This is a genomic window from Streptomyces sp. NPDC054883 (assembly GCF_053610645.1).
Map to the genome: position 1 here is coordinate 1 of NZ_JBSGYT010000021.1, position 57,671 is coordinate 57,671.

Annotated in this window: 43 protein-coding genes, 1 tRNA gene, 1 pseudogene and 1 riboswitch (1 of these 46 running past the window's edge); of the genes and pseudogenes, 17 read left to right on the forward strand and 28 right to left on the reverse strand. The window is 72.2% G+C overall.

Annotated features, from left to right (window positions below):
• Positions 1 to 58: 58 nt before the first annotated feature.
• From ACWGH1_RS17390 to ACWGH1_RS17430, 9 genes are all read right to left on the reverse strand, one after another.
• Positions 59 to 1,447, reverse strand: a complete 1,389-nt coding sequence (locus ACWGH1_RS17390) for a class I SAM-dependent methyltransferase (protein ID WP_453357639.1) — start codon at positions 1,445 to 1,447, stop codon at positions 59 to 61.
• A 355-nt stretch (positions 1,448 to 1,802) separates the two neighbouring features.
• On the reverse strand, positions 1,803 to 3,188 hold the full coding sequence (locus tag ACWGH1_RS17395; protein ID WP_453355718.1) for an NAD(P)/FAD-dependent oxidoreductase: 1,386 nt from the start codon (positions 3,186 to 3,188) through the stop codon (positions 1,803 to 1,805).
• Between the two features lie 455 nt (positions 3,189 to 3,643).
• Positions 3,644 to 4,585, reverse strand: a complete 942-nt coding sequence (locus ACWGH1_RS17400; protein WP_453408796.1) for a Ppx/GppA phosphatase family protein — start codon at positions 4,583 to 4,585, stop codon at positions 3,644 to 3,646.
• Entirely contained in the window at positions 4,582 to 5,121 is a 540-nt protein-coding gene (locus ACWGH1_RS17405; protein ID WP_453355720.1) for a DUF501 domain-containing protein, read from the reverse strand. The genes ACWGH1_RS17400 and ACWGH1_RS17405 overlap by 4 nt, the downstream gene beginning before the upstream one ends.
• A gap of 40 nt (positions 5,122 to 5,161) precedes the next feature.
• Positions 5,162 to 5,650 (reverse strand): FtsB family cell division protein, encoded by a 489-nt coding sequence (locus ACWGH1_RS17410; RefSeq protein ID WP_136213601.1) that lies wholly within the window; start codon positions 5,648 to 5,650, stop codon positions 5,162 to 5,164.
• 165 nt (positions 5,651 to 5,815) lie between these two features.
• Positions 5,816 to 7,111, reverse strand: coding sequence for a phosphopyruvate hydratase (eno, locus tag ACWGH1_RS17415; protein WP_453355721.1), 1,296 nt, complete (start codon positions 7,109 to 7,111; stop codon positions 5,816 to 5,818).
• Between the two features lie 249 nt (positions 7,112 to 7,360).
• Positions 7,361 to 8,083, reverse strand: a complete 723-nt coding sequence (locus ACWGH1_RS17420; RefSeq protein WP_453353608.1) for a transglycosylase family protein — start codon at positions 8,081 to 8,083, stop codon at positions 7,361 to 7,363.
• Between the two features lie 3 nt (positions 8,084 to 8,086).
• A riboswitch (cyclic di-AMP (ydaO/yuaA leader) is annotated at positions 8,087 to 8,258 on the reverse strand.
• A 276-nt stretch (positions 8,259 to 8,534) separates the two neighbouring features.
• Entirely contained in the window at positions 8,535 to 9,572 is a 1,038-nt protein-coding gene (locus ACWGH1_RS17425) for a transglycosylase family protein (protein ID WP_453353609.1), read from the reverse strand.
• Between the two features lie 114 nt (positions 9,573 to 9,686).
• Positions 9,687 to 10,961, reverse strand: a complete 1,275-nt coding sequence (locus ACWGH1_RS17430; RefSeq protein WP_453353610.1) for a cytochrome P450 family protein — start codon at positions 10,959 to 10,961, stop codon at positions 9,687 to 9,689.
• Positions 10,962 to 11,081: 120 nt separating this feature from the next.
• Between ACWGH1_RS17430 and ACWGH1_RS17435 the strand changes: the two genes are divergently transcribed.
• On the forward strand, positions 11,082 to 12,299 hold the full coding sequence (locus ACWGH1_RS17435; RefSeq protein ID WP_453353611.1) for a globin domain-containing protein: 1,218 nt from the start codon (positions 11,082 to 11,084) through the stop codon (positions 12,297 to 12,299).
• 25 nt (positions 12,300 to 12,324) lie between these two features.
• Here ACWGH1_RS17435 and ACWGH1_RS17440 read toward each other — a convergent pair whose 3' ends face one another.
• Positions 12,325 to 13,317 carry a nucleoside triphosphate pyrophosphohydrolase gene (locus ACWGH1_RS17440; protein WP_453353612.1) on the reverse strand — a complete coding sequence of 331 codons (993 nt, stop codon included), beginning with the start codon at positions 13,315 to 13,317 and terminating at the stop codon, positions 12,325 to 12,327.
• A gap of 28 nt (positions 13,318 to 13,345) precedes the next feature.
• Complete coding sequence (locus ACWGH1_RS17445) at positions 13,346 to 13,969, reverse strand: SurA N-terminal domain-containing protein (protein WP_453353613.1); 624 nt, start codon at positions 13,967 to 13,969, stop codon at positions 13,346 to 13,348.
• Between the two features lie 195 nt (positions 13,970 to 14,164).
• Here ACWGH1_RS17445 and ACWGH1_RS17450 point away from each other — a divergent pair, with 195 nt between their 5' ends.
• Complete coding sequence (locus ACWGH1_RS17450) at positions 14,165 to 16,507, forward strand: YfhO family protein (protein ID WP_453353614.1); 2,343 nt, start codon at positions 14,165 to 14,167, stop codon at positions 16,505 to 16,507.
• Between the two features lies 1 nt (position 16,508).
• On the opposite strand, the gene ACWGH1_RS17455 is transcribed toward ACWGH1_RS17450, so the two are convergent.
• The 3 genes from ACWGH1_RS17455 to mfd all read right to left on the reverse strand — a co-directional run bounded on the left by ACWGH1_RS17455 (position 16,509) and on the right by mfd (position 22,316).
• Complete coding sequence (locus ACWGH1_RS17455) at positions 16,509 to 18,011, reverse strand: protein kinase domain-containing protein (protein ID WP_453353615.1); 1,503 nt, start codon at positions 18,009 to 18,011, stop codon at positions 16,509 to 16,511.
• The gene (locus ACWGH1_RS17460) at positions 18,008 to 18,625 is read right to left on the reverse strand and encodes a hypothetical protein (RefSeq protein ID WP_453353616.1); all 618 of its coding nucleotides are present in this window, start codon (positions 18,623 to 18,625) and stop codon (positions 18,008 to 18,010) included. Before ACWGH1_RS17460 ends, ACWGH1_RS17455 begins: the two co-directional genes overlap by 4 nt.
• Positions 18,626 to 18,782: 157 nt before the next feature.
• Complete coding sequence (gene mfd / locus ACWGH1_RS17465) at positions 18,783 to 22,316, reverse strand: transcription-repair coupling factor (protein WP_453356667.1); 3,534 nt, start codon at positions 22,314 to 22,316, stop codon at positions 18,783 to 18,785.
• A gap of 244 nt (positions 22,317 to 22,560) precedes the next feature.
• On the opposite strand from mfd, the gene ACWGH1_RS17470 reads away from it, so the two are divergent.
• Positions 22,561 to 23,961, forward strand: coding sequence for a DUF2079 domain-containing protein (locus ACWGH1_RS17470; RefSeq protein WP_453408797.1), 1,401 nt, complete (start codon positions 22,561 to 22,563; stop codon positions 23,959 to 23,961).
• Between the two features lie 85 nt (positions 23,962 to 24,046).
• On the opposite strand, the gene ACWGH1_RS17475 is transcribed toward ACWGH1_RS17470, so the two are convergent.
• Entirely contained in the window at positions 24,047 to 26,623 is a 2,577-nt protein-coding gene (locus ACWGH1_RS17475) for an ABC transporter permease (protein ID WP_453354732.1), read from the reverse strand.
• On the reverse strand, positions 26,620 to 27,396 hold the full coding sequence (locus ACWGH1_RS17480; RefSeq protein ID WP_453354733.1) for an ABC transporter ATP-binding protein: 777 nt from the start codon (positions 27,394 to 27,396) through the stop codon (positions 26,620 to 26,622). The genes ACWGH1_RS17475 and ACWGH1_RS17480 overlap by 4 nt, the downstream gene beginning before the upstream one ends.
• Positions 27,397 to 27,733: 337 nt before the next feature.
• Between ACWGH1_RS17480 and ACWGH1_RS17485 the strand changes: the two genes are divergently transcribed.
• Positions 27,734 to 29,338 carry an MFS transporter gene (locus tag ACWGH1_RS17485; protein WP_453354734.1) on the forward strand — a complete coding sequence of 535 codons (1,605 nt, stop codon included), beginning with the start codon at positions 27,734 to 27,736 and terminating at the stop codon, positions 29,336 to 29,338.
• 83 nt (positions 29,339 to 29,421) lie between these two features.
• The gene (locus tag ACWGH1_RS17490; RefSeq protein ID WP_453354735.1) at positions 29,422 to 30,312 is read left to right on the forward strand and encodes a hypothetical protein; all 891 of its coding nucleotides are present in this window, start codon (positions 29,422 to 29,424) and stop codon (positions 30,310 to 30,312) included.
• A 77-nt stretch (positions 30,313 to 30,389) separates the two neighbouring features.
• Here ACWGH1_RS17490 and ACWGH1_RS17495 read toward each other — a convergent pair whose 3' ends face one another.
• The 3 genes from ACWGH1_RS17495 to ACWGH1_RS17505 form a co-directional block, all read right to left on the reverse strand.
• Positions 30,390 to 31,250, reverse strand: coding sequence for a cellulose-binding protein (locus ACWGH1_RS17495; protein WP_453357875.1), 861 nt, complete (start codon positions 31,248 to 31,250; stop codon positions 30,390 to 30,392).
• Positions 31,251 to 31,412: 162 nt separating this feature from the next.
• Positions 31,413 to 33,692 carry an SUKH-4 family immunity protein gene (locus tag ACWGH1_RS17500; protein ID WP_453408798.1) on the reverse strand — a complete coding sequence of 760 codons (2,280 nt, stop codon included), beginning with the start codon at positions 33,690 to 33,692 and terminating at the stop codon, positions 31,413 to 31,415.
• A 7-nt stretch (positions 33,693 to 33,699) separates the two neighbouring features.
• Positions 33,700 to 34,695, reverse strand: a complete 996-nt coding sequence (locus ACWGH1_RS17505; RefSeq protein WP_453352386.1) for an SMI1/KNR4 family protein — start codon at positions 34,693 to 34,695, stop codon at positions 33,700 to 33,702.
• Between the two features lie 229 nt (positions 34,696 to 34,924).
• On the opposite strand from ACWGH1_RS17505, the gene ACWGH1_RS17510 reads away from it, so the two are divergent.
• Both ACWGH1_RS17510 and ACWGH1_RS17515 read left to right on the forward strand, forming a co-directional pair.
• The gene (locus ACWGH1_RS17510; RefSeq protein ID WP_453352387.1) at positions 34,925 to 35,458 is read left to right on the forward strand and encodes a YwqJ-related putative deaminase; all 534 of its coding nucleotides are present in this window, start codon (positions 34,925 to 34,927) and stop codon (positions 35,456 to 35,458) included.
• 5 nt (positions 35,459 to 35,463) lie between these two features.
• Positions 35,464 to 35,970, forward strand: a complete 507-nt coding sequence (locus tag ACWGH1_RS17515) for an SUKH-3 domain-containing protein (RefSeq protein WP_453352388.1) — start codon at positions 35,464 to 35,466, stop codon at positions 35,968 to 35,970.
• Positions 35,971 to 35,973: 3 nt separating this feature from the next.
• Here ACWGH1_RS17515 and ACWGH1_RS17520 read toward each other — a convergent pair whose 3' ends face one another.
• The gene (locus ACWGH1_RS17520) at positions 35,974 to 37,224 is read right to left on the reverse strand and encodes a sensor histidine kinase (RefSeq protein ID WP_453352389.1); all 1,251 of its coding nucleotides are present in this window, start codon (positions 37,222 to 37,224) and stop codon (positions 35,974 to 35,976) included.
• A 132-nt stretch (positions 37,225 to 37,356) separates the two neighbouring features.
• Here ACWGH1_RS17520 and ACWGH1_RS17525 point away from each other — a divergent pair.
• From ACWGH1_RS17525 to pth, 6 genes and pseudogenes are all read left to right on the forward strand, one after another.
• Positions 37,357 to 38,259 (forward strand): annotated as a pseudogene (locus ACWGH1_RS17525) (hypothetical protein); the annotation flags it as partial.
• A 14-nt stretch (positions 38,260 to 38,273) separates the two neighbouring features.
• Positions 38,274 to 38,344 (forward strand) — tRNA-Gln (locus ACWGH1_RS17530).
• Between the two features lie 123 nt (positions 38,345 to 38,467).
• The gene (gene glmU, locus ACWGH1_RS17535; protein ID WP_453352390.1) at positions 38,468 to 39,916 is read left to right on the forward strand and encodes a bifunctional UDP-N-acetylglucosamine diphosphorylase/glucosamine-1-phosphate N-acetyltransferase GlmU; all 1,449 of its coding nucleotides are present in this window, start codon (positions 38,468 to 38,470) and stop codon (positions 39,914 to 39,916) included.
• Positions 39,917 to 40,061: 145 nt separating this feature from the next.
• Entirely contained in the window at positions 40,062 to 41,039 is a 978-nt protein-coding gene (locus ACWGH1_RS17540; protein WP_136213578.1) for a ribose-phosphate diphosphokinase, read from the forward strand.
• A gap of 205 nt (positions 41,040 to 41,244) precedes the next feature.
• Complete coding sequence (locus ACWGH1_RS17545) at positions 41,245 to 41,829, forward strand: 50S ribosomal protein L25/general stress protein Ctc (protein WP_453352391.1); 585 nt, start codon at positions 41,245 to 41,247, stop codon at positions 41,827 to 41,829.
• A 100-nt stretch (positions 41,830 to 41,929) separates the two neighbouring features.
• Positions 41,930 to 42,520: an aminoacyl-tRNA hydrolase gene (gene pth / locus ACWGH1_RS17550; protein WP_453352392.1), complete on the forward strand. Its 591-nt coding sequence runs from the start codon at positions 41,930 to 41,932 to the stop codon at positions 42,518 to 42,520.
• Between the two features lie 64 nt (positions 42,521 to 42,584).
• Here pth and ppc read toward each other — a convergent pair whose 3' ends face one another.
• Entirely contained in the window at positions 42,585 to 45,278 is a 2,694-nt protein-coding gene (gene ppc, locus ACWGH1_RS17555; protein WP_453408808.1) for a phosphoenolpyruvate carboxylase, read from the reverse strand.
• Between the two features lie 359 nt (positions 45,279 to 45,637).
• Between ppc and ACWGH1_RS17560 the strand changes: the two genes are divergently transcribed.
• From ACWGH1_RS17560 to ACWGH1_RS17570, 3 genes are all read left to right on the forward strand, one after another.
• Positions 45,638 to 46,618, forward strand: coding sequence for an acyl-CoA desaturase (locus ACWGH1_RS17560; RefSeq protein WP_453352393.1), 981 nt, complete (start codon positions 45,638 to 45,640; stop codon positions 46,616 to 46,618).
• Positions 46,615 to 47,289, forward strand: a complete 675-nt coding sequence (locus ACWGH1_RS17565; RefSeq protein ID WP_453352394.1) for a TetR family transcriptional regulator — start codon at positions 46,615 to 46,617, stop codon at positions 47,287 to 47,289. Before ACWGH1_RS17560 ends, ACWGH1_RS17565 begins: the two co-directional genes overlap by 4 nt.
• Before the next feature lie 197 nt (positions 47,290 to 47,486).
• The gene (locus ACWGH1_RS17570; RefSeq protein WP_453352395.1) at positions 47,487 to 49,280 is read left to right on the forward strand and encodes an FG-GAP repeat domain-containing protein; all 1,794 of its coding nucleotides are present in this window, start codon (positions 47,487 to 47,489) and stop codon (positions 49,278 to 49,280) included.
• A gap of 65 nt (positions 49,281 to 49,345) precedes the next feature.
• On the opposite strand, the gene ACWGH1_RS17575 is transcribed toward ACWGH1_RS17570, so the two are convergent.
• Both ACWGH1_RS17575 and ACWGH1_RS17580 read right to left on the reverse strand, forming a co-directional pair.
• The gene (locus tag ACWGH1_RS17575) at positions 49,346 to 49,708 is read right to left on the reverse strand and encodes a VOC family protein (protein ID WP_453357335.1); all 363 of its coding nucleotides are present in this window, start codon (positions 49,706 to 49,708) and stop codon (positions 49,346 to 49,348) included.
• 1 nt (position 49,709) lies between these two features.
• A complete protein-coding gene (locus ACWGH1_RS17580) occupies positions 49,710 to 50,567 on the reverse strand; it encodes a trans-aconitate 2-methyltransferase (RefSeq protein WP_453357334.1) in 858 nt (285 codons plus the stop codon).
• Positions 50,568 to 50,743: 176 nt separating this feature from the next.
• Between ACWGH1_RS17580 and ACWGH1_RS17585 the strand changes: the two genes are divergently transcribed.
• Positions 50,744 to 51,241, forward strand: coding sequence for a MarR family winged helix-turn-helix transcriptional regulator (locus ACWGH1_RS17585; protein WP_136213571.1), 498 nt, complete (start codon positions 50,744 to 50,746; stop codon positions 51,239 to 51,241).
• Here ACWGH1_RS17585 and ACWGH1_RS17590 read toward each other — a convergent pair.
• The 5 genes from ACWGH1_RS17590 to ACWGH1_RS17610 form a co-directional block, all read right to left on the reverse strand.
• The gene (locus ACWGH1_RS17590) at positions 51,200 to 51,973 is read right to left on the reverse strand and encodes a LuxR C-terminal-related transcriptional regulator (protein WP_453408799.1); all 774 of its coding nucleotides are present in this window, start codon (positions 51,971 to 51,973) and stop codon (positions 51,200 to 51,202) included. The genes ACWGH1_RS17585 and ACWGH1_RS17590 overlap by 42 nt on opposite strands.
• Positions 51,974 to 52,436: 463 nt before the next feature.
• The gene (gene galE, locus ACWGH1_RS17595) at positions 52,437 to 53,396 is read right to left on the reverse strand and encodes a UDP-glucose 4-epimerase GalE (RefSeq protein ID WP_453353617.1); all 960 of its coding nucleotides are present in this window, start codon (positions 53,394 to 53,396) and stop codon (positions 52,437 to 52,439) included.
• A gap of 152 nt (positions 53,397 to 53,548) precedes the next feature.
• The gene (locus ACWGH1_RS17600) at positions 53,549 to 54,244 is read right to left on the reverse strand and encodes a response regulator transcription factor (protein WP_453353618.1); all 696 of its coding nucleotides are present in this window, start codon (positions 54,242 to 54,244) and stop codon (positions 53,549 to 53,551) included.
• Between the two features lie 128 nt (positions 54,245 to 54,372).
• Positions 54,373 to 56,136 (reverse strand): outer membrane protein assembly factor BamB family protein, encoded by a 1,764-nt coding sequence (locus ACWGH1_RS17605; RefSeq protein WP_453353619.1) that lies wholly within the window; start codon positions 56,134 to 56,136, stop codon positions 54,373 to 54,375.
• A 43-nt stretch (positions 56,137 to 56,179) separates the two neighbouring features.
• Positions 56,180 to 57,671 carry the 3' portion of an outer membrane protein assembly factor BamB family protein gene (locus ACWGH1_RS17610; RefSeq protein ID WP_453353620.1) on the reverse strand. It continues 176 nt past the right edge of the window, so 1,492 of the gene's 1,668 nt are visible here — the last part of the coding sequence; its start codon lies off the right edge, out of view — the gene reads right to left on this strand; its stop codon occupies positions 56,180 to 56,182.

A 57,671-nucleotide genomic window follows, 5' to 3' on the forward strand; every position in this document is an offset into this window, starting at 1 on the left:
CCGGAGTTCCGGTCGCGGGGCCCTTCCCGCATCCCGTGCGCGGTCGGGCCGTACGCGGCTACGGAGCCTGCGGCGCGCCCCACTCGCGGGCCCGCAGCGGCATCCCGGACACCCCGCCGCTCCCGGGACGGACCGCGAGGACCTGGTTGACACCGAGCCGGTTGTGCTCGAAGCCGAGCGCGGAGGCCGCCATGTAGAGCAGCCACACCCGGGCGCGGCCGGGCGAGGTCAGCCGGACGGCCTCGTCCCAGTGCCGCTCCAGCCGGGCCACCCAGGCCCGCAGCGTCAGCGCGTAGTGCTCGCGCAGCGCCTCGACGTCGCGCACCTCGAAGCCGGCCCGCTCCAGTTCGCCGACGGTGGTGCCGATCGGGGAGAGTTCGCCGTCGGGGAAGACGTAGGCGTCGATGAACTCGTCGACCCGGTAAGCCTCTTCGTCCGGCTCCGGCGGCCGGGCGATCTGGTGGTTCAGCAACCGGCCGCCGGGGCGGAGCAGTTCGTGCAGGGTGCGGGCGTACTCGCGGTAGCGGGCGGCGCCCACGTGCTCGGCCATGCCGATCGAGGAGATCGCGTCGTACGGGCCGTCCTTGACGTCCCGGTAGTCCTGGATCCGGATGTCGATCCGGTCGGCCAGGCCCTCCTCGGCGACCCGCTTGCGCGCGTAGACGGCCTGCTCCTGCGAGAGCGTGACCCCGGTGACCTGGGCCCCGTACTCGCGGGCCGCGTGCAGGGCCATGGAGCCCCAGCCGCAGCCCACGTCGAGCAGCCGCTGTCCCGGGGCCAGGTCGAGCTTGCGGCAGACCAGGTCGAGCTTGGCGCGCTGGGCGTCCTCCAGGGTGCCGCCGGGGCTCCAGTACGCGCAGGAGTACACCATCGAGGGGCCGAGGACGTGCTCGTAGAAGGCATTGCCGACGTCGTAGTGGTGGCTTATCGCCCGGCGGTCGCGGCCCTTGCTGTGGATGGCGCCCCCGCGGCGGACGGACTCCTCCGGGGGCGGTGCGGGCGCCGGCCAGGGCCGGGCCAGAGTGATGAGGTCGCGTACGGCGGCCCGTGCCTCGGGGTCGCGCAACAGCATGGCGGTGCCGGCGGTGCCGGCGGCGGCGGCGGGCAGGTGGGGGCGCAGCGCGGCGAGTCCGGCGAGCCCGGTGGTGGCGGGCTTCGCGACCGGCGCGGGGGCGGGTCCGCGCTCCCAGAGCAGTCCGGCCACCCGGTCCAGCAGCTCGAACAGGTCCCCCTCGACGGTCAGGTCACCGGCCACCCAGGCGCGGGCCAGCCCCAGCTCGCCCGGCTTCCACAGCATGCGGCGCAGCGCCCGGCGGTGGTTGAGGACCAGCGTGGGGCCGGTGGACGGGCCGGCCTCGCTGCCGTCCCAGGCTCGTATGCGCACGGGCACAGGGGCGCCCAGCAGGGTTTCGGCGAGAGCGGCCAGCCGCGGCGCGGCGTCGGTCATGGCAGGCACCTCCATAAGTTCCGACCGAACGGCCTACCCATTTCCGGCGGTGGTTAGGCCCTGTCCGGACGATCTTCGCGGAGGCGGCTCAAGGAACGCCCCAGGACGGCACGAGGGCGTGGTGCAGGGGACCGGGGGGTGCGGAGGTCACGGGAGCGCCGGAAGGGGCTGGGAAGGGCGCGAGGGGCCCTTGAGCAGGCGGTTCGCGGGCCCCCCGAGCGGGCACGGGAGCCGCAGGGGGGCACAGGGCCGCCGGGTGCCGGAGACGCCGAAAGGGGCCGCCCGCACCACGGATGGCGGGCGGCCCCTTCGGGGACGTGCTGGTCGTACTCAGGGTGAAGCGGCTCGCGCCGCGTCAGGAGGCCTTGGCCTTCTGGGCCGGAGCCTGGGCGGCGGCCGGGGCCGGCGCCGGCTTGGCGGCCTCGTAGAACTCCTCGCGCGGGGACTCGAGCGCTCCGAGGGAGACGACCTCGCGCTTGAGGAACATGCCGAGGGTCCAGTCGGCGAAGACGCGGATCTTGCGGTTCCAGGTCGGCATGGCCATGCCGTGGTAGCCACGGTGCATGTACCAGGCGAGGCGGCCCTTGAGCTTGATCTTCATCTTGCCCATGACGATCATCGCGACGCCCTTGTGCAGGCCGAGGCCCGCCACCGCACCCTTGTTGGAGTGCGAGTACTCGTGCTGCGGGAAGCCCCGCATGCCCGAGATGACGTTGTCGCCGAGGACCTTGGCCTGGCGCAGCGCGTGCTGGGCGTTCGGCGGGCACCAGGCGTTCTCGACGCCGGCCTTGCGGGCGGCGACGTCCGGGACCTGGGCGTTGTCGCCCGCGGCCCAGATGTAGTCGGTGCCGGTGACCTGGAGGGTCGGGGCGGCGTCGACGTGGCCGCGCGGGCCGAGCGGAAGGCCGTAGCGGGCCAGGACCGGGTTCGGCTTGACGCCGGCGGTCCAGACGATGGTGTTGGAGTCGACCTCGAGGCCGTTCTTCAGCACCACGTGGCCGTCCACGCAGGAGTCCATGGAGGTGTTGAGGTAGATCTCGATGCCGCGGGACTCGAGGTGCTCCTTGCCCCAGCTGCCGAGCTTCGGCCCGACCTCGGGAAGGATCTTGTCGGCCGCGTCGACCAGGATGAAGCGCATGTCCTCGCGCTTGATGCTGGAGTAGTACTTGGCCGCGTCGCGGGCCATGTCCTCGACCTCGCCGATGGTCTCCGCACCGGCGAAGCCGCCGCCGACGAAGACGAAGGTGAGGGCCTTGCGGCGGACGTTCTCGTCCGTCGTGGACTCGGCCTTGTCGAGCTGCTCGAGTACGTGGTTGCGCAGGCCGATGCCCTCTTCGACGCCCTTCATGCCGATGCCCTGTTCGGCGAGGCCGGGGATCGGGAAGGTGCGGGAGACGGCGCCGAGCGCGATCACCAGGTAGTCGAAGGGCAGCTCGTACGCCTCGCCGACCAGCGGCGTGACGACGGCGACCTTGCGGTCCTGGTCGATGCTGGTGACCCGGCCGGTGAGAACCTCTGCCTTGGGCAGCACGCGTCGCAGCGGGACGACGACGTGCCGAGGCGAGATGCTGCCTGCGGCCACTTCGGGGAGGAAGGGCTGGTAGGTCATGTACGAGCGCGGGTCGACAACCGTGACGGTCGCCTCGCCGTAGCGCATCTTCTTCATGATGCGCTTGGCTGCGTACAGGCCTACGTACCCACCTCCTACAACGAGGATCCTGGGACGCTCCGTGGTGCTCATGGAACGAGTATCCAGCACCCCCAGGGGTGACGCTCGTGAGCCCCTTCACAAGGTGCTCGGGACCCTCTGCTACACTGCGCCGCCCACGTGACCCAGATCATGGCGCCGAACGGGAACCACCGTGTAACGGGAGTCGTTGTTCACCCGTCCTGAACTGGCCTCCTAGGCCGAAAACGGAGTAGACCACCGGGTTCGTGGATACCTACCGACCCGCGTCGGCCGCCTCCGCCAATCGCACGAACGCTCGCACAAAAAGGGCCCGCTGGGCGCGGGAACGCCCCGAAGGACCCTCCACTTCACCCTGCGGGCCTCTTTTCCTTGTGAAGAACTTCACGAAGCTCGTGCATTCGAAGGCTCTTCCGCCTCCCGAACAGGCCCCCACAAGGTCCGGTCCACGCCCGCTCCAGGCCCGAACGACCCGCGAACCAGGCCGACTCGGTCCGCCGCGGGGTCGCTCAGGCCACGGACCAGGCGATGCCGTCGAGGATGTCGTGTTCCGAGACCACGACCTCCGAGGCGCCGACGCGCTCCATGATCGCGAGCAGGACCAGGGCGCCCGCGCCGATCACGTCGACCCGGCCCGGGTGCATGACCGGGATGGCCTCGCGTTCGGCGTGCGTGGAGGTCAGCATCCGCTCGGTGACCGCGCGGACCTCCTCGTAAGCGATCCGGGAGTGGTGGATCGCCGACGAGTCGTACTCCGCCAGGCCCAGCGAGACGGCGGCGACGGTGGTCACCGAGCCCGCGAGGCCCACCAGGGTGCGGGCCCGCTCCAGCGGCACCGCATCGGCGGCCAGGTCCAGGGCGGCCTCGATGTCGGCCCTTATGGCGGCGACCTGCGCCCCGGTCGGCGGGTCACTGACCACCCCGTCCACCACGAGGTGGCGTTCGGTCATCCGGACGCAGCCCACGTCCACGGAACGGGCCGCCTCGACGTGCTCCGAGCCGACGACGAACTCGGTGGAACCGCCGCCGATGTCCACGACCAGGAACGGCCGCTCCAGGTCGGCGCGGCCCGTGAGCTCCTTGGTGGCACCGGTGAAGGAGAACTCCGCCTCCTGGTCCCCGGTGATCACCTCGGGCTCCACGCCCAGGATCTCCAGCACCCCCTGGACGAACTCCTCGCGGTTCTCGGCGTCCCTCGAGGCCGAGGTGGCCACGAAACGCACCCGTTCGGCGCCCAGCTCCTTGATCACCGCGGCGTACTCGCGGCAGGCCGCGAAGGTGCGCTCCAGCGCCTCCGGGGCCAGCCGGCCCGTCTTGTCCACGCCCTGGCCGAGCCGGACGATGGTCATCCGGCGGTCCAGCTCCACGATGTCACCCGTCTCCCGGTCGCAGTCCGCGACCAGCAGGCGGATGGAGTTCGTACCGCAGTCGATGCCCGCGACCCGGGTCACCGCGACGACTCCTGCTCCCCCGCGCACGGCGTGACGCAGGGCCCCTTGGCCCACCACTGCGGCAGCATCGCCAACGCCTCGTCACCGAACGGGTTCACCCCGGGACCGGCCGCCAGCGAGTGGCCGACCAGGACGTGCAGGCACTTCACCCGGTCCGGCATGCCACCGGCGCTCGGGAAGCCCTGGAGCACCTCGATGGCGTCGCGGCGGGTGATGTAGTCCTCGTGCGCGGCCCGGTAGGCGGCGGCCAGCTCGGGGTCCTCGGCGAGCCGGGCCTGCATCTCCTTCATCACGCCGTTGGCCTCCAGCGTGCCGATCGCACCGGCGGCGCGCGGGCAGGTCAGGTAGTACAGCGTCGGGAAGGGAGTGCCGTCGGGGAGCCGGGGGGCGGTCTCCACCACGTCCGGCTGCCCGCAGGGACAGCGGTGGGCGATGGCGCGCAGGCCGCGCGGCGGGCGGCCGAGCTGCTGCTCGAACGCCTCGATGTCCGCGGCGGTCGGCTCGGTGCGGTCGGTCTGGGGCGGGGGCGTCTGCATGCCTGGAGTGCGTCTCTTCGTTTCGTGTGGGTGGTCTGGGTCAGTCGCCGGGCCGGTCGGCCTTGTCGACGCCGTCCCAGACGTTCGAGTACCAGGGCCGGTCGGAACCGGCCTGCCCGGTGCGGCGGTGCTCCGCGGCCTCGGCCCCGGGGTCGTTCATGATGTAGCCGATCTCGCCCGGGCGCAGGAAGTGCAGGTGCTTGCGCGCCTGCTGCTCGGCGTAGGCCGGGTCCTGCCAGCGGGCCTTCTCGTCGCGCAGCTGTTCGAGGCGCTTGCGCGCGCCGTCGGCGGCCCGCTGCTGGTCCGCGATCTCCGAGCGCTGGGACACGTACTGGCGCATCGGATACGCGAGGGCGACGACCAGCGTACAGAGGACGAGGACGAGCAGCGCCGCACGGCCGGTGAGCCGGCTGCGGCGGACCTGACGGCGCGACTGCGAGCGGTACACGTGGGCGGCGGTCCGCTCGCCGAGCTGCTTGAGCCTGGTCGCGGTCGAGAAGGTGGAGAACCGATCCCGGTTCCCGGCCATGGTCCCGCCTCCCCTTCGCACGCGGTACGCAATACGTCCCCGCACACGGTACGGGACCGAGTGCGGGGACGTACGGAGGCCAGCTCCGCGAGGCGGTGATTGCCCCTTGTCGTGCTTACCGGTCCGCGGACCGGCTGTGCCTACTGGTCCGCAGAGCGGCTGTGCCTACTGGTCCGCAGAGCGGAACCGGGGGAAGGCCGAGCGGCCCGCGTACACGGCGGCGTCGTCGAGGATCTCCTCGATGCGCAGCAGCTGGTTGTACTTCGCGACGCGGTCCGAGCGGGCCGGGGCGCCGGTCTTGATCTGGCCGCAGTTCACGGCGACGGCGAGGTCGGCGATGGTGACGTCCTCGGTCTCGCCGGAGCGGTGCGACATCATGCACTTGAAGCCGTTGCGCTGGGCCATCTCGACGGCGTCCAGGGTCTCGGTCAGCGAACCGATCTGGTTGACCTTGACGAGCAGGGCGTTCGCGGAGCCCTCCTCGATGCCGCGGGCCAGCCGCTCGGGGTTGGTGACGAAGAGGTCGTCGCCGACGATCTGGACCTTGGCGCCCAGGCGGTCGGTGATGGTCTTCCAGCCGGCCCAGTCGTCCTCGAACAGCGGGTCCTCGATGGAGACGAGCGGGTACGCCTCGACGAGCTCGGCGTAGTAGTCGGTCATCTCGGCGGCCGAGCGGGACTGGCCCTCGAACTCGTACTTGCCGTCCTTGTAGAACTCGGACGCGGCGACGTCGAGCGCGAGCGCGATGTCCTTGCCCGGGGTGTAGCCGGCCTGCTTGATGGCCTCGAGGATGAGGTCGAGCGCGGCGCGGTTGGACTCCAGGTTCGGGGCGAAGCCGCCCTCGTCGCCCAGGCCGGTGGACAGGCCCTTGGTGTGCAGGACCTTCTTGAGGGTGTGGTAGACCTCCGCGCCCCAGCGCAGCGCCTCGGAGAAGGACTCCGCGCCGATCGGGGCGATCATGAACTCCTGGATGTCGACGTTGGAGTCGGCGTGCGACCCACCGTTGAGGATGTTCATCATCGGGACGGGCAGCAGGTGCGCGTTCGGGCCGCCGAGGTAGCGGAAGAGCGGCAGGTCCGAGGCCTCGGACGCGGCGTGCGCGACGGCCAGGGAGACGCCGAGGATGGCGTTGGCGCCGAGGGAGGCCTTGTTGTCGGTGGCGTCCAGGTCGAACATGGCCTGGTCGATCAGCCGCTGCTCGGTGGCGTCGTAGCCGACGAGCTCCGGGCCGATCTGCTCGATGACGGCGAGGACGGCCTTCTCGACACCCTTGCCCATGTAACGGTTGGGGTCACCGTCACGGAGCTCGATGGCCTCGAATGCGCCGGTGGAGGCGCCGGACGGGACTGCAGCACGGCCGGTGCTGCCATCGTCGAGGCCCACCTCGACCTCGACCGTGGGGTTGCCTCGGGAGTCCAGGATTTCCCGGGCTACGACGACGTCGATGGACGGCACGAGCATCTCCTTCTGGGATGTGACGCTGGGTGTGCGGTGGCAGGCGGCCGTAGGACGGCCCTGCCGACTAGAGCCTAACCGGCTCCGGGCACTGGACCCGCCGACCGCCCGCGTCCTGGGACGAAAAACCGGCCGGACACCCGCTTTCCCGGACAAAGGGACCGCCGGTCGGCCGCGATCCGGCCGCGGACGCGCCACCGCCCGGCGCGTGGGGTACGCGCCGGGCGGTGGCCGGAGTCGGTGTTACCCGATGGTTCAGCTGAGCTTCAGCTTCTGACCCGGGAAGATCAGGTCGGCGTCGGAGACGATGTCCTTGTTCAGCTCGAAGAGCTTCTCCCAGCCGCCCTTGACGCCGTTCACCTCGGCGATGGTGCCCAGGGTGTCGCCCTCCTTGACCTCGTACGAGCCGTTGCCCGTCTTCGGGGCCTCGGTCTTCGGGGCGGCCTTGGGGGCCTTGGGGGCCTCGGCGCGCTCGGAGCGGGTGACCGGGGCCTCGGGCCGCTTGGTCTCCTTCTTCGGCGCCGGGGCGGCCTTGGTCTCGGTCTCGGTCTTCGGCTTCGGCTTGGGGGCCTCGGCCGCACCGCCGCCGTTGTACGAGGAGTTCGACAGGCCCACGCCACAGGACGGCCACGCGCCCTTGCCCTGGCCCTTGAGGACCTTCTCGGCGATGGCTATCTGCTGGGACCTGGAGGCCTGGTTGGCCTGCGCGGCGTACGCCTTGCCGCCGTAGGCGGCCCAGGTGGAGGACGAGAACTGCAGGCCGCCGTAGTAACCGTTGCCGGTGTTGATGGCCCAGTTGCCGCCGGACTCACAGGCCGCGACGCGGTCCCACTCGGAGCCGGTCGCGGCGCTCGCGGAGCCGGCTGCCATGAGCGGCGCGGCGACGGCGACACCGGCGACGCCGGCGAGCGTGACGATACGGGTGGTCCGCTCAATGGCCGTGGCGCGGCGGTGCTTGCCCTTGCCGGAAAGCAGCATGGAGTTTCTCCTCACCGACGCCTGCGAGGTGAGCTGTCGGGTTCGGGCGAGTGAGTTGCCCGGCCGCGCGACCAGCGCGCGGCTTAACCCCTAGCCGGTTCCGTGGCCGTCTCTCAACGGCCGGTCCCGGCGCCTACCTTGGTTCCCCCGCTCCTGCCTTCGGCGCTTTACGCGACGACTGTTCCCTCCGTCCGCCGGCAGGATTCGGCGATGCGGTCGAAGGGGCCCGCGGTGGCGAGCGATTCAGAAGGTAGACAGGTCTCTCCCCGATGTTCAACGAGGGACATCGGGGAGAAATCGGCCTGCTTGCGTTCCGCTTAGGGGCGTTTTCGCAGGTGAGGGCGGGGTTTGCGGGAGCTTCGGTACGAGACGCGCCAGTTGACCGGAAGAGACGCATGTCTCACTTGCGGATAACGGGCATTCAGCTCTTTACGCCCGCCCGAAGTGCCCGTTATTTCTTGGTTAGATCCAGATTCTGCCCGGGCTTGATGAGGTCGGCGTCGTTGCCGATGACCTGCTCGTTGGCCTCGTAGAGCGCGTTCCAGCCCCCCTTGAGTCCCTGGGCGTTGGCGATGGCGGTCAGGCTGTCGCCCGCCTTCACCGTGTACGTGGGGTCCGACGCGGCGTCAGGCGCAGCGGGCGTCTCGACCGCCGCCGGGCCGCGGTGCTTGCCGCCGCCCTCGGCCGCGGAGTCGGCCGTGGGGGCGTTCGGCGTGGCGGACGGCGTCCCGGCGGCCGGGCCGGCGGGCGCGGCGGGCGTCCCGGACGGGGAGGGCGTGGCCGGCGCCGTCGCGGTGCCCGGCGTCGTCGGGGTGGCCGGCGCGGTGGCGGACGGGGCGCCGGGCTGCGTCGGGTCGGGCGTCGTCGGCAGGTCCGGCTCGGGCATGACGGGCAGTCCGCTGTTGGGCGCGAGCGGCGCGACGGGCAGCGTGAACGGCGCCGTGGCGGACGGGCTCGGGGCGCCGGGGGCCGGGGCGGCCGGGGTGGGTGCGCCGAAGTCGGTGGCGGGGTCGCCGGAGCCGGCGTCCGGGACCGCGTTGTCGGGGCGGGAGGGACTGGGGGCGACCTGCCGGGGAGCCCCCAGCGCACCCGGGTCCACGTCGGCGGCGGGGCCGTCCTTGACCAGCCCGGAGGACGCGGCGCACAGCGGCCACGCCTGGGGGCCCTGCGAAGCCAGCACCCGCTCGCCGACGGCTATCTGCTGGGACCGGCTCGCGAGGTCCGGGCGCGCCGCGAACTCGAGACCGCCCGCGTTGTTCCACTGCTCCTGGGTGAACTGGAGTCCGCCGTAGGCACCGCTGCCGAAGTTGGCGCTCCAGGTGCCACCGCTCTCGCACTCGGCGACGCTGTCCCACGTGGAGGTGTCGGCAGCCGAGGCGTTGGTGGCCGCGAGCAGCGGCAGGGCCAGCGCGGAGCCCGTGACTCCGGCGGTGACGACGATGGCGGGTACCTGGCGGGGGCGTCTGTGGCGGCCGTTCCCGGAACGCATGTAGTGCACCTTTCGCATAACGGCGGGGTAACGGCAGAACCTAGCCCCCTTCGAACGCATGTCACAAGTTCGGCCGGTAACTGACTCCGGGTCAGGCGGTGCCCCGTTATGGCCTCAGATGTTTCGGGGTGTGAAGCGGACCGGAAGAGTGCGCAGGCCACGCATGATGAGTCCGCCGCGCCAGCGCAGGTCCGCAGATGGAACGGCGAGTTCCAGATCGGGCAGACGCATCAGCAAACTCGCGAGCGCGGTCTGGCCTTCGAGCCGGGCGAGCGGGGCGCCGAGGCAGTAGTGGATGCCGTGGCCGTACCCGAGGTGCTGATTGTCACTGCGCGAGAGGTCCAGGGCGTCCGGATCCGCGAACCGCCCGGGGTCCCGGTCGGCAGCCGCGAGGACCACCAGGACCGGGTCCCCGGCGGCGATGTGCTGCCCGCCGAGCACGAACGGCTCGGTGGCGAAGCGCCAGGTGGCCAGCTCCACCGGACCGTCGTAGCGCAGCAGTTCCTCGACGCCGGTGGCGAGCAGGGCGCGCTCCCCGGCGGCCAGCGAGGCCTGGAGGCGCTCGCGCTGGCCGGGGTTCATGAACAGGGCGTGCAGCCCGTTGCCGATCAGGTTGACGGTCGTCTCGAAACCGGCGAAAAGCAGGATGAAAGCCATGGCGGTGGCCTCGGCCTCCGTCAGGTGGTCGCCGTGGTCGCTGGCCCGGATCAGGTCCGAGATGAGGTCATCACCCAGATCATCCCTTTTGCGGTGGATGAGTTCGCCGAGGTACGTCCGCATCTGCTTGACCGAGCGGGCGACGCCGCCGCGCGGCCCACCGCCGTGCCGGATCATCATCCCGGCCCAGTCCCGGAAGTCGTCCTGGTCCTCGCGCGGTACGCCGAGCATCTCGCAGATGGCGTAGATGGGGAGCGGGAACGCGAACTCGTGGATGAGGTCCGCCTCGCCCCTGCTCTCGAACTGCCCGATGAGGTGGTCGGTCAGCTCCTGCACCCGCGGGGCGAACCCGGCCACCCTGCGCGGGGTGAACGCCTTCGACACCAGCCGCCGCAGCCGGGTGTGGTCCGGCGGGTCGATGTTCAGCAGGTGCGTCATCAGCTCCGCCTTGCGCTCGCCGGGGATCCCGGTCTTGCCCTTGGCGTGCGCCGGCTCCGCGTGGTGCGCCGGATTCTTGCTGAGCCGCTGGTCGGCGAGGGCCTGGCGGGCGTCGGCGTACCGGGTCACCAACCAGGCCTCCACCCCGCTGGGCAGCTTCGTCCGGTGCACGGGCGCGTGCTCCCGCAGCCAGGCGTACGCCGGGTAGGGGTCGGTGGCGAACTCCCAGTCGAACAGGGTGGGGCCCTGGGGGGAGGCGGGGTCTTCGGGGGCTGCGGGAGTCGGCTCGTGCACCCGTCGACCGTATCCCGGCGGCCGGCCGGCACCCGCTATGGGCGGTTCGCCCGGGCTGGCCGCAGATGCGCTCCCGCTTGACGCGGTCGCGTTCGCCGTTCCTACTTCGGTGCTGTGGACGTGAGGATCTTGAAGAGCAGCTTCGCCGTGGTGGAGAGACGCGCCGAGCACGCGGCCAGGTTCTTCTACTCCCACCTCTTCTGGCACCACCCCGAGCTCCGCGAGCTCTTCCCCGCCGCCCCCGAGGAGATGCAGCGGCAGCGCGACCGGCTGTTCGCCGCCCTGACCCATGTCGTCGCCCAGTTGGGGAGCGAGTCGCTCCTCCCCTATCTCCGCGACCTCGGCCGCGACCACCGCAAGTTCCTGGCCGGCCCCGAGCAGTACGCGGCCGTCGGCACCAGCCTGCTCGCCGCGCTCGCCGAGGCCGCCGGCGAGGCGTGGACCCCGGCCGTGGCGCGGGCCTGGGCCGAGGCGTACCGGGTGATCGCCGGGGTGATGACCGCCGCGGCCGCGCAGAGCGAGGAGCCGCCCTGGTGGGACGCCGAGATCGTGCGCCACCTGCGGTACGGACGGGACGTCGCCGTGCTGACCCTGCGTCCGCACGCCCCGCTGGGCCACCGGCCCGGCCAGTACGTGAGCGTGAGCAGCGACCGCGTCCCGGCCTGCTGGCGCACGTACTCCCTGGGCAACGCGCCCCGCCCCGACGGGACCGTCGACCTGCACGTGAGCCGGATCGAGGGGGGCCGGCTCAGCACCGTCCTGGTCGGCGCCGCGGACCCGGGCGAGCTGCTGCGCCTCGGCGCGCCCGGCGGCGCCCTGACGCTGCGCCGCGACGGCCGCCCCGTCACCCTCATAGCCGCCGGCACCGGCTGGGCCCCGGTCCGGGCCCTGCTGGAAGAGCTCGCGCAGCGTCCGCCCGAACGGGCCGTCCGGCTCTTCGTCGTCGCGCGGGACGCCGCGCACCTCTACGATCGGCCCTTCATCGACGCGTACGCCGCCGCCTTCGAGTGGCTCGCCGTCACCTACGTCACCCCGGCCCCCGGGCACCACCGCAACGGGGCCACCGGCCGGCTGGCGGCCGCGCTCGGCCATCGCGGACTGTGGTGGGAGCAGGACGTCTACCTCAGCGGGCCGGAGCCGTTCATCGCGGAGACGGCCCGCGTCCTGGGGCGGCTCGGCGCGCACCCCGGGCGCGTCTTCCACGACCAGGTCCCCCCCACCGGGACCGGCGGCGGGCACGGCCCGAACGGGCGGCCCCTCGGCTTCGGGGAATGGTTCCTCAGCCGGCCGGCACCGCACTGGCACGATCCCGCGGCCCGCGCGCCCCGGGAACCGTGACCCCTGCTCCCCTACTACTGCTCCCCTACTCCCCGACGCCCTCCGCGGCGCGGATCGCCGCCCGGTAGGCGCGGGCCGCCGCGCGCAGCGCCGTTTCGGGGTCGATGCCCTGCGCCTCGGCGCGCGCCGCCAGTTCGAGCAGTTCGTAGCCGATCCCCTCGCCGCGGGGCAGCTCCACGGCCACCGCGCCCGCCCGGGCCCGGCCCGCGAGCTTGGCCGCGAGCGCGAGACCGGGCTGGCCCAGCGGAACGCCGTCGGTGACCGACTCCCGCTGCTTCTCCACCGCTTTGGTGCGCTGCCAGTGCGCGCTGACATCCTCGGGGGTCTCGGCCGCCGCGTCGCCGAAGACGTGCGGGTGCCGCCGGATCAGCTTCTCGACCAGGTTCCCGGCCACGTCGTCGATGGAGAACGGCTCCTCCCCGTCTTCCGGGCGGCCTTCCTGTGCGATCCGCGCGTGGAAGAAGACCTGGAGCAGGACGTCGCCCAGTTCCTCCTGCAGTTCCGCGCGGTCGCCCGTCTCGATCGCCTCGACCAGCTCGTACGCCTCCTCGATGGCGTACTTCACCAGCCCCTCGTGGGTCTGGCGCGAGGTCCAGGGGCATTCGCGGCGCACCCGGTCCATCACCTGCACCAGGTCGAGCAGGCGGGCACCGGGCAGGTCGTAGGAGCCGGGCAGCAGCTCCAGGTCGGGCATGGCGACCCGGCCGGAGCCGGCCAGCCGGGCCAGTCCGTCGGTGAGCCGCTGGTCGCCTTCGCCGGCCGGCAGCACCACGACGGTGCGGCCGCCGGCGCACGCCTCGACGAGGGCGTGGGCGTCGGGGCTCTCGTGCGCCACCTCCACGCCCGCCTCGCGCAGGTACGGCAGCTGCGGGTGGCCGGGGTCGGCGCACAGCACCCGGTCTGCGGCCCGCAAGGTCTGCCACGCCGACCAGGACAGCAGGCCGGGGGCGACCCGGTGGCTGGTGGTCAGCAGGACGATGCGGCCGGTGGGCTCGGAGGGCGGCGCGTGCTCAGTCACCCTCCGAACCTACCTCCGCGGGTCCGGCTCAAGCCCCGGCGGGGGCCTGCTCGGGGCGGGTCTGCCGGGTGATCCACGGGGTCGTCTCGTCGCCGAGCAGGATCTGCCGCGCGTCCCAGCGGCCGTAGCGCGGGTTCACCTGGACGTGCAGCGCGTTGGCGGCGGCCGAGAGCTTGGCCAACGCCTTGTCCTGGTCGCCGTAGTGCTCGAACAGCTTGTCGCGCAGCAGCTTGAAACGGGTGTCCGCGTCCATCTGGCCGGGGGCCAGCTGGGCCTGCTGGAGGGCCGCCGTCTCCAGCGCCGCGGGGGTGCCCGCCTGCTGGAGCTGGGCCTTGCGGACGTCCTCGATCTCCTTGGTCGTCACGGTGACCCCGGCGTCCTCCGCCGCCCGCTCCAGGACGGCGGTCTGGATCATCCGGTTCAGCTTGGACCGGTCCAGGCGGGGTGTCGCCTCGATCAGCTGGTCGCCCTGTCCGGAACGGTTCTGCGCGCTGCGGACGTCGTTCACCTGGGCCTGGAGCGCTGAGGTGGTGATCCGTTCACCGCCGACGACGGCCGCCGTGCCGGGATGTGCCTGACCGGAGCAGGCGGACAGCAGGGGGGCCGCCGCGAGCAGGGCGGCGGAGACGGAGAGCGCTGTGCGACGGTGCAAAGGAGCCTCCAGGGCCGGGAGATTGTGCGGCGATGCACAAGAAGGCCGTGCGGTGATCGATGGTATGCAGTCGGGGGGTTCCGAGCCACCGGTTCGACCAACGATTACCGGGGTGTCGGGGTGCGGCGCATGTTCGTGCCCCCGCCACCGCGCTGTCATCCCGCGGACCGGTGCCGCTGTCAGGGTCGGCCCACCATGTCGACACCGCACCGCTCGCGGCGCCGCACCTCACTCACGGGCGCCGCGCTCGCCGCTCTGATCACGACGGCGGCCGTCTGCGCGGGGGACGCCGTCGCGCGCGTCTTCCCGTACGGGCACCGCCACCGCAGCGTCAACGACCTCGGCAACCAGTTCGTGCCCTTCCACGCGCACCTGTGGGACCTGCTGCACGGCCGCGCCGCGGGCGGGCTGCTGCTCAACTGGCAGTCCGGTTACGGGACGAGCTTCCTGCCCGACTACGGGACGTACCTGAGCAGCCCGTTCGCGGTGCTCGTGGGGCTCTTCCCGCGCACCGGCATCGACCTGGCGGTGTACGTCGTCACCGTGCTCAAGACGGCGGTGGCCGGGGCGGCGATGGCCTGGCTGCTGCGCACGCAGCGGCGCGGGCCGTGGTGGGCGGCCGGGCTGCTGGGCGCCTCGTACGCGCTGTGCGGCTGGTCGGTGATCGAGGCGTCCTACAACCCGATGTGGCTGGACGGCCTGATCGCGTTCCCGCTGCTGTGCCTGACGGGCGAGTGGGCGCTGCGCGGGCGGCGGCCGGTGGCGGGGGTGCTGGTGGTGGCCGTCTGCTGGACGGCGAACTTCTACACCGCCTACATGGCGACGCTGGGCGCGGCGCTGGTGTTGCTGGTGCGGCTGGTGCTGACCCGGGAGGGCGTGCGGGAACGGCTGCGGGTGTGCGGGCGGGCGGCGGGGGCGACCGTACTGGGGGTGGCCCTGTCCGCGCCGGTGCTGCTGCCGGTGTTCCTGAGCTCGAAGCAGGCCTACCCGGGCTGGTTCAAGGAGTTCCGGCCGGTGCCGGCGTCCGACCTGCTGGCGCGGCTGCTGCCCGCCACCTACTCCTTCTCCTCCCCGGCGCTGTTCGTCGGGACCGGAACGCTGCTGCTGGCGGCGGCCCTGCCGTTCCACCGGGCGCTGCCGCTGCGGGCCCGGCTGTGGTGGGCGGGCCTGGTGGTGGCCGTGCTGCTGTCCCTCCAGTGGGCGCCGGCCCATCTGGCCTGGCACGTCTTCGCGACGCCGAACGGCAGCCCGTACCGGCAGACCTTCGTCCTCGCCGGAATCGTGGTGATCGCCGCCTGGACCGCGCTGGCGGGCGGGCCGCCCGGCTTCGCGGCCCTTGCGACGGGGGCCGGGGTGCTGGGCGCCGTCGCACTGGGGGCGGCCGGCAGCGGGCTCGCGACAGGGTGGGGGTACGGCCTGTTCGGCGCCGGGGCGGCCCTGGCGGTGGCCGCCTGGGGGCTGCTCGGGCGTCGGAGGCGGGCCGCCTGGCCGGCGGCTTGGCTGCTGGCGCTGGTCCTGGTGGCGCAGGCCGCGGCGACCACCGCGTACGGGCACCAGGGCACCCTGCGCGGCCTGGACGACTACCCCTCCTGGGGCCCCGCGCACTCCGCCCGCGCCGACGCGCTGGCCGGCGCCGAGGACTGGCCCGCGTACCGGACCGACCCGGGCAGGCCCGCCCTGACGGGCAACGACCCGCTGCTGCTGGGCGGTGAGGGCGGCGCCTACTACAGCAGCCACACCCCCGACGTGTTCACCCGCACGATGGTCGCCCTCGGCGCCGGCTGGACCTCGCGCGGCCGCAACGTGCAGAGCCTGGACAACCCGGTGACGGACGCCCTGTTCGCGGTCGGCGCCCGGCTGCGGCCCGACGGCACGCTCAGCCGCGCCGAGACCCTGCCGCTGGTCACGCTCCGCCCGTCGGGGCCGGCGCCGTCCTACGGGGAGTCGCCCTTCGCCAACCAGGAACTCCTGCTGGGCGCCCGGGTGTACGAGGACCCCGTCGCCCCCGGGGTGTGCCGTGCGGGCACCGAGGCGTTCCTGTGGGCGCCGCAGTACAACGCCACCGCCCGGCTGGCGGACGGGCCGGCGTTCCGCTTCAACGCCGCTCCGCCGCGCAACCGGGCCGCGCTCCAGCCGATGGGCCCCTCCCGGGGCGCCGCCTCGGCCCTGGTCTTCGACGGGCCGGTGCCCGCGCGGTGGCTGCTGTCCTGCCTGGACCGGGCCCGGCTGGACGCGACGGTGGCGGCGCTGCGCGCGTCGGCCCCCGTCGAGGTGCGGGTCGGCGCGTCCGGGGTCGGCGCCACCTTCCGCCCGGGCGCCACGGGCACCGCCGTCCTGGCGGCGCCCGCCATCGCCGGCTGGACCTGCGACGGGCGTCCGGCCGGTGCCCGCCTGGGGCTCGTCGCCGTCCCGCTGGACGGCCGCACCACCACGGTGGGCTGCCGGTTCCGGCCCCCGGGGCTGCTGCCGGGGGCGGCCCTCGCGGCGGCGGCCCTGCTGGTGGTGGCCGTGCGGGCGCGGTGGCGCCGCCGGGGGTGAGTCAGCGGACCTGGCCGAGCCACTGCAGGGTGCGGCGGATCTCCGAGGGGAGCGGGTGCGCCGGTCCGTGCAGCCGGTCCGCGTCGAACAGCAGCCGGACCAGGGTGTCGTGGGCCGCAGCCCGGTCGCCCATGGACAGCAGCAGGTGCGCTATCCGGCGCCGGACCTCCAGCGGCAGGCCCGGGTCCGGGTTGGCGTAGTGGTTCTCGAACAGCGGGAGCAGGGAGCGGTATTCGGCGAGGGCCGCCGCCGGCTCCCCGAGCTGTTCCAGGCACTGCGCGGCGTCGTAGCGGAAGCGCAGCGCCTGGGCGTCCCCGGCGGGGAACTCGTCGGCGAGCCAGCGCAGTTCGGGCAGCGCCCGGCGGTACTGGCCGTCGTCCATCAGCGTCGCCGCGTACTGCTTGCGCAGGGAGCGGACCACCGGCGAGTGCTCCCCGTGCTCGGCGGCCGCCGCCGGCAGGATGCCGCCGAGGATGTCCCCGGCCTGGGTGAGCTGCCCCTGGTCCAGCAGCTTGCGCGCCTCGTCCACCGCTCCCGGGATGTCCGGCCGGGGCGCCGCCGGGGGCTGCGGCGGGACCTGCGCGGCGGTGGCGCGGTCGGGCCAGGGGGCCTGGGGGCGCAGGAAGGGCCGGGTCGGGTCGAGCGGCCCGGAGGGGGCGCCGCCCTGGCGGGGCAGCAGCGGCGCGAGGGCCTCGTAGACCGCCTGCGCCGAGCCGGGCCGGTCCTGCGGGTCCTTGGCCAGCAGGTGCAGGAGTACGGCCTCCAGCGCGTGCGGGATCTCGGGCCGTACCCGGCGCACCGGCGCCGGGGGCTCGTACAGGTGCCGGTGCAGGACGCCCAGCGCGGTCGACCCGGCGAAGGGGACGTTGCCGCTGAGGAGTTCGTACAGCAGCACACCGAGCGCGTAGAGGTCGGTGTACGGGCCCACGGCGCCGCCCATGGCCTGCTCGGGGGCCATGTAGGCGGGGCTGCCTATGGGGGTGCCGGTGCTGGTGAGACGGGTGGTGTCGGTGTCCATCACTGAGGCGACGCCGAGGTCCAGCACCAGCACGGTGCCGTCCGGACGGACCATCACGTTGCGCGGCTTCAGGTCGCGGTGCACGATCGGCACCGCGTGCACCGCCGACAGCACGGAGCACAGCTGCGCGGCCACGGCGACGGCCCACGGCCACGGGTACGGGCTGTGCTCCACGAGGTGGTCGGCCAGGTTGGAGCCCTCGACGTGCCCCATCACCAGGAAGAGTTCGTCGCCGTCGTTGCCCGCGTCGTGCACCGTGACCAGCCCCGGGTGGTCGACCTGCGCCGTCACCCGGCATTCGCGCACGAAGCGGCGGCGCAGCTCCTCGGCGACGGTGCCGGGACCGGCGACCTTGTCGGGGCGCAGCAGCTTGACGGCGACGCGGCGGTCCAGGCGCCGGTCGTAGGCGGTCCACACCTGGCCCATGCCGCCCTGGCCGAGGATGGAGGCGAGCTGGTAGCGCTCGCCGATCAGCCGGTCGGTCACTGCTCCGGGCCCTGCACGGCGGTCTGGTTCGGGTCCTGGTGGGGGCCGCCGGGCGGCGGGGTCTGCTTGCGCAGCAGTTCGCTGAGCTCGTCGAGCTCGGCGCGGACCTGCCCGATGCGCGGCGGCGGGGTCGGCTGCGGCGGGACCTGCGGCGGCGGGGGCGCGACCGGCGTCGTCCGCGCGGGCGGGTAGCCGTAGGCGGGCGTGGTCTGCTGCGGGTTCGGGTAGGGCGGGTGCTGCGCCGGGTACCAGTGGGCGGCGGGGGCGGCCGCCTGCTTCTCGTGGTGGCGGATGTCGGCGACGAGGAAGTACACACAGGTGGCGAAGCCGGTGAGGAGCGTACCGCCGGCGCCGGTGTTGCCCTGCCAGCCGCTGGTGTCCGGGGTCGGGTCCGCGCCGATCAGCGCGATCCAGCCGACGGACAGCACGCAACTGAGCGCGAGCAGCGTCCAGTCCCGGGCGGCGCGGGTCACGATCGCGAGCCGCAGCATGGTGCCCCAGGCCAGGAATCCGCAGCTCAGGACCGGCAGCAGCGCGAACAGCACGCGCAGCGCCACCACTCCCTCGTTACGGGACTGGTGATGATGCTGCGGCGGGATGCCGGGGGCGTGCATCGGTGCTCCTGACGGGCCGAGCGGAAGGGTTGCGGGTATGAGCGTATACAGCGATTCCGGCCATGGTGACGGGATGTGCCCAACCGTTGTACGGTCGCCGCACGATCCCCGGCGAGGCGGCCGGAACAGGGGGTTCCGGGCCGCCTCGCGTGCGGTGTTACGAGCCGAGGACGGTGGTGAGGAATTCGCCCGTCCACGCCAGCAGTTCCCGCCCGACCAGCGGCTTCCCGCCGACCCTCGCGGTCTTCGGCCGCGGGATCAGCACCTGTGAGGCGGCCGGCTTGAGCACCGCCCCCGGGTAGAGCCGCTTCAGCCGCAGCTCCTGCGATTCGCGCAACTCCACCGGGCCGAACCGGACGTTGGATCCCTGGAGGGTGATGTCGCCGACCCCGCAGGCGCGGGCCAGCATCCGCAGCCCCGCCACCAGCAGCAGGTTCTCCACCGGCTCGGGCAGCTTGCCGTAGCGGTCGGTCAGCTCCTCCCGTACGGCCTTGACGTCGGCCTCGGAGTTCGCCGACGCGATGGACCGGTACGCCTGGAGGCGCAGCCGCTCGCCGGGCGCGTAGTCGTGCGGGACGTGCGCGTCGACCGGCAGCTCGATCTTGACCTCCAGCGGCGGCTCCTCCTCCACCCCGCCCTGCACGGCGGCCCGGTAGTCGGCCACCGCCTCGCCGACCATGCGGATGTACAGGTCGAAGCCGACGCCGGCGATGTGGCCGGACTGCTCGCCGCCCAGCAGGTTGCCCGCGCCGCGGATCTCCAGGTCCTTCATCGCCACGTACATGCCGGCGCCCATCTCGGTGTGCTGGGCGATCGTCGCGAGCCGCTCGTGCGCGGTCTCGGTCAGCGGCTTCTCCGGCGGGTAGAGGAAGTACGCGTACCCGCGCTCGCGGCTGCGGCCGACCCGGCCGCGCAGCTGGTGCAGCTGGGAGAGGCCGAAGTTGTCGCCGCGCTCCACGATGAGGGTGTTGGCGTTGGAGATGTCGATGCCCGACTCGACGATCGTGGTCGAGACGAGCACGTCGAACTTCTTCTCCCAGAAGTCCACCACGACCTGCTCCAGGGCCTGTTCGGACATCTGCCCGTGCGCCGTCGCGATCCGCGCCTCGGGCACGATCTCGCGCAGCTTCGCGGCGGCCCGGTCGATGGACTCGACCCGGTTGTGGATGTAGAAGCACTGGCCCTCGCGCAGCAGCTCGCGCCGGATGGCCGCGCCGATCTGCTTCTCCTCGTAAGGGCCCACGAAGGTCAGCACCGGGTGCCGCTCCTCCGGCGGGGTGGTGATGGTCGACATCTCGCGGATGCCGGTCACCGCCATCTCCAGGGTGCGCGGGATCGGCGTCGCCGACATGGTCAGCACGTCGACGTTGGCCCGCAGCTTCTTCAGCTGCTCCTTGTGCTCGACGCCGAAGCGCTGCTCCTCGTCGACGATGACCAGGCCCAGGTCCTTGAACTTCGTCTCCTGCGAGAACAGCCGGTGCGTGCCGATGACCACGTCCACCGAGCCCTCGCGCAGCCCCTCCAGGGTGGCTTTGGCCTGGGTGTCGCTCTGGAACCGCGACAGCGCCTTCACGTTGACGGGGAACTGGCTGTAGCGCTCGGAGAAGGTCCCGAAGTGCTGCTGCACGAGCAGGGTGGTGGGGACGAGGACGGCGACCTGCTTGCCGTCCTGGACCGCCTTGAAGGCCGCGCGGACCGCGATCTCGGTCTTGCCGTAGCCGACGTCGCCGCAGACCAGGCGGTCCATCGGGACGGACTTCTCCATGTCCTCCTTGACCTCGGCGATGGTGGTGAGCTGGTCGGGCGTCTCCGCGTACGGGAAGGCGTCCTCCAGCTCCCGCTGCCAGGGCGTGTCCGGGCCGAAGGTGTGGCCGGGTGCCGCCATCCGCGCGCTGTAGAGCTTGATCAGGTCGGCGGCGATCTCCTTGACGGCCTTCTTCGCGCGCGCCTTGGTCTTCGTCCAGTCGGCGCCGCCGAGCCGGTGCAGGGTCGGGGCCTCGCCGCCGACGTACTTCGTGACCTGCTCCAGCTGGTCGGTGGGGATGTACAGCCGGTCGCCGGGCTGGCCGCGCTTGGCCGGCGCGTACTCCACCAGGAGGTACTCGCGGGTGGCGCCCTGGACGGTGCGCTGCACCATCTCGATGTAGCGGCCCACGCCGTGCTGCTCGTGGACGATGTAGTCGCCGGTCTCCAGCGTGAGGGGGTCGATGGACTTGCGCCGCCGGGTCGGCATCCGGCCCAGGTCCTTGCTGGCGGTGCGCTGGCCCGTCAGGTCGGTCTCGGTCAGGACGGCGATCTTGCGGTCCGGGTCCACGAAGCCCTGGTCGAGCGAGGCGCACGCCACGTGCACGATCGACGGCTCCAGGGCGCGCAGGTCCGCCTCCAGGCGGGCCGCGATGCCCTCGCCGCCGAGCACCTCGACGGTACGGGCGGCCGGGCCGTGGCCCTCGGTCAGGTAGACGGTGTGCCAGCCGTCGGCGATCCACGCCTTGGTGTCGGCGAGCGCGCGGGCGGTGTCGCCGCGGTAGGCCTCGGGGGCGTGCATGCCCAGCTTGAGGGTGTCGGCGCTCAGATCGGTGTCGCCGGCGGCGAACGGGGACACCGACCACCACATCATGCCCAGCTCACGGGCCCGGTCGCGGACGTCCGCGATGCCGCGCAGCGAGGCCGCGCCGACGTCGATGGGCGCGTCCCCGCCGCCGGCGGTGGCCGCCCAGGACGCCATCAGGAACTCCTGCGAGGTCGCCACCAGGTCGGCGGCCCGCGTCCGCACCCGCTCCGGGTCGCAGACGACCGCCATGGACCCGGCCGGCAGGACGTCGATCAGCAGTTCCATGTCGTCGACGAGGACGGGCGCGAGGGACTCCATGCCCTCGACGGCGATCCCCTCCGCGATCTTGTGGAGCAGTTCGCCGAGCTCCGGGTGGGCCTCGGCCAGCGCCGCCGCCCGTTCCCGCACGTCGTCGGTCAGCAGCAGCTCCCGGCACGGCGGCGCCCACAGCCCGTGCTCGGCGATCTCCAGCGAGCGCTGGTCGGCGACCTTGAAGTAACGGATCTCCTCGACCTCGTCGCCCCAGAACTCCACGCGCAGCGGGTGTTCCTCGGTGGGCGGGAACACGTCCAGGATGCCGCCGCGCACCGCGAACTCGCCGCGCTTCTCCACCAGCTCGACCCGCGCGTACGCGGCGGCGGCCAGCGCCTCGGTGACCTGCCCCAGATCGACGCTCTCGCCCTGCCGCAGACTCACCGGAACCAGCTCGGCCAGCCCCTTGACCTGCGGCTGTAGCACCGAGCGGATCGGCGCGACCACGACACTGACGGGGCCCGCCGCCGGGTCGTCCTTGCTGGGGTGCGCCAGTCGGCGCAGCACCGCGAGCCGCCGGCCCACGGTGTCGCTGCGCGGCGAGAGCCGCTCGTGCGGCAGCGTCTCCCAGGAGGGGTAATCCGCCACCTCGTCGGCGGGCAGGAAGGACCGCAGCGCCGCCGCCAGGTCCTCCGCCTCGCGCCCGGTGGCGGTCACCGCGAGCACCGTCCGCCCGGTGCGCCGGGCCAGCGCGGCGATCGTGAAGGGCCGCGCGGCGGGCGGGCCCACCAGGTCGACGTGCATCCGGTTGCCGTCCCCGGCCGCCGCGACCGCCTCGGCGAGGGCGGGATCCCGGGTGACGGCGTCGAGCAGTCCGTGCAGGCTCATGAAAGCGGCTTTCCGTCCGGTGAAGGGGCAACGCGAAGGACCCGACACGTGAACGGGCCGGGGGCTCCCAGCGTACGACGCGCCGCCGACACCCGCGCGAGGGATTACCGACGCTCCACCCCGCGGTGCATCCCGCCGTTCCGCTCCCCCTGCCGCTCTACGATGTCCGGACGTACCGACCGAGCGTGCCGCGTCGCCCTGCCGGGCAAGGGTTCACCCCGACCGGCAGAGGGAGCACCACCGCGTGACGACAGACGCCATAGCCGGGCCCGCCGCCGTCCTCCGGGGCGCGGCGGGCCGGTGCTCCCGCCGCGCCGAGCCGTACGCACTCGCCGCCCTGCTGTTCGCCGCGTACGCCGTGCTCTCCCTCTCCCGCCACCGGCGGATGGAGGCCACCTCGTGGGACCTGGGCATATTCGAGGAGGCGGTCAGGGCCTACGCGCACTTCCGGGCGCCCGTCGCCGACCTCAAGGGCCCCGGCGCCAATATCCTCGGCGACCACTTCAGCCCCGTCATCGCCGTGCTCGCGCCCCTCTACCGGCTGTTCCCCGGCCCCGCCACGCTGCTCCTCGCGCAGGCCGCCCTGTTCGCCGTCTCCTCGGTCCCCGTCACCCGCGCCGCGACCCGGCTGCTCGGCCGGGCCCGCGGCCTGGCGCTGGGCGCCGCGTACGGGCTGGGCTGGGGCATCCAGCGGGCCGTCGACTTCGAGTTCCACGAGGTCTGCTTCGCCGTGCCGCTGCTCGCCTTCGCCCTGGAGGCGCTGCTCGCCCGGCGCCCGCGGGCCGCGCTGCTGTGGGGGCTGCCCCTGCTGCTGGTCAAGGAGGACCTCGGACTCACCCTCGCCGTCCTGGCCCTGCTCGTCGCCCGGCGGGCCCGGCACACCGACCGGCGGGCCGCGCTGGCCGCCGCCGCTACCGCGGTCCTCGCCGTGCTCGCGGCCGCCCTCGTGTTCACCGTCGTGATACCGGCCTTCGGCAGCGGTTACGCCTACTGGGAGAAGGCCGGGCACGCCTCGCCGCTGGCCGGGCTCCCCACCAAACTCGACACGCTCGCCTGGGTGCTGGTCCCCACCTCCGGGCTGCTGGCCCTGCGCTCCCCGCTGCTGCTGGTGGCCCTGCCCACCCTCGGCTGGCGGTTCCTGTCCGGCGACGCCCACTACTGGTCCACCGACTGGCACTACAGCGCCGTCCTCATGCCGATCACCGCCCTCGCCCTGGTCGACGCGCTCGCCGGCGCCGGTGCCGCCACCCGGCCGTGGCTGCGCGCCTACGCCCACCAGCTGCCCGGCGCCCTCCTCGCGGCCGCCCTCGCCCTCAGCGCCACCACCCTCCCGCTGGAACGGCTGGGGCACGCGGCCACGTACTCCACGCCCGCCCGCGTCACCGAGGCCGACCGGCTCCTGGCCCGGATCCCCGACGGGGCGGGCGTGGAGGCCGACACCCCGCCGCTGTCCCGGCTGACCTCGCGCTGCCGGGTGTACTGGATCGGCTCCGCCCCGGGGGTGCTGCCGGCCTTCGTCGCCTTCGACGTCTCCTCCGGCTGGGCCGGCGACGACCCGGTCGGCTACGCCCGCCGCCTGCATCCCGGCGCCCGGTTCGGGGTGCTCGGCGAGGCCGGCGGGATCATCGTCCTGCAGCGGCTGTGAACCCGGGCACGACACCGGCCCCGGCCCCGCCCCCGCGGGCAGGACCGGGGCCGGTGTACCCCCGTTGACGACCGCCTCCCGACCGTCAGTCGGTGGCGATCGCGTTCAGTACGTTCATCCGCCCCGCCCGGAATGCCGGGACCAGTGCGGCGAACAGGCCCACCAGGGCCGAGCCGGCGAACACCCCGAGGATCGTCGGCCACGGGATCTCCAGCACCTTCAGGCCCTCCAGGGCCAGCAGCCGCTGCGCCGTCGCGCCCCAGCCCATCCCGAGCCCGAGGCCGAGCAGCGCACCGAACAGGGCGATGACCACCGACTCCAGGCGGATCATGCGGCGCAGCTGGCGCCGGGAGAGGCCGATGGCGCGCATCAGGCCGATCTCCCGGGTCCGCTCGACCACGGAGAGCGCCAGGGTGTTCACGACACCCAGCACCGCGACGATGATCGCGAGGGCGAGCAGCCCGTAGACGATGTTCAGCAGCTGGCCGATCTGGTCGCGCAGGAGCTGCTTGTAGTCGGCCTGGTTGAGCACCTTGTACTGCGGGTACTGCGCCAGCGCCGCCTTGACCCCGTCGTACGCGGCGTCGGCCTGGCCGGACTTGGCGGTGGCCAGCAGCATGAAGGGGCGCGGCAGCTTGTCGGCCGGCAGGTTCGCCTCGGCGACGGCGGTGCTGGTGTACTTCATGCCCTTGTCGAGGTTGCCCTCGTCGCTGGTGATCGCCGCGATCCTCAGCTTGGCCGTCTTGCCGCCGTTGAAGGCGACCGTCAGCTCGTCGCCGAGCTTGAGGTGGTGCTCGGTCGCGTACTGCGAGCCGACCGACATCGCGTTCGGCCCGTACGCGGCCGCGTGCTCGCCGGCCGTCATCGTGCGCCGGATGTCCTTGGCGTACGTGGGGTCCTGCGCGCCCAGGCCGTCGTCGGTGGTGGACCCGTCGGGAGCGGTGATCTTCACCGGGATCTCGCGGTACGCGGTGACGTGGTCAAGCTTCGCGGCGGCCCGCAGCGCCTGCTCGGCCTGCGGCACGACCGGCTGGCCGGACGGGGCGTTGACGATGTAGTCCGCGCCGACCGACTTGTCGAGCTCGGCGGTCGCGGAGGCCACCATCGAGGAGCCGACCACCGACAGGCAGGCGACCAGCGCCAGACCGATCATCAGGGCGGCGGCGGTGGCGCCCGTACGGCGCGGGTTGCGCAGCGCGTTGCGCTCCGCGAGCCGCCCGACGGAGCCGAAGGGCCGCAGCACCGGCGCGGCCAGCACCCGCACGACGATCCCGGCGAGGAAGGGGCCGACCACGATGAACCCGATGAGGGTCAGCACGACGCCGAGCCCCAGCCACAGCGAGCCCTGCGCGGCCTTGTCGGCCACCCCGGCCAGGTAGAGCGCGGCGCCGCCGAGCCCGGTCAGCACCAGCCCGAACGCGGCCCGGATCCGGCCCGCCCGCTTGTCGCCGGGGGTACCGGCCTCGCGCAGCGCGGCCATCGGCGAGACCTTCCCGGCGCGGCGGCCGGGAACGTAGGCGGAGACGACGGTGACGAGGATGCCGAGGAACAGGCCGACGGCGGGGGTGGTCCAGGCGACGGTCAGGTCGTCGGTGGACAGGTCCATGCCCATCTGGCCCATGAGCTTCATCAGGCCGACGGCCAGCCCCACCCCGGCGCCGACGCCGAGCAGCGAGCCGACGACGCCGAGCAGGAACGCCTCGACGAGGACGGAGCGGTTGATCTGCTTGCGGTCGGCGCCGATGGCGCGCATCAGGCCGATCTCACGGGTGCGCTGGGCGACCAGCATCGAGAAGGTGTTGAAGATCAGGAAGATGCCGACGAGGAAGGCGATCAGCGCGAAGCCGAGCATCGCGTACTTCATGACGTTGAGGAAGGAGCCGACGCTCTTGCGGTTGGCGTCCGCGGCTTCCTTGGCGGTCTGCAGCTTGTACGTGTCCGCGCCGACGGCCTTGGCGATGTTCTGCTTGAGCTGCTCGTCGCCGACCCCGTCCTTGGCGGTGACGTTGACGTGCGTGAAGCTGCCCGGGGCGCCGAGCAGCAGCTGCTGGGCGGTGGCGGTGTCGAGGTAGACGACGGTGGCGCCCGGGTTGGTCACGGTGAAGGACGCGATACCGACGATCCTGGCGCGGTTGTCGCCGGTGACGGCGATCGTGCGGATGTCGTCCCCGAGCGCGAGGTGGTGCTTCTTCGCGGTGTCGGCGTCGATCATCACCTCGGCCGGGCCGCGCGGGGCGTGACCCGAGGTGATCTTCATGGACTTGAGCTCGTTCTCGGTCCAGCTGCCCGCGAGGGTCGGGGCGCCGCTGTCCGAACCGAGGTTCTCGTTGCGGGCGTTGACGACGGTGACGGACGCCGAGATCACCCCGCCCTCGGCGGCCTTGACGCCTTCGATCTTCGAGACCCGCTCGACGACCTGGCCCGCCAGCACCTCGGGCTTGCCGCTGTCGCCGGGCGCCCGGGCCGCGTCGGGCTCCTTCGGACTCACCGTGACGTCGGAGCTGGTGACCGCGAACAGCTTGTCGAAGGTGGTGTTCATGGTGTCCGTGAACACCAGCGTGCCGCAGACGAAGGCGACGGAGAGCAGTACGGCGACGGCGGAGAGGGCCATGCGCCCCTTGTGCGCGACGAAGTTGCGCCGCGCGGTCTTCATGACGGTCACGAGGTCCGCCCGCGCGCGTCGAAGTCCTTCATCCGGTCGAGGACCTGGTCGGCGCTCGGGTTCGCCATCTCGTCCACGATCCGGCCGTCGGCGAGGAAGATGACGCGGTCCGCGTAGGAGGCGGCGACCGGGTCGTGGGTGACCATCACGATGGTCTGGCCGAGCTCGTCCACGGACTGGCGCAGGAAGCCGAGGACTTCGGCACCGGCCCGGGAGTCGAGGTTGCCGGTCGGCTCGTCGCCGAAGATGATCTGCGGCCGGGAGGCGAGGGCGCGGGCGACCGCCACGCGCTGCTGCTGGCCGCCGGAGAGCTCGGTCGGGCGGTGCTTGAGCCGGCCCGCCAGGCCCACCGTCTCCACCACCCGGGCCAGCCACTGGGGGTCGGGCTTGCGGCCGGCGATGTCCATGGGGAGCGTGATGTTCTCCAGGGCGTTCAGCGTCGGCAGCAGGTTGAACGCCTGGAAGATGAAGCCGATCTTGTCGCGGCGCAGCTGGGTGAGCTTCTTGTCCTTGAGGCCGGTGATCTCGGTGTCGTCCAGCTGGATGCGGCCGCTGGTCACGGTGTCCAGACCGGCCAGGCAGTGCATCAGGGTGGACTTGCCGGAGCCGGAGGGACCCATGATCGCGGTGAACCGGCCGCGGTGGATGTCCACGTCGACCCGGTCGAGCGCGACGACCCGGGTCTCGCCCGAGCCGTACGCCTTGACGACCTCGCGCGCCCGGGCCGCGACGGCGGAATGCCCCCCAGTGCCCCCCTGCCTGGTTTCGGTCATTGCCGTTGTCACGGTGTTTCCCCTCGTCGGTGGCCGGCGCTGCTCGCCGTTCGAATTCTGCTGAGCGGGCCCGTGCGGCGCACTGGTGCCCATCGCCGGGTCCGTACGGGGGTTACCCCCACCCCCGACCGGGCCCCGCTCATATGAACCAGTTAAGGACCCCCCGGCCCCCGCCACCTCCTCCGCCGGGACGAAAGGCCCCTCGCTCTTTGTGTGGAGGGAACCCTTAGGGGTCTCCGCCTTTCGGGAGGGCGGGCCTCGGGGATACCGTCGGCCGCGGCCCGGTGAGAGGGTGTTCCCCGCACACGCGTGCACAGTGGAGGGGACTTCGGTGGCCATGGGGGAGAGCACGGGGAGCCGCCCCGGGGAGGGCGCGCGCAACCGCACCGGGCGAAACGTTTCGGCCAATACCGGGAAGGCGGAGGCGGCAGCAACGGAGGCGGACCCGGTCCCGGCCGGACGGCCGAAGACCGCCGTCGTCGCCGCCCTGATGCTGACCATGGGCCTCGTCGCCCTCGACGGTGCCATCGTCTCCACCGCCGTCCCCCAGATCGTCGGCGACCTCGGCGGCTTCTCCGTCTTCTCCTGGATCTTCGCCGGTTACGTCCTCGCCGGCACCGTCACCCTGCCCGTCTACGGGAAGCTCTCCGACACCTACGGCCGCAAGCCCGTCCTGCTCATCGGCATCGGCCTGTTCCTCATCGGCTCGCTGCTGTGCGCGGCCGCCTGGAACATGGCCGCCCTCATCGCCTTCCGCATCCTCCAGGGCCTGGGCGGCGGCGCCCTCCAGGGCACGGTCCAGACCCTGGCCGCCGACCTGTACCCGCTCAAGGACCGCCCCCGCATCCAGTCCCGGATGACCGTCGTCTGGGCGACCTCGGCCGTCGGCGGCCCCGCGGTGGGCGGCGTCATCGCCACCTACGCGGACTGGCGCTGGATCTTCCTGCTCAACCTGCCGCTCGCGCTCGCCGCGCTGGCCGTCATCGTCCGCCACCTCACCGAACCCGCACGGTCCCCGGCGCGGCGCGGCCGCATCGACTGGGCGGGCGCGCTCGGGGTGTTCGCCTGCGGCGGGGTGGTGCTGTTCGCCCTCGTCCAAGGCGGTGTCGCCTGGCCCTGGCTCTCCGCGCCCTCCCTCGGCCTCCTGACCGCCGGCGCCCTGCTGGCCGCCCTGGTCGTCCGGGTGGAACGCCGGGCCGAGGAGCCGATCCTGCCCGGCTGGGTGTGGCGCCGGCGCACGATCGCCGCCGTCAACCTCGCCATGGCAGCCCTCGGCCTGCTCATGGCGGCCCCGCAGGTCTTCATGCCGACCTACGCCCAGGCCGTGCTCGGCCTCGGCGCCGTCAACGCCGGCCTGGTCGCCTCCGCCATGACCCTGACCTGGCCCATCACCGCCGCCTTCGCCCAGCACGTCTACCGGCGCATCGGCTTCCGCGACACCGCCGCCACCGGGGTCGGACTGGCCGCGCTGGTCCTGTTCTCCTTCACCCTGCTCCCCTACCCGGCCCGGCCCTGGCAGGCCGCGGTGGTCATGCTGCTGCTCGGCGCCGCCCTGGGGCTCTTCCAGCTCCCGCTGATCGCCGGGGTCCAGTCCACCGTGGTCTGGGCGGAACGGGGCACGACGACGGCCTCCGTCCTGTTCTCCCGGCAGGTCGGCCAGAGCGTGGGAGCGGCCCTGATGGGAGCCGTCGCCAACGCCACCATCGCCGCCCGGCTGACGCGGGCCCCCGTCCCCGGGCTGCCGGACCACCTGGACGACGTATCGAAGGCACTGGACCGGCCCGAACTGCTCCCCCGGGCCGCCGCCGACCACCTGCGGGGCGCCGTGGACGCCGCCGTGCACCACATCTTCCTCGGCGCGGCGGCGGCCGCCGTGGCCGCGCTGCTGATCCTGCTGACGGTGGCGCCCCGGAAATTCCCGGTCCTGCCGGGCCAGGAGTAGCCCCCGCGAGTTGTCATGCCCCGGGCCGGCGGGTATCTCTTCGGGGGGCGATCCACCGCCCTGCGACACCACACGGGGGACCCATGACTTCCGCACTCCTCGCCCTGGCCTTACTCGCCGCCCTGGCCGGCCCGGCCACCCTGCGGCTCTACCACCACCCCGGCTTCGTCACCGGCCGCGACGGCCGCCTCTCCACCTCCACCACCCTCGCCCTGGCCTGGACCGTCATCCTGGTCTGGCTGCTGCTCACCTGCCTCGGCTACGGACTGACGGCCGGGGGCGGAATCACCTGGTTCCAGGGCGAACACGGCCCGCTGTCCAACCTGGCGACGGTCTACCTGCCGCTGCTCGGCGGCCCCTACCTGGCGCTGATCGGGGCGAAGACGGTCGTCGGCATCCGCGTGGGCAACGGCAGCCTCGCCAAACCGGCCCCCAAGCCGACCACGACGGGCCGGCGGCCACTGCGGGAACTGATCGCGAACGACAGCGGCCGCACGGACCTGGTCGACCTCCAGTACGTGGCGCTGAGCGCGGTCACGATGCTCTACGTCGTCCTCTTCTTCCTCGCCGACGTCGGCGGCGGACTGCCGCGGCTGCCCGGGGAGATCTGGGCCCTGACCGGAGCCCCGGCGGGGGCGTACCTGGTGAACAAGCTGGCCACCCGGGCCAATCCGGTGATCACGCACGTCACCCTGGCCGACGGCGTCCTCACCGTCGAGGGCGGCGGCTTCGACGACGCCCGCGTGACGGTGGCCGACACCGTCGTCCCCGTCACCTGCGACCCCCTGACGGGCACCCTCACCGCCCCGCTGCCCAGCCCCCCGCCCACCCCGTTCCCGGTGGTGGTCACCTCCCACGGCCTGCGCAGCGACCCGTACCTCGTCACCACCCCGGCACCGGCACCGGCCACCCCGACGCCGACCGCGCTCCCGGCGCCCGCACCCGCACCGGTCAGGGACGCCGTCCAGCGGTAACCCCTCCCGGCCCAGCCGGCGTTCGAGACGCGGAGGCGGGGCGGGGCCCCGAAAGCCGGGCTGAGCGGGGGGCCCGCTCAGCCCTCCGCCGGAGCCCGCCCCGTCAACGCCGCCAGGCTCGACCGCACGTGGTTCATGTGCGCCCGCATCTCCTCCTGTGCCTGCCCGTGCTCGCGCAGCAGCCGCTCCGTCTCCCGCCCCACCCGCTCCTCCCGCACCCGCGCCGCCGCGACCAGCTCCGCACCCCGCGCCTCCGCGTCCTCCTGCCCGTGCCGCGCCGCCTCCTCCGCCTCCGCGAAGCCCCGCCGCGCCCCCGCCAGCCGCGCCTCCGCCAGCCGCTCCAGCTCCGCCAGCCGCGCCTGCGTCTCCGCCTCCCGCACGGCGATCTCCCGCTCCGCCGCCTCCCAGCGCTCCCGCTGCTCCTGCTCCCGCTCCGCCACCAGCACGTCCGCCCGGCGGCGCGTCTCCACCAGCGCCGCGTGCGCCTCCGCCCGCCACCGCGCCGCGTCGTCCCGGGCCTCGCCCCGCGCCTCGTCCGCCTCGCGCTGCGCCCGCTCCAGCCCCTGCCGCGCCCGCACCTCGGTCTGCTCGACCACCGCGTGCGCGTCCTGCCGCGCCAGCTCCGCCACCCGGTCCGCGTACGCGTCCGCCGCACCCAGCGTCGCCGACGCGTCCGCGCGCGCGTCCCCCCGTACGGCCTCCGCCTCCTCCTGCGCCAGCGCCAGGATCCGCCGCGCCCGCTCGCTCAGCTCGTCGTACGTCTGCGGCGCCAGCGCGGCCACCGCCTCCCGCAGCCGGTCCGCCTCGGCCTCCATCCGCTTCGCGAGGACCGTCAGCCGTGCCACCCGCTCCCAGGCCTCGTCCCGGCTGCCCGACAGCCGCGCGAGACACCGGTCGACCTGATCCGCCCGGTAACCACGACCGCGCGCGGTCGACAAACCCTGAGGTCCCTGAGGTGACATCGGTGCACTCATCCTGGAAGCGCCTCTCTCGCGGGGATTCCCGTCAAGGATGCGCCATTTGCTCCCAGAAGCCGGAATGGCCGGGCCGGGAACCCTGCACGAGGGTCCCGGCCCGGCCACTGCGGCCGACGGGTGCGATCAGAGCAGCCCGTCCCACATCTGCTCCAGCAGCACCGACCACCAGCTCTCCGGCGAAGCCAGCGCCGCACTGTCGAGCCCCGCCAGATTCGCCTGGAAATCGACGGTCCAGCGCCCCGCCTGCTCCGGCGTCAAATGCTGGCGCAACCGCCACATCTGACCCAGCATCGCCAGCGACCGCACGAACTGCGGCAGGCTCGAATTCACGAACTGCGGCGGCACCGGCGCCCCGCCCGGCCCGGCCTCGACCGGAACCGCCACGATGTGCGCCGTCCCGTACTGCACGCACAGCGCCTTGCCGAAGTCACTGCCGACCACCAGGTACGAACCCGCGTCCGACGCCGGCTGCACCTGCCGCTGCGCCGCCAGCTCCGCCAGCGTCGGCAACGGCTGACCCGGCACCGCCTGCGCCCAGAAGAACGGCCCGAAGTCCACCGGGAGACCGGACCACATCAGCGTCTGCGCCACGATCTCCGGCACGCCCTGACGGGACACCGCCCGCTGCTCGAACCGGAACACGCCCTGCGGCCCGAACGCCCCCGCCAGTTCCTGCGCGATCGCCTCCAGCGGGATCGCCGGCTGCAACGGAACCTGCGGCAGCGGCGCCCGCACCGGCGCCGGACGCGCCGGACCGTCCGCCACCTGGTGCAGTTCGCTCTGGTGGGTGATCAGATGGTGCATGCCCTGCTGACGGCTGGCGTGGTCCGTCCCGTACGGGGCCACGCTCGTGATCCGCACCTGTGGCCAGGTCTCCCGGATCATCCGCGCGCAATAGCCGCCGGGCAGCTCGCACGACGCCAGCTCCGTGTGCAGCTCCAGCACCTGCTGCGGCGGCACGTTCATCGCCCGCAGCTCGTACAGGATCTGCCACTCCGGGTGCGGCGTGCCCGGCGCCGAACGCCGGATCAGCTGCTGCTCGGACCCGTCGGGCGCGCGGTAGCGCAGCACGGCCTGGTAGCCGGGACCCACCGTGGGGACCCCGGGCTGCGCCACGGGAGCAGGGCCGGGCTGCGGCCCGCCGGGCACGGGCCCGGGAGGGGCGGGCGGGCCGGGCGGCTGCGGTACGCCGGGATGCGCCAGCATCGTGGCGGCGTGGTGCGCCCCGCCACCGGGCACCCCGGGAGCCGCGGGAACACCGGGCGGCGCGGGCGGAGCCGGCGGCCCCACCACAGCAGGGCCCGCCAGCATCGTCGCAGCGTGATCGAGACCGCCACCCGGCCCACCAGAAGCACCGGGAACCCCGGGCGGACCCGGAGGCACACCAGGACCCGGCGGCGGCCCCGGCGGAGCCGGCGGCCCCACCACAGCAGGACCGGCCAACATCGTCGCAGCGTGATCAAGCCCACCACCCGGCGCACCAGAAGCCCCCGGCAGCGCGGGAGGCGCGGACGGCACATCGGCCGGCGCACCGGCCGCTGCCTCGGAAACCCCCGGCCGTGACACCCGCGCCTTGCTCGTCGGCGCGTCCGCGATCTCCGCGGCCCCCTCCCTCAAGGCCGGCGCTATGGCGGTCCGCGGCAGCCGGCTGCCCCCGGCCATCAACGTCGTCTTCGCCTCCGGAGCCACCCCCGACGCGGGCGCCGGGACACCGTCCTCCAGGTCCGACCCCGACAGCGGCGGCGCGAACACCGTCGCCGGCAACGGCACGGACGGCTCGTCCGCACCGGAGTTCACATCCGTGCCCGCCCAGGGCGTCGTCCCCGCCGGGACCCCGTCATTGGCGGTCGGCTCGTACGGCACCTCGCCCCCGCGACGGGGCGGCTCCGCGCCGGAAGGAGCGCCCGGAGCATCCGGAACCGCAGCCGCACCGGACGAATCGGCCGGAACACCGGAACCACCGGACGCACCGGCATCCCCGGCCGCACCGGAACCACCGACCCCCGAGGAGTCCGCCCCCGCCGGGGTGATCCCCGCCCGGTCCGCCGCCTCCTGCAACCACTCCGGCGGACTCAGCATGAACGACGTCTGCTCCGAGTCGATCCGCGGCGACGGCACCGAAGCCTCCGCCACCGGCGCCGGCCCCGCCCCGTACTCCTCCTCGTACCGGCGGATCACCTCACCCACCGGCAACCCCGGCCACAACGTCACCTCACCGCTGTCCCGTGCGATGACCAGCCGCTGGCGGCCACCACCGGACACCGCAACCCCCGCACGGTCCTCCGACCACACCACGAAGCCGAGCCCGAACTCCCGAACCCGCACCTCACGGTGCTGGTACGCGGGCACATCCCCGTTGATCCACTCCTCGGCGCGCTCCTGCGCCTGCGCAAACGTCACCACCGCGCCGTCACCCCTCCACCGCAGCGGCACCCGCCACGGGAACCGAGCGTGCGAATCCGCCGTCCACCATCAGACCGGCCACCGTCTCCAACTCCGGCGGACTGCCCGCCAGCCGCTCCAGAAAGGCGTCGAAATCAGCACCGCACGGCAGCAACAGCCGCTCCACGCGCTCCTGCACGGACCATCCGTCCCGGTCCCGTGCGTCGTCGTACGGAGAGAACCACACGGAGCCGATCCCCTCACCCTTCACCTTCACCGCGAGCAACCCGCCCTGCACGAAGGCCACGCACAGGTAGTCCTTCGTCAGATGGTCCCGCAGACACTTGTTGACGTACACCAGGTCATTGACCGCCGCCTCCTCACGCACCGTGAAGAACGGCTGGTCCACCAGCAGACCCAGCTCCACGTCCAGCCCCGTACCCACCGGCGCACAACCCCCGGCCGCCTTCAGGAACGACCGGTACGCCTCCGGCAGCCGGTACCCGAGGTCCTCCTCGACACCCTGGACCTGCCGCTCCGACACCGAAACCACCGATTTCGGCAGCTCCAAGTGCAACGGACGCACCTCCTGCAAGGGCCGCGTACCACGCTTGTCGTGGTCCACCGGCGCCGTCGCCAGCCCCGCATGGTGCCGCAGCAACGCCTTCACCTCGACCGGTACGAGCTCCAGCCGGCGCGAGCCCGCCACGTGGTGCCACGTCCAGCCGTGCGGAGTCGCCACCGCGCCGACCGTGTCCCACAACTCGTGGCCCACCGCCCGCATCGCCGCGTTCGCGGACACGTAGTCCGTCAGACGCAGCTCGTCCACACCGAAACCCTCCGGCGGCTCCGCGATCTCCACCGCCGCCCGCGCGTACGGAGAGAAATCAGGATGCCCCTCACCGCTCATCCGGACACCGTGCGGATGCCGGGCAGCCCGGACCGGGTCCGGAAAGTGCACGACCTGCCCCGAATAAGCGGCGTTGGGTGGCGGGGCCTGCTGCCCGAGCCGACCTGTCGTCATGGCGGTAGCCCCCTGCTGGATCTGGCTGGTTCACCACAGCCTATGTGCTCCCGCAAGAGCGACAGCCGCCTACCGGCCCCCCACCGACAGCACAACCCGCAACATCCGAATTGATACGAAAATTCGACCCCGCTTCCACACCACACGGGACATTTGACAGGCTGTCCCCTCAGCACGGGGGCGTGCGCGACAGCGGCCACCACCGCCGCCACGGGAGGGAAGAGCGACCATGCAGCACACGGCAACACGCGCGGACCACGCCGAACCGGCACCCACCGGCGCCACCGGCGACCCCCGCCTGCGCTGGAGCGCCACCGACGGGCACCCCGTCCCCGTACTCCGCTTCCGCCGCGACGGCATCCTGCCCACCATCGCCGCGGCCCTCTCCGTACGCGGCGAAACCCCCCTCACCGGCACCGCCGGCAAAGCCGACCAGCCCCCCGCACTGCACCCCCTGGTCCAGGACTACCTCGACACCCTCACCAGCAGCCAGCGCGAACGCTTCACCGGCCGCTGCCCGGAAGCGATACTCCTCTCCCGCCACATCACCACCACCGAAGCCGCCCGCAGCAAACGCGCCTCCCGCAAACCCCTCAGCGCGAGCGAAGCCCGCCGCTCCCTGAAACACGCCAAGATCACCGCCCGGCACATCCGCGAAGACGGCGACCCCCTCCACGGCACCTACGCACCCCCCTGCCGCTCCTGCCAGGCCCTCCTCGCCCACTTCGGCGTACGCCCCGTCGACCTCACCCACTCCGAGTAGCCGCCATGACCACCTCCGCGTCCTACGACCGCTCCTCAGCCACCCGCTTCCCCACCCCCATCGACGCCGCCCTGCGCACCGCCGGCTGGGAACCCGGGCGCTGGGACATCAAGCAGGCCGAATACTGGGCCGACGCCCTGCGCGACCACACCACCCCCGCCGGGCACCGCCACACCGTCTTCCCGGCCGCCGTCGAAGCCTGGGCCGAATTCGGCGGCCTCACCGTCACCGCCCCCGGACCGGGCCGGCAGATAGCCCCCACCCCCGTCCGCCTCGACCCGCTCACCGGCCTCCACCTCGCCCGCACCTTCGCCGACCTCGGCCGCGCCCTCTCCAGCGAGCTCAGCCCGCTCGGCATCGACACGGACACCGGCTCCCACCTCGCCATCGACCGCGAAGGCCGGGTCTACGCCATCGACCACACCGGCGACTGGTACCTCGGCGCGTCCCTCGACGAAGCCCTCACCCTCCTCCTCACCGGCCTCCAGCCCACCCGCCTCACCACCGGCTGAGAGCTACCCGCGCACGCACGGCAGCACGGCCGACACCCGGAAGCCACCCGAGTCCGTCGGCCCCGCCACGAACACCCCGCCGAGCCCCAGCACCCGCTCCCGCATCCCCACCAGACCGTTCCCCCCGCTCGGCAGACCGGCCCCGCCCGCCTCCCCGTCACACGGCCCGTTCTCCACCTGCATGGCCACCTCACCCTCCCGATGGGCCAGCCGCACCACCACCTCGGCACCCGGCGCGTGCTTGTGGCAGTTGGTCAACGCCTCCTGCACCACCCGGTACGCCGTCTGCTCCACCTCCGCCGCGTACCCCGGCCGCTCCCCCCGCACGTCCAGCTCCACCACCATCCCCGCCGCCCGGGACTGCCCCACCAGCACCTCCAGCTCCGCCAGCGACGGCCCCTCCTCCACCACCGTGACGGCGGCGACCGAGGCCACCGGCTCCAACCGCTTCGGCGCCTCCGCCCGCAACACCCCCAGCATTTCCCGCAGCTCCGTCAACGCCTGCCGGCCCATGTCCCCCACAAGCGCCGCGTTCCGCGCCGCCTTCACCGGATCCTTCGCCGCCACCGCCTGCACCGCCGCCGCGTGCACCACCATCAACGACACCCGGTGCGCCACCACGTCGTGCATCTCCCGCGCGATCCGCGTCCGCTCCTCCGTACGCGCCCACTCGGCCCGCTCCTCGGCCCGGTCCGCCAGCAGCGACAACTCGCGCTCCAGCGAATCCGCCCGCTCGTGCAGGCTCTCCATCAGCCGGCGCCGCGCGCCGACGTACATGCCGAGCAGCACCGGCGGCACGGTCAGCGCCACCGCCACGAAGACCGACAGCGAGATCACCAGGGTCGGCGTCACCCCCGGCTCGTCGTCGGTCCGCAGGTACATCACCACCAGCGTCGCGACGAGCGACATCGCCGTCAGGATCGCCGTGACCCGCCGAGGCACCTCGCACGCGGCCAGCGTGTACAGCCCGACCACGCCCAGCAGGAACCCCATCACCGCCGGCGTCACCGCGATCGCCACCAGCACCACGGCCACCGGCCACCGGCGCCGCAGCACGAGCGTGGCCCCCACCACGAACCCGAACACCACCCCGAGCACCACCGGCACCCCGGCCTCGCGGGCGAACCCCACCCCTTCCCACGCACACTCCAGGGCGGACACCGCCCCGATCCCCACGTCCGCCACGACGTCCCGCCGCCGCTCCCACCACAAAGGCGGCCCAGCGCGGCCTTGCTCTTCCCCCGTACTGGTCATGCCGTCCAGCGTACGCAGCGCCCCCACCACGGACCGGCCTGATTTTCCGGCAAACCGCCGGTAATCGCACGTACGACTGAATGTTCCGCTGACCGACACCCGACCCCCCGCATTCCGGACGGCATTGGCGACATGACCGAAATCCGACGTCGCCCCGGCGACGGCACCGGCGGACTCCGCACGGGCGCCACGACCTACGAATCCCTCCGCGAGCAGGCGGTCGCCCTCCGCCGCGACGGTCTCAGCCGCCGCCAGATCCGCGACCGCCTGCACGTCCACAACAACGACATCCTGAACCGCCTGCTGGAGGGCGAACCCGCCCCCGAATGGACCAAGCGCCCGAACACCAAGGACGACCTCCGCGCGAAGGCCCGCGAACTGCGCCTCCAGGGCATGACCTACGACGAGATCCAGGTCGAGCTGGGCTGCTCGAAGAGCTCCATCTCCCTCTGGGTCCGCGACCTCCTGAAGCCGGAGCGGCGCCGCACGCCGGAAGAGGCTTCTGCGATCGCCAAGCGGGACTGGGAGCGGACTCTCGACACACGCGACGAGGAGCGGCGCCGCATCAAGCAGGAGGCCGCGGCCGAGATCGGCGAGCTCTCGGAACGGGAACTGTTCATTCTCGGCGTCGGCCTCTACTGGGCAGAGGGCAGCAAGGACAAAACCTACGACCGGCGCGAGCGCGCGATCTTCGTCAACAGCGACCCGGCGATGATCCGTACCTACCTCACTTGGCTGCGCCTGCCGGGCGTCGACGGCAACCAGATCCGCTGTGCGATCACGATCCACGAGTCGGCCGACATCCCGGCGGCAGAGAAGTTCTGGGTGGACCTCGTGGGCGAGAGCGGGGCCGTGTTCCTCAAGACCACACTGAAGCGCCACAATCCGAAGACGGCGCGAAAGAACACCGGCGAGAACTACCACGGCTGTCTCGCGGTCCGCGTACTCCAAAGCGCCGGTCTGTACCGTCGCATCGAAGGCTGGTGGTGCGGCATAGTAGGGGCTGCAGCCGCAGCCGATCACCAATATCGGACACAACAGGCGAACTATCCCGGATCGTCTAAGGGCAGGACAAATGGTTTTGGTCCATTGAATGAGGGTTCGAATCCTTCTCCGGGAGCTCACACAAATCAGTTGCTCAAGTTCGGGTCCTGACCTCCATGGTCGGGACCCGGCCTCGTTTCCGGGGTTCGGGCCACCGGTATCCTGCACGGGTCCACCCCCGAAGCCGAAGGGCACCCCCGTGAGCGCACCCCGCCCGGCAGCCGTCGTCGTACTCGCAGCGGGTGAAGGCACCCGCATGAAGTCGGCCACTCCCAAGGTTCTGCACGAGATCGCCGGGCGCTCGCTCGTCGGTCACGTCGTCGCCGCCGCGCGCGAGCTGGACCCCGCGCACCTCGTGGTCGTCGTCGGCCACGCCCGCGAGAAGGTCACCGCGCACCTCGCCGAGATCGACGCGGGTGTCCGTACCGCCGTCCAGTACGAGCAGAACGGCACCGGGCACGCCGTCCGGATGGCCCTCGAAGAGCTGGGCGGCGAGATCACCGGGACGGTCGTGGTCGTCTGCGGTGACACCCCGCTGCTGACCGGCGAGACCCTCGCCGCCCTCGTCGCCACGCACGGCGCCGACGGCAACGCCGTCACCGTGCTGACCGCCGAGGTACCGGACTCCACCGGCTACGGGCGGATCGTCCGCGACGCCGCGACGGGCGCCGTGACGGCCATCGTCGAGCACAAGGACGCCACCGACGCCCAGCGCGCGATCCGTGAGATCAACTCCGGCGTCTTCGCCTTCGACGGGGCGCTGCTGAGCGATGCGCTCGGCAAGGTGCGCACCGACAACAGCCAGGGCGAGGAGTACCTGACCGACGTCCTCGGCATCCTGCGCGAGTCCGGCCACCGGGTCGGCGCGGCCGTGGGCGCGGACCACCGGCAGATCCTCGGGATCAACAACCGGGTGCAGTTGGCACAGGCGCGTGCGCTGCTGAACGCGCGGCTGCTGGAGCGGGCGATGCTGGCGGGCGTGACGGTGGTGGATCCGGCGAGCACGTTGGTGGACGTGTCGGTGACGTTCGGGCAGGACGCGCTGATCCACCCGGGTACGCAGCTGTTGGGCGGCACGCACGTCGGGGAGGGGGCCGAGGTCGGTCCGAACACCCGGCTGACGGACACCCGGGTCGGTGCGGGGGCGCGGGTCGACAACACGGTGGCGGACTCCGCGGTGATCGGGGAGTCGGCGAGCGTGGGTCCGTTCGCGTACCTGCGTCCGGGGACGGTTCTCGGCGCGAAGGCCAAGGCCGGTACGTACGTGGAGATGAAGAACGCGACGATCGGCGAGGGCACCAAGGTGCCGCACCTGTCGTACGTGGGGGACGCGACGATCGGCGAGTACACCAACATCGGTGCGGCGAGCGTCTTCGTGAACTACGACGGTGAGCACAAGCACCACACGACGATCGGTTCACACTGCAAGACGGGCTCGGACAACATGTTTGTGGCTCCCGTCACGGTCGGGGACGGCGCTTACACGGCGGCCGGGTCCGTGATCACGAAGGACGTGCCGGCGGGTGCGCTGGCCGTGGCCCGTGGCCAGCAGCGGAATATCGAGGGCTGGGTGGCCCGCAAGCGTCCGGGGAGCGCCGCTGCCGCGGCGGCCGAGTCGGCGGTCGGGGAGGACTCGGGGCCGCGTTGAGCGGTTGTCCGGGTGAACTGACCGGAAACAGGTGCGCCCGCGACGGCGTACCGTGATAGGTGCACGCAATTCGGCTGGCTCACCGTGTGCGGGACGGACGCACACGGGGGCGAGCAGCTTTCAACACGTCTGAGGAGACTGTGCTGTGACCGGGATCAAGACGACCGGCGAGAAGAAGCTGATGCTCTTCTCCGGCCGCGCCCACCCCGAGCTGGCCGAGGAGGTCGCGCACCAGCTGGGCGTCGCCCTGGTGCCGACGAAGGCTTTCGACTTCGCGAACGGTGAGATCTACGTTCGTTTCCAGGAGTCGGCTCGTGGTGCGGACTGCTTCCTGATCCAGAGCCACACGGCTCCGATCAATAAGTGGATCATGGAACAGCTGATCATGATCGACGCGTTGAAGCGTGCGTCGGCGCGTTCCATCACGGTGATCGTGCCGTCGTACGGGTACGCCCGTCAGGACAAGAAGCACAAGGGGCGCGAGCCGATCTCGGCGCGCCTGGTGGCCGATCTGCTGAAGACGGCCGGTGCGGACCGCATCCTGACGGTGGACCTGCACACGGACCAGATCCAGGGCTTCTTCGACGGTCCGGTGGACCACCTGTCGGCGCTGACGGTCCTCGCGGACTACGTGGGCGCGAAGGTGGACCGGTCGAAGCTGACGATCGTGTCCCCGGACGCGGGTCGGGTGCGGGTGGCGGACCGCTGGTGCGACCGGCTGGACGCGCCGCTGGCGATCGTGCACAAGCGTCGTGACAAGGACGTGGCGAACCAGGTGACCGTCCACGAGGTCGTGGGTGAGGTCAAGGGCCGGGTCTGCGTCCTGGTGGACGACATGATCGACACGGGCGGCACGATCTGCGCCGCGGCCGATGCGCTGTTCGCGCACGGTGCGGAGGACGTGATCGTGACGGCGACGCACGGCATCCTGTCGGGTCCGGCCGCTGACCGGCTGAAGAACTCGAAGGTGAGCGAGTTCGTGTTCACGAACACGCTGCCGGACCCGTCGGACCTGGAGCTGGACAAGATCACGGTGCTGTCGATCGCGCCGATGATCGCGCGGGCGGTGCGCGAGGTGTTCGAGGACGGTTCGGTCACGAGCCTGTTCGAAGAGCAGCAGTAGGAGCTGCGGTAGCAGCGGCGCGGTCGCCGCCACTGATCCTTTTTGGGTACGGCCTCCGGCCGGGTAGACTCCTTGAGTTGCTCGGCGAGGGAGGCCGTACCTGTTTTTCCGGGTGCGGATGCTCCGTTATCGACGCGCTCTTCGTAGCAGGCCGTTCCGGCCGGGTGACTGTCGTCCTTTTTCCGTCACCCCACGAGGAGTGAGCATGTCCGAGGTCAAGCTTTCCGCCGAGTCCCGCACCGACTTCGGCAAGGGCGCTGCCCGTCAGGCCCGTCGTGACGCCCTGACCCCCGCCGTCATCTACGGCCACGGCACCGACCCGAAGCACGTCAACGTCGACGCCCACGCCCTTCAGCTGGCGCTGCGTACCCCCAACGTCCTGATCTCCCTGGACGTCAAGGACGGCGGCACCGAGCTGGTCATCCCGAAGGCCGTGCAGAAGCACCCGCTGAAGCGCTCGATCTCGCACGTCGACTTCCTGATCGTCAAGAAGGGCGAGAAGGTCACCGTCGACGTCGCGATCGTCACCGAGGGCGAGCTGGCCGCCGGTGGCAACATGCTGGAGACCCTCCAGAACACGATCTCCGTCGAGGCCGAGGCCACGCACATCCCGACCGAGGTCACCGTCTCCATCGCGGGCCTCGCGGCCGGCGCCACCATTCACGCCTCCGACCTGGTCCTGCCGAAGGGCACCACGCTGGCCGTCGACGGTGACGTCGCCGTCCTGCAGGTCGTCGCCCCGCAGGCCGAGGAGCCGGCCGCCGAGGCCGCCGAGGGCACCGAGGCCTGAGTCACGCCTCTGCCTCTCAGCATTGGCAGCACTTGCTGAACGACCGCCGTCCGGCTCCACTGGAGCGGGACGGCGGTCGATTTCGTTAAGGAGCTTTTTGATGTCGGACGACGCGGCGCCCTGGCTGATCGTCGGTCTCGGGAATCCCGGGGCGGAGTACGCGGGCAACCGCCACAACATCGGGTTCATGGTGGTGGACCTGCTGGCGGAGCGGATGCGCGGGAAGTTCAAGGCGCACAAGGCGCGGGCGCAGGTGGTGGAGGGCCGGATGGGTCCTCCGGGTCCGGCGAACCGGCGGGTGGTGCTGGCCAAGCCGATGTCGTTCATGAACCTGTCGGGCGGCCCGGTGTCGGCGTTGCGGGACTTCTACAAGGTGCCGCTGGAGCGGATCGTCGCCGTGCACGACGAGCTGGACATCGACTATCCGACGCTGCGGTTGAAGCTGGGCGGCGGGGACAACGGGCACAACGGGCTGAAGTCGATGACGAAGGCCATGGGGCCGGACTACCACCGGGTGCGGTGCGGGATCGGGCGGCCGCCGGGCCGGATGCAGGTGGCGGACTTCGTGTTGAAGGACTTCTCGTCGTCGGAGCGCAAGGAGCTGGACTGGTTCGTGGACCGGTCGGCGGATGCGGTGGAGTGCCTGATCCAGGAGGGTCTGGAGCGGGCGCAGTCGGCGTACAACGCGTAGCGGGTGGTACGGAAGAGGGGGTCCCCGGCCGGGGACCCCCTCTTTTGCGTTCGCTGTGGGCCGGTCAGCCGGTGTTGCGCAGGCCCGCGGCCACGCCGTTGACGGTGAGGAGGAGGGCGCGGGCGAGGAGCGGGTCGGCTTCTTCGCCGCGTTCGGCGGCGGCGCGCTGGCGGGCGAGGAGGGAGACCTGGAGGTAGGAGATGGGGTCGAGGTAGGCGTCGCGGACGGCGAAGGTCTGCTGGAGGACGGGGTGGGAGTCGAGGAGCTGCCGGCCGCCGGTGATGCGCAGGACTTCGCGGACCGTGAGTTCGTGTTCGGCTTCGATGCGGTCGAAGACGTGCTTGAGGTGGTCGGGGACGAGGGTGTCGACGTAGTGGCGGGCGATCCGCAGGTCCGTCTTGGCGAGGGTCATCTCGACGTTGGACAGGAAGTTGCGGAAGAAGTGCCAGCGCTTGCCCATTTCGCCGAGGGCGTCGTCCTGGCCGGCTTCGCGCAGGGCCTTGAGGCCGGAGCCGACGCCGTACCAGCCGGGGACGATCTGGCGGGACTGGGTCCAGCCGAAGACCCAGGGGATGGCGCGGAGGCCGTCGAGGCCGGCGCCGGAGTCGGGGCGGCGGGAGGGCCGGGAGCCGAGGTGGAGGTCGGCGAGTTGGTCGACGGGGGTGGCGGCGAAGAAGTAGGCGGGGAGGTCGGGGTCTTCGACGAGGGCGCGGTAGGCGGCGTGGGCGGCGTCGGAGACGGTGTCCATGGCCGCGTCCCAGCGGGCGAGGTCGTCGTGGGACTGGCGGGGGGCGGTGTGCAGGGCGGATGCCTGGAGGGTCGCCGCGACGGTCAGTTCGAGGTTCTCGCGGGCGAGGGACGGTACGAGGTACTTGTCGGAGATGACCTCGCCCTGTTCGGTGACCTTGATCTCGCCTTCGAGGGTGCCCCAGGGCTGGGCGAGGATCGCGTCGTGGGAGGGGCCGCCGCCGCGGCCGACGGTGCCGCCGCGGCCGTGGAAGAGGCGCAGGCGGACGCCGTAGCGGTGGGCGACGTCGCGCAGCCGGCGCTGGGCGCGGTGGATCTCCCACTGGCTGGTGGTGATGCCGCCGAACTTGGAGGAGTCGGAGTAGCCGAGCATGACCTCCTGGACGTCTCCGCGCAGGGAGACCAGGCGGCGGTAGGAGGGGTCGGCGAGCATGGCGTCGAGGATGACGTCGGCGGCCTTGAGTTCGTCGGTGGTTTCCAGGAGGGGGACGATGCCGATCTTGGCCCAGCCCGCGTGGAGGTCGATGAGGCCGGCTTCGCGGGCGAGGACGGCGGCGGCGAAGACGTCGTCGGCGCCTTGGCACATCGAGATGATGTAGGACTCGATGACTTCGGGGCCGAACTTCTCGAAGGCGTCCTTGATGGCGAAGAAGACGCCGAGGGTCTTGGCGCCGGCGGCGTCGAGGGGTGCGGGGGTGGGGGCCAGGGGGCGGCGGGAGCGGAGTTCCTTGGCGAGCAGCTTGCCGCGGTAGTCGCGGGGCATGTCGGCGTAGCGCCAGGATTCCTCGCCGAGTCGGTCGAAGAGCTGGCCGAGTGCGTGGTGGTGGGCGTCGGCGTGTTCGCGGACGTCCATGGTGGCGAGCTGGAGGCCGAAGGCGGCGAGGGTGCGGATGGTGCGGTCCATGCGGCCGTCGGCGAAGAGGGCCGCGCGGTGTTCGCGCAGGGAGTCCTGGATGAGGGTGAGGTCGGCGAGGAGTTCGGCGGTGCCGAGGTAGTCGCGGCCGTCCTGGTGGGGGGTGCCGTTCGCGAGGCGTTCGCGGGTGTTGAGGAGCTTCTGGCGGATGCAGGTGGCCTTGAGGCGGTAGGGCTCTTCCGCGTTGAGCCGCTTGTAGCGGGGGCTGATCTCGGGCAGGCGTTCGAGGTCGGCCTGGAGCGAGGTGAGGAGTTCCTCGGTGGTCCCGGTGTAGCGGATGGAGTTGGAGAGGAGTCCGCGCAGCTCGTCGATGGCCGCGAGGGCGTCCGTGATGCCGTGTTCGTGCTGGAGGATCAGGACGTCGCGGGTGACGTCGGGGGTGACGTTGGGGTTGCCGTCGCGGTCGCCGCCGATCCAGGTGCCGAAGGTGAGGGGGCGGGTGCCGGGGGGCAGCTCCACGCCGACGCGCTGGAGTTCCGCGGCGAGGTCTTCGAGTACGTCTCCGACTGCGCCGGCGTGCAGCTCGTCGAGGTAGTAGATGGCGTTGCGGGCTTCGTCGGCGGGCTCCGGGCGGACGACGCGCAGTTCGTCGGTCTGCCAGACGAGGTCGATGTTCTCGGCGAGCCGCAGGTCGTGGCGGCGGCGTTCGCCGGCTCCGGTGGCGGGTTCTTCGAGGAGGGCGGCGATGCGGCGCAGCTTGTTCAGGACGCTGCGGCGGGCGGCCTCGGTGGGGTGTGCGGTGAAGACGGGCCGGACGTTGAGGTTCTTGACCGTTTCGCGCAGGTGTGCGGGGTCGGCGTCCTTGAGCATGTCGGCCGTGCGGGCGAGGAGGCCGCCTTCGGCGGCCCGGTGGGCGCGCAGTTCCTTGCCGCGGTGTACCTGTTCGGTGACGTTGGCGAGGTGGAAGTAGGTGGAGAAGGCGCGGACGAGCTTGGCGGCGGTTTCCAGGTCGGTGTCGCCGAGGAGCCGGGCCGCGGCCTCGCCGTCGGTGCGGGTGAGGGCGCGGACGCGTTCGACGAGGTCGAGGAGGTCCTGGCCTTCCTGGCGTACGAGGGTCTCGCCGAGGAGGTCGCCGAGGCGGCGGATGTCGGCGCGCAGCTCCGCGTTGGCGGCGGCGGCCTGCGTGAGGGTGGCCTTGGTGGCCGGGGCCTGGGTGACGGGGGCCTGGGCGGCCTGGTCAGCACTGCTCACAGGTGCGGCTCCTTGCAGTGTTCGAGCGCTACTGGGCGGTGGGCTCCCGGGCCGGGCGCGGCGGGGCCGCTGCGCAGCTCGGGCTGCCCGTGCGGACCGCGCTGTCCGACGTGACCAGGATAGGTGTCCGGTGCTCGTGTGACGGCAGCGCGGGCTTCCTCTTGCCGCGGGCGCCGACTTTGCCATACTTACGTTGCCGTAGGTTACGGGACCGTAGGGTCCGTGATCACGTGCTCCTCGTCTCCTCACCCCCCAGGGGATCCACTGTGACCATCACCGACGACCTGACCGGGGGCGCATCGGCGCCGTCGGAATCGAGTGAGCCGTCCGCGACCCGCGGCGGCGAGAACAAGCGGTCTGTCGAGCAGATCGCGCTGCTGCTGTTCATCACCGTCCCGTTCGTGGCACTGCTCGGCGCCCTTCCGCTGGCCTGGGGCTGGGGGGTGAGCTGGCTGGATGTGGCCCTGATGGTGTTCATGTACTTCCTGGCGTGCCACGGCATCACGATCGGCTTCCACCGCTACTTCACGCACGGTTCCTTCAAGGCGAAGCGGCCGCTGCGGATCGCCCTGGCCGTGATGGGCTCGATGGCGGTGGAGGGGCCGCTGGTGCGGTGGGTGGCGGACCACCGCAAGCACCACAAGTACTCGGACCACGAGGGTGACCCGCACTCGCCGTGGCGGTTCGGCGAGACGGTGCCGGCGCTGATGAAGGGGCTGTGGTGGGCGCACATCGGCTGGCTGTTCGATGAGGAGCAGACGAACCAGCAGAAGTACGCGCCGGACCTGATCAAGGATCCGGCGATCCGGCGGATCTCCCGGGACTTCGTGCTCTGGACGGTGGTGTCGCTCGCGATCCCGCCGCTCGTCGGAGGTCTGGTCACGATGTCGTGGTGGGGGGCCTTCACGGCGTTCTTCTGGGGCTCGCTGGTGCGGGTCGCGCTGCTGCACCACGTGACGTGGTCGATCAACTCGATCTGCCACGCGGTGGGCAAGCGCCCGTTCAAGTCGCGCGACCGTTCGGGGAACGTGTGGTGGCTGGCGGTGCTGTCGTGCGGCGAGTCCTGGCACAACCTGCACCACGCCGATCCGACGTCGGCGCGGCACGGTGTGCTGCGCGGCCAGGTCGACTCCAGTGCGCGGCTGATCCGCTGGTTCGAGCGGCTGGGGTGGGCTTCTGACGTGCGGTGGCCGTCGGATTCCCGCATCGATGCCCGACGCAGGGAAATGTCTTCGAACGCGGCATGATGGGGGACGTGGCGATCGACGGCAGCAGTTCCAGCGGTGACAAGCCCCGGCGTGGCCGCCGGGTGCGGATGACGGGTGCGGAGCGGCGTCAGCAGCTGCTGGACATCGGCCGGGCGCTGTTCGCCGAGAAGGGCTTCGAGGGCACGTCGGTGGAGGAGATCGCGGCCAAGGCCGGGGTGTCGAAGCCGGTGGTGTACGAGCACTTCGGCGGCAAGGAGGGCCTGTACGCGGTGGTCGTGGACCGCGAGATGCGCCAGCTGCTGGACGGCGTGACGGGGGCCCTGACGGCCGGGCACCCGCGGGAGCTGCTGGAGCAGGCGGCTTTCGCGCTGCTGGACTACATCGAGAGTTATACGGACGGTTTCCGGATCCTGGTGCGGGATTCGCCGGTGGCGCAGTCGACGGGCACCTTCGCGTCGCTGATCAGTGACATCGCCACTCAGGTGGAGGACATCCTGGGCCTGGAGTTCAAGGCCCGGGGTTTCGATCCGAAGCTGGCTCCGCTGTACGCGCAGGCGCTGGTCGGGATGGTGGCGCTGACGGGCCAGTGGTGGCTGGAGACGCGGCGCCCGAAGAAGGCGGAGGTGGCGGCGCACCTGGTGAACCTGGCCTGGCACGGCCTGGAGAACCTGGAGGCCCGCCCCCGCCTGGTGGGCCACCGCAAGAGCTGACGCGGCGTCCCGCCGGCCGATCACCCACGGCCCGAAAAGTTGTACGAGAAACAACTTTGACCTCGGAAAACGCGCCGGTACTGTGAGGTTCACTTCCCGGGGGGGAAAGTGCGACCGACGCCCAGTGCCGCTCTGGCCTGCGTCGACGTCTGTCGTGATGACCACCCGGTTCCACTGCGAGTTACTGGGGAACCCTCTTGCGCTCTTCGCGCCTCGGCCGCATCGCGGCCTGCACCGCTCTCGCCCTCTCCGCGGGCACCATGCTCTCCGTAGGCCAGGCGGCCGCTGCCGGCAAGGCCTCCGACCGCCCGGCACCCGCCACGGCCAAGGTATCGACCAGCCCGAAGGCCGCCGTCCCGCACGCCGCCGCCCCGGCGCCCGGAGTCGTGGCCCCCAAGGCCACGTCCGCGAACAAGGGCGCGCGTACGGTCGCCCCGCAGGGCCTCGCCGCCGCCGCGGCGGGCAACGTCTCCCAGCCGCGCCTGGACCTGGACGGCGACGGCTTCAGCGAGCTGGTCTTCCGCAACACGCGCGGCTGGGCCGGCGCCTTCGCGACCAGCGCTGCCGCGGGCAGCCCCGCCACCGATTTCCGCATCGAGGGCGACGACACCGAGACGGTCAAGGACATCATCGCCCTCGGCAACGTGGGCGGCAGCTGGAACCCCGAGATCCTGACGCTGACCTTCGACGGCAAGCTCCAGCTCCGCGAGACCTCCGGCGGCTACGCCGGTGCGCCGACCTGGACCGGCTCCGGCTGGCAGATGTACAACCGCGTCATCTCGGCGGGCGACCTGAACAAGGACGGCCGCCCCGACGTCATCGCCCGCACGCCGGCCGGTGACCTCTACTACTACAAGAGCACCGGCAACCTCGCCAGCCCGTTCGCGGCCGCGGTCAAGGTCAGTGGCGGGTGGAACCAGTACGACCAGATCGTCGGCCTGGGCGACGTCGACGGCGACGGCGACGCGGACGTCCTGGCCCGTACGTACACCGGTGAACTGTTCCTCCACAAGGGAACCGGCAACGGCGCGAACCCGTTCGAGTGGCGGACGCAGATCGCCACCGGCTGGACCGGGTACACCCAGATCATCGCCGCCGACGACCTCGACGGCGACGGCAAGGCCGACATGATGGGCGTCACGCCCACCGGTGACCTGTTCTGCCACTTCTCGGAGGGCAACGGCCTGTTCTCCCCGCAGTACAAATGCGGCTCGAACTGGACGAGCAACGAGCTCATCCTCGGTGCGGGCATCACCCCGGTCCACGGCAAGCACAACGTCGGCACGGTCGACGCCGCCGGCCAGTACTGGTCCTACGACAACAAGAGCGACGGCACCCTCTTCGACCCCCGCAAGTCCGGCGATTTCGTCTGGCCGGACGACGGTTCGAAGCTGGTCGTGGTCTCCGGCATGGACAAGACCAACTGGGGTCACAAGTTCCAGTTCAACCAGTGGGGCCTGACCAACCGCACCACGAACCAGAGCATCGCCGGTGACTGGTGGGGCGTCACCAACCTGGTGCTCGGCGGCGGCGACGTCTCCGGCGACGGCAAGGGTGACCTGCTGACCCGTGACATCTGGGGCAACCTGTACGTCCACCAGGGCAACGGCACGGGCAACGCCTTCGCGGCCCCGATCAACATCGGCGGCGGCTGGGACCAGTACAAGCAGCTCGCCGCCGGAGACTTCAACGGCGACGGCTACGCGGACATGGTCGGCATCGACAACGCCGGCGGTCTGTACTTCTACCCGGGCACCGGCAAGGCGAGCGCGCCGTTCGGCGCCCGCTGGATGGTCTACGCGTTCATGGGCGGCTTCAAGGACGTCGTATCGCCCGGTGACCTCACCGGTGACGGCAAGGCGGACCTGGTCCTCGTCGACGCCGGCGGCAACGCGTTCCGCATGGAAGGCGGCCACAGCCTGTTCGGCAGCGAGGTCCTCACCCCGCGCGTCATGTTCCGCGGCAACGTGAGCTACCGCAGCATCGGCTAGTCGTACCTGCACCACGACACGGCGCCCCGTCACCGGATTTCCGGTGGCGGGGCGCCGGTGCGTCGTCAGGTGGCGGGTTCGAGAAATTCGAGGCGGTTGCCGACCGGGTCGTGGGAGTAGAACCGCTTGTGTCCGGGCAGGTCGGCGTCCCAGTGGACGTCCGCCCCGTGTTCCGCGAGCCGGCGGGCGTAGTCCTCGATCCCGGTGACGCGCAGGCCCGGGTGGGCTTTGCGGGCGGGCCGGAAGTCCTCTTCCATCCCGACGTGGAGCCGTACGGGTCCGGCGGCGAACCAGCAGCCGCCGCGGGCGGCGAGGGCGGGCGGTTTGGGCAGCTCCGTCATGCCGAGGGCGTCGGTGTAGTAGCCGCGCAGGAGGTCTTCCGAGCCCGGCGGGGCGGCGAGTTGGATGTGGTCGAGCGCGGTGAGCACCTCAGGCCTCCTTGCGGGCGACGGCGAAGATGCGGCGGAAGGGGAACACCGTGCCGCGGGGGCCGGGCGGGTAGGCGCCGCGCAGGGCTTCGCGGTATTCGGCGAGGAAGGCGTCGACGGCCTCCTTGTCGTCGCCGAGTTCGGTCAGGACGGGCCGCAGGGCGGTGCCCTTGACCCAGTCGAGCACGGGGTCGGGACCGGACAGCAGCTGGTGGTAGGTGGTTTCCCAGACGTCGACCGCGCAGCCGAGTTCGGTGAACCGGGCGAGGTATTCGGCGGGTTCGAGGATGTGCACGTAGCGCGCGCCGTGGCCGGCGAGGCGGTCGCGCCAGCGGGGGGTGTCGCAGAGGTCGGCGAGCATCCGGTGGCTGGGCGCGGTGAAGTTGCCGGGGATCTGGAAGGCGAAGGTGCCGCCGGGCCGCAGTCCGGTGATCCAGGCCGCGAAGGAGCCGGGGTGGTTGGGCACCCACTGGAGGGCGGCGTTGGAGACGATCAGGTCGTACGTCTCCTCCGGGTGCCAGTCGGCGAGGTCGGCCGGTGCGAAGTCGAGGTATCCGCCGCCGGGGGTGGGACCGGCGTGGTCCTGGGACGCGCGGCGGAGCATCTCCGGGGATAGGTCGAAGCCGGTGATCCGGGCCTCGGGCCAGCGGTCGGCGAGCAGCGCGGTGACGTTGCCGGGACCGCAGCCGAGGTCGGCGATGCGGGCGGGGGCGGTGGGGAGCTCGGGTATCCGGGTCAGCAGGTCGAGAAAGGGGCGCGTGCGGTGCCCGGCGTGCCGGAGGTACTGCTGGGGGTCCCAGACCGGCGCCACGGGAGCGGTGGCGACGGGCGTCGGGGCCGAGGCGGTATCGGAATGCATATGCGAAGCCTCCCTGCTGATGGGGCGGTTGGAAGCGGAAGCCGTCCGGCCCCCTCCATTCCCATCCTGGCCGAATATATATCTTGACGTCAAGATACACGATATCGAGATATCCAGCACCCAAGATCCTCGAATTGAAGAGACTTCACATCGACAGACCCCTTACACTGATCGGCATGGAGGACGAGGTCGACCGACTGGTCGCGGCATGGCGGCGAGAACGCCCTGACCTCGACGTTGAACCGCTCGAGGTGCTGAGCCGGGTGAGCCGGCTCGCCCGCCACCTCGACCGCGCCCGCAGGCTGGCCTTCTCCGAGCACGGCCTGGAGCCCTGGGAGTTCGACGTCCTCACCTCGCTGCGCCGCGCCGGCGCCCCGTACCAGCTCTCCCCCGGCCAGCTGCTGACCCAGACCCTGGTCACCTCCGGCACCATGACCAACCGCATCGACCGGCTCGCCAAGAAAGGCCTGGTGGAGCGGCTTCCCGACCCGAGCGACCGGCGCGGCGTGCTGGTCCGGCTGACCCCCGAGGGCCGCGACCGCGCCGACCAGTCCCTCGCCGGACTGCTCGCGCAGGAACGCGCCATCCTCGCCCAGCTCTCCCAGGGCCAGCGCGGTGACCTCGCGGCGCTGCTACGCAGGCTGACCGCTCCGTTCGACAACATCCCCGGCTAGCTCCGCCGGCCGGACGCCGGCCCGCCGGGCCAGCGCCACCGCCGCGAGCGTCGAGTGCACCCCGAGCTTGCCCAGGACGTTCTGCATGTGGGTGCGCACCGTGTGCGGTGACAGGAACAGCCGCGCGGCCACGTCCTTGCGGCCCAGCCCGGCCACCATGCAGCGCAGCACCTCGTGCTCGCGCGGCGTCAGCGACTCCACCAGGCGTTCGCTGTCCGTACGGTGCTTGCGGGCCGCGGTGAGCTCCCGCAGCACCCCGGTCAGCAGGGCGGGCGGAAGGTGCGTCTCCTCCCGCAGCACCCCGCGGATGACGGCCAGCAGCCGCGAGAGCGAGCAGTCCTTGGCGACCCAGCCGGAAGCCCCGGCCTGGAGCGCGAGCGCGGCCCGACGGGGGTCGTCGCGTTCGGCGAGGACCACCGTACGGACCCCGGGATGGCCCGTGCGCAGGCCCGCGACCAGCGCGATCCCGTCCGCGCCGGGCGGCGCGGCCGGTGGCCCGGAGCCCGGTGCGCGCTGTACGGGCACGGTCCCCGCCGCGGCGCCCAGGTCGGCGTCCACGAGCATGACGTCGAAGCGGCGGCCCTCGGCCGCCGCGCGTTCGAGGCAGCGCACGGCGGCGGGAGCACTGCCGGCCGCGGACACGTCCACGTCCGGCTCGGCCGCGAGCGCGGCCGCGAGAGATTCGGCGAAGATGCGGTGATCGTCGACGACGAGAACCCGGATACGAACCACGAAAACCCCCACGGGTCGGGGAACGGACGACGGCGGGTACGGTGCCCGGACCGGGTGATGATCCGCAGCAGCCGCGGCCGCCGCCGAGACATCTCTGCACTACCCCGGAGCGGACGCCGTACCCGGCGTATCTCGACCCCTGAATCAACACCGGCCCCCACCGGTGTCACGCATCAGCGTAGAGCGGGTGGGCTCCGGCGTTGGCCGAATAGCAGAAGTTTTTCGAGCGATTTTCCGGCATGGAGGCCCTGAACAGCCCTCTGCCTGGCTTGATTTCACCTGCGCGGTGATCGGCCGGACGGTTCGGGGCCCGGCGCGTGCCGCGGGCAGTTGCACTCGGCGCGGTTCACCCGGCGTACGCACGCCGGGCGCCCGCGCAGAGCGCCCACGCACGGCGTGCGGACAAACGGCACGCGCCCCCGCCACCGGACGGCGCCGGGCCGGTCGCGAGTGCCCGGGCCGGTCAGGAGTGGTTGCGGCGCGCGAAGTTCCAGGCGTCGGTCACGATGCCGGTGAGGTCGGAGCGGGTGGGGGTCCAGCCGAGGCGCTCGTGCGCCGTGCGGGCGGAGGCCACCAGGACCGCCGGGTCGCCCGGGCGGCGCGGGGCGACGATCTCGGGGATCTCCCGCCCGGTGACCTTGCGGACGGTCTCGATGACCTCGCGGACCGAGAATCCGCTGCCGTTGCCGAGGTTGCAGATCAAGTGCTCGCCCTCGGCGGCGACGCGCAGCGCCGACAGGTGGGCCTGCGCGAGGTCCGCGACGTGGATGTAGTCGCGGACGCAGGTGCCGTCGGGCGTCGGGTAGTCGTCCCCGAACACCGAGATGGACTCGCGCTGCCCGAGCGCGACCTGGAGGACCAGCGGGATCAGGTGCGTCTCGGGGTCGTGCCGCTCGCCGAACTCGCCGTAAGCGCCGGCCACGTTGAAGTAGCGCAGCGACACGGCGGCCAGGCCGTGCGCCACGCACTCGCCCGCGATCATGTGGTCGACGGCCAGCTTGGAGGCGCCGTAGGGGTTGGTCGGCGCGGTCACCGACGTCTCCGTCAGCAGGCCCTCGGCGGGCTCGCCGTAGGTGGCGGCGGTGGAGGAGAAGACGAGCTTGCGCACGCCCGCGCCGCGCATCGCGGTCAGCAGCGCGAGGGTGCCGCCGACGTTGTTGTCCCAGTACTTGCCGGGGTTCGCGACGGACTCGCCGACCTGCGAGGAGGCCGCGAAGTGCAGTACGGCGTCGAAGGAGGGGTCCAGGTACCGGGCGGCGTCCTGGATCCGCCCGTTGATCAGGGTGGCGCCCGCGGGGGCGCCCTCGCCGAAACCGGTGGACAGGTCGTCGAGGACGGTGACCTCGTGGCCGGCTTCCAGGAGGTGGGCGGCGACGACGCTGCCCACATATCCGGCGCCGCCCGTGACCAGGTACTTGCTCACTTGCTGCTGCCTCTCGAGTGGGAACGCACGCGCGACCGCGTGCTGGGTCCGGCTTACCGGATCGCACGCCTCCGGGGAAATCCGCCCGGGACATCCTGCCGCAATCCCCCGGAACGCGGACTGCCGCCCCGGCTTCCCGGCCCCGGGCCCGCTCAGTCCTGGGAGCCCCGCGGCGGCCACACGGGCGGCGCCGCCCGGTCCAGCAGGCCGGTACGGGCGGCCAGCGCGGCCGCCTCCAGCCGCGAACCCACACCCAGCTTCATCAGGACCCGCTGGACGTGCGTCCGCGCGGTGCTGGGCGCGATGGCCATGCCGGCCGCGATGAGCCGGGTGTCCTCGCCCTCCGCGACCCGGACCAGTACCTCCACCTCCCGCGGAGTGAGCAGCCGCAGCAGCCGGCTGCCCTCGTCGTCGGGCTGGGCGGCGGGGTGCAGCAGCTCCGCGAAGGCGCCTTGCAACAGCTGCGGGGAGATGGCGACCTCCCCCGCCCGGGCCTTGGCCAGGGCCCGTTCCACACCCTCGATGCGCTCGTCGTGGCGTACGTACCCGCAGGCGCCCGCGGCGAAGGCGGCGGCGATCCCGCGCGGGTTCGGCACCGGGCCGAGGACCACGACGGCGATCTGCGGGCGCTCGCGCCTGATCCGGACGACGGGTTCGAAGACGGCCGGTTCGGCCGGGGTGGCGGTACCGAAGAGACAGACCTCGGGGGCGCGGCTGATGACCAGTTCGGCCGCGCCGGCGGCCGGCGCGGCCGCGGCGAGGACCCGGTGGCCGCGCAGTTTGAGGGCCGAGGCGAGCGCCTCGGCCAGCAGGCGGTGCTCGTCGACCACCATGACCCGTACGCCCATGAGGGCACCCTCCCCGTTCCTCCTGACCCGGCAAGCTACACGCTTGTTCGACGGGGCGTGCCGGTTACCGCGCGAAAGCCCCCGGAAGCGTTGGGTCGTCCGGGGGCTCGTGCGCGGGGGCCGGCAGGTCAGTTGGCGATGAAGGACACGAACAGGTGCTCCGGTTCGCTGGTGCTGGAGTACGGCTTGCGGACCATCGTGCGGGCGATGAAGAGGTGTCCGTTGTGGTAGCGGAACTCCGAGTGGTCGACCACGAACTGCGTCTCGGCGCTGTGGGCGGCCTTGTCGGACGGGTTCTGCATCAGGACGGTCTGCTTCATCGTCTTGCCGTCGATGCTGACGATCTGGCCGCCGCCGTCGTACGGGGGCTCCTTGTAGGCGATGATGTTCGACCCGTCCATGCGCAGCGGGTACATCGTGTACCGCTCGCCGGCATCGGCGCGGTCGGTGGTGCCCTTGCCGGTCTCCAGGTCGAAGGAGACCAGCTCGTTGGTGCGGCCGACGCTGGAGGAGCCCTGGTGCTCGTAGGTGGGGATGTAGACCTTGCCGTTGCCGACGACCATGCCGGAGCACTGCTCGACCTCGGTGGCGGGGCAGTCGGGGGCGTAGTTGCCGCTGGAGAGCCCGATGCGGGACTTGAGCTGGCCCGCGTCGTCGACGACGAAGAGGTCGCTGACGTTGGTGGCGTTCTTGGCGGTGTTGCCGACGTTGGCGGCGACGATGAGCGGCTTGGTGGAGATGATGCCGGCCCACTCGATGCCGGGGGCGAGCTTGTACGAGGCCTTCGGCGCGCCGGTGGCGGGGTCGAGGGTCTGCGCGGTCAGGGTCACGTTGGGCTCGCGGCCGCACTTGCGGAGCACGGCGAGGGCCTCGCCGCCCGCGTAGCCGAGGTCGTAGCAGCCGTCGCCGTCGACCTTGGGCGTCCACAGCGACTTTCCGTCGGCGAGGTTCCAGGCGGCGCCGCCGCGCAGGCCGCCGGCGGCGACGGTCTGGCCGCTGAGGGTGACTTCGGTGAAGGCGACGGGCTTGTCGCCGTTGGTCTGGGACTTGGCGGTGCCGGACCAGAGGAGCTTGCCGGCGTCGAGGTCGATGACGCCGACCTGGGTGCACTGGGGGTACTTGTTGCTGTCACTGGCCATGCCCTCCTGGAAGAGGATGGCCGTCTTGTTGCCGCTGACGTGCTTGGTCGCGGCGCAGATCTGGGCGGGGAGCGGGATTTCCCACTTCTTGCCGCCGTCGACGAGGTTGTACCCGACGACCTTGGCCACGTCGGACTTGACGTAGGTGGTGTCGGTGAGCCAGGAGCCGTCGACGGAGACGACATCCTCGGGCGCGGGGCTGGGGACGTTGACCAGGGTCCGGGACTTGGTGTTGGCCGGGACCTTCTCCGTGCCGCCCGGGGCCGAGCCGCCCTTGTCGTTGTCGGGGGAGCCGCTGTGGCCGCCGTTGGCGGTGGGCTGCGTGCCGCCGCCGCTGCCCTGGTCGGAGACGTACCAGAAGCCGCCGCCGATGATGAGGACGATGGCCAGCAGCGCGGCGCCGACGATCATCAGCTGGGTGCGCTTGTCTCCGCCGCCCGCGCCGCCGTCCTGGCCCGCGGCCTGCTGCGGGACGGTGGGGTAGCCGGGCTGCTGCTGGGGGTACCCGTAGCCGGCCGGTGCCTGCGGGGGGTAGCCGTAGGAGGGCTGCCCGGACGGGGCGGCGGGCTGCGGCGCGGCCGTCGGCGGTGCGGGCGGGACCGGCGGGGGCGTCCCGTACCCGCCCGGCGGCGGCTGGTTGGGCGGCGGGGGCGTCCCGTACCCGCCCGGCGGCGGCTGGTTGGGCGGCGGGGGCGTCCCGTAGCCGCCGGAGGGCGGCTGGTTGGGCGGGGGCGGGGTGCTGGGCGTGCTCATGGGGGGATCTATTGCCTCTCGGTGGGCGGCTCGGTGGACTCGTTCACTTGCCGAATGCCATCAGGAGCTTCTCGTCCTTGCCGTCGGCCTGCAGGCGGGTGACGGACAGGAAGAACCGGCCGTCCACGTAGTCGAGCTCCGGGGAGTAGAACGCGCTCTCGACCTTCGAGGCGGCTCCCGAAGGGTTGTGCAGCAGCACGGTGGGGTTGCCACCGGCGGCCGGGACCGCGATCACCTCACCGCCCTGGTCGGAGGAGAGGCTCTTGCGGTAGGCGACGAGCCGCCCGTGCTCGGCGACGAGCGGGGCGATGAGGGCGTTGTTCCCGGAGGGAGTGCGCCACTTCGCCTTGCCGGTGCCCAGGTCGAAGGCGACGATCTCGTTGGACTTGCCGCCCGTCGCGGTCGCCGTCGCCAGGTAGAGGGTGTCGTCGGCGACGGCGGAGGTGCCGCAGCCCTGCCGGCCTTCGTCGCCGCCGGGGCAGGCGGAGAAGGAGCCTTCGGCGGACATGCTGGCGCGCTTCTGCCCGTCGGGGCCGAGGGAGATGACCGCCCGCTGCTTGGTGTCGCGGTTGCCGACGTCGAGGACGACGGGGTCGACGGAGTAGACGCGGCTGACGGTGAAGCCCTTGGGCAGGCGGTAGGTCCAGCTCTTCTTGCCACTGGCCGGGTCGGTGCCCTGGACTTCGACGGTGCGGTCGGCGTCCTCGCAGGTGGCCAGGCCGATCATCTTGGCGTTGCCGCCGATGTAGGCGTGCGGCTTGCAGCCCTCGGGGACGTTGCCGGTGAAGAGCTTGTCCCCGGTGCTGATCTTGTAGGCGGTACTGGAGATGAGGCGGTTGACGGCGACCGTGTCGCCCACGATGCTCGGGTAGGCGCTGATGGCGGTGTCGAAGAGGTTCTGCTGCTCGACGGTCTTCGTCCAGCCCTCCTTGCCCGCCTTGAGGTCGATCAGCTTCACCTGGTTGCAGTCGGCGCCGTCGCCGTCGCCCTCCTTGAGCAGGATGACCGTCTTGCCGTCGCCGGTGGTCTGTTCGGTGGTGCCGCAGATGTCGGCGGGCAGGTCGAGCTTCCACTTCTGCTTGCCGTCGGTGACCTGGTAGCCGACCAGGGACTTGCCGACCGCCTTGACGACCGTGTCGCCGACGGCCCACTGGCCCTGCGCGGGAATGCCCGCGCCCGGCCCGTCGATCTTCGCGCTCTTGTACCAGAGGACCTTGTCCTCGCCGGGCTTGCGGCCCGCGTTGAAGTCTTCCTGATCGCCCGCGCCGTTGCCGCTGCCGTCGCCGGTGTCGACGGAGGGCGAGCCGGAGGGCTTGCCGTCGGAGTCGGAGGAGGTGGGGCCCGCGACGGGATGCCGGGGGGAGCCGCCGCCGTCCCGGCCGAAGGCGAAGTACGCGCCGGCGCCGAGGACGATCGTGGCGGCCGCGACGGCGGCGATGGTGACGACCAGCTTCTGCCGGCCCTTCCCGCCGGGGGCGCCGGGCAGGTGCTGGGGAACCCCCGGGACCGTCGGGGGCTGCGGCGGGAACCCGTAG

What these genes read in the sequence shown, in the direction of transcription:
- ACWGH1_RS17390 (WP_453357639.1), bottom strand. Translation starts at nt 1,447, where the DNA reads ATGACCGACGCCGCGCCGCGGCTGGCCGCTCTCGCCGAAACCCTGCTG.
- ACWGH1_RS17395 (WP_453355718.1), bottom strand. Translation starts at nt 3,188, where the DNA reads ATGAGCACCACGGAGCGTCCCAGGATCCTCGTTGTAGGAGGTGGGTAC.
- ACWGH1_RS17405 (WP_453355720.1), bottom strand. Translation starts at nt 5,121, where the DNA reads ATGCAGACGCCCCCGCCCCAGACCGACCGCACCGAGCCGACCGCCGCG.
- ACWGH1_RS17410 (WP_136213601.1), bottom strand. Translation starts at nt 5,650, where the DNA reads ATGGCCGGGAACCGGGATCGGTTCTCCACCTTCTCGACCGCGACCAGG.
- eno (WP_453355721.1), bottom strand. Translation starts at nt 7,111, where the DNA reads ATGCTCGTGCCGTCCATCGACGTCGTCGTAGCCCGGGAAATCCTGGAC.
- ACWGH1_RS17420 (WP_453353608.1), bottom strand. Translation starts at nt 8,083, where the DNA reads ATGCTGCTTTCCGGCAAGGGCAAGCACCGCCGCGCCACGGCCATTGAG.
- ACWGH1_RS17425 (WP_453353609.1), bottom strand. Translation starts at nt 9,572, where the DNA reads ATGCGTTCCGGGAACGGCCGCCACAGACGCCCCCGCCAGGTACCCGCC.
- ACWGH1_RS17450 (WP_453353614.1), top strand. Translation starts at nt 14,165, where the DNA reads ATGTCGACACCGCACCGCTCGCGGCGCCGCACCTCACTCACGGGCGCC.
- ACWGH1_RS17460 (WP_453353616.1), bottom strand. Translation starts at nt 18,625, where the DNA reads ATGCACGCCCCCGGCATCCCGCCGCAGCATCATCACCAGTCCCGTAAC.
- mfd (WP_453356667.1), bottom strand. Translation starts at nt 22,316, where the DNA reads ATGAGCCTGCACGGACTGCTCGACGCCGTCACCCGGGATCCCGCCCTC.
- ACWGH1_RS17480 (WP_453354733.1), bottom strand. Translation starts at nt 27,396, where the DNA reads ATGACCGAAACCAGGCAGGGGGGCACTGGGGGGCATTCCGCCGTCGCG.
- ACWGH1_RS17485 (WP_453354734.1), top strand. Translation starts at nt 27,734, where the DNA reads ATGGGGGAGAGCACGGGGAGCCGCCCCGGGGAGGGCGCGCGCAACCGC.
- ACWGH1_RS17490 (WP_453354735.1), top strand. Translation starts at nt 29,422, where the DNA reads ATGACTTCCGCACTCCTCGCCCTGGCCTTACTCGCCGCCCTGGCCGGC.
- ACWGH1_RS17505 (WP_453352386.1), bottom strand. Translation starts at nt 34,695, where the DNA reads ATGACGACAGGTCGGCTCGGGCAGCAGGCCCCGCCACCCAACGCCGCT.
- ACWGH1_RS17510 (WP_453352387.1), top strand. Translation starts at nt 34,925, where the DNA reads ATGCAGCACACGGCAACACGCGCGGACCACGCCGAACCGGCACCCACC.
- ACWGH1_RS17515 (WP_453352388.1), top strand. Translation starts at nt 35,464, where the DNA reads ATGACCACCTCCGCGTCCTACGACCGCTCCTCAGCCACCCGCTTCCCC.
- ACWGH1_RS17520 (WP_453352389.1), bottom strand. Translation starts at nt 37,224, where the DNA reads ATGACCAGTACGGGGGAAGAGCAAGGCCGCGCTGGGCCGCCTTTGTGG.
- ACWGH1_RS17545 (WP_453352391.1), top strand. Translation starts at nt 41,245, where the DNA reads ATGTCCGAGGTCAAGCTTTCCGCCGAGTCCCGCACCGACTTCGGCAAG.
- pth (WP_453352392.1), top strand. Translation starts at nt 41,930, where the DNA reads ATGTCGGACGACGCGGCGCCCTGGCTGATCGTCGGTCTCGGGAATCCC.
- ACWGH1_RS17565 (WP_453352394.1), top strand. Translation starts at nt 46,615, where the DNA reads ATGATGGGGGACGTGGCGATCGACGGCAGCAGTTCCAGCGGTGACAAG.
- ACWGH1_RS17580 (WP_453357334.1), bottom strand. Translation starts at nt 50,567, where the DNA reads ATGCATTCCGATACCGCCTCGGCCCCGACGCCCGTCGCCACCGCTCCC.
- ACWGH1_RS17585 (WP_136213571.1), top strand. Translation starts at nt 50,744, where the DNA reads ATGGAGGACGAGGTCGACCGACTGGTCGCGGCATGGCGGCGAGAACGC.
- ACWGH1_RS17600 (WP_453353618.1), bottom strand. Translation starts at nt 54,244, where the DNA reads ATGGGCGTACGGGTCATGGTGGTCGACGAGCACCGCCTGCTGGCCGAG.
- ACWGH1_RS17605 (WP_453353619.1), bottom strand. Translation starts at nt 56,136, where the DNA reads ATGAGCACGCCCAGCACCCCGCCCCCGCCCAACCAGCCGCCCTCCGGC.